Genomic DNA, 56,354 nt, shown 5'->3' with positions numbered 1-56,354 from the left:
GCCAGCCTGCAACGGGTCTGGGCCTGGCTGATCGCGGGGCTGGTCGTTTACATTCCGGCCAACATCTATCCGATGCTTCTGACCCGGACCCTGTTCAAGCAGCAGGAAAACACCATCGTCGGTGGCGTGGTCGAACTGGTCAATCACGGCTCGTATTTCGTCGCCATGGTGGTCTTCACCGCCAGCGTGATGATCCCGGTCGGCAAGTTCCTTGCGATCATCTATCTGGCGCTGAGCGTGCAGTTCAACGCGCAGGCGGACGCGCATCAGCGGCACAAGCTGCTTGAAGTGGTGGAATTTATCGGGCGCTGGTCGATGATCGACGTCTTCGTGGTCGCGATCCTGTCGGCGCTGGTGCAGTTGCAGTCGGTCGTGACGATCAACCCCGGCATCGCCGCGGTCAGTTTCGCTTTGTCTGTGGCCTTTACCATGCTTTCAGCGCAAAGTTTCGATTCCCGGCTGATCTGGGACAAGGATACCGTAGCGTCATGAATACCCCCGAAGATCTTGAGATCGAACCCGCCGGGCGCGGGCCGCTGGGCCGGCTGTCGCTGGTCTGGGTCATTCCGGTCATCGCGCTTGTCGTGTCGCTGGCGCTGGCCTGGCAGACCTATGCGAACCGGGGCGAGCTGATCGCGATCACGTTCGAAAACGCGTCGGGAATCGTCGCGGGCGAAACGGTCGTCAAATACCGCGATGTTGAGGTTGGCCTAGTTGAAAAGGTCACCTTCACCGATGGGCTGAACGAGGTTCTGGTCTCGGTGCGGATGGATCAGGTGGTGCTGCCCTATCTGGATGACGACGCCGAATTCTGGGTGGTCACGCCACGGGTCAGCGTGCGCGGCATTTCGGGCCTGGACACCGTTCTGGCGGGGGTTTTCATCGAAGGCAGCTGGAACACCACGCGCGGCACCGCGCGGCGCAGCTTTGCCGGGCTGGCCGAGCCGCCGCTGGCCAATGCGACCCAGCGCGGCACGAAGATCACCCTGCAGGCCAAGGACGGCAATCAGCTGGCCGATGGTGCGCCGGTTCTGCACAAGGGCATCAAGGTCGGCTATATCGAAGAGCCCAAGCTGACCCCGGCCGGCGACGGGGTTCTGGTCACCGCCTTCATCGAGGCGCCCTTTGACCGGCAGATCACCACGGCCACGCGGTTTTGGGATCAGTCGGGCTTTTCGGTCTCGCTGGGGGCGTCGGGGGTGACGCTTGATGTCAATTCCCTGGCCTCGCTGGTCGAGGGCGGGATCGCCTTTGACACGATCGTATCGGGCGGTGACCCGCTTGGGCCGGATGTGCGGTTCGACATCTACCCGGACGAGGAAGCCGCCCGCGAAAGCATCTTTGCCGATCCGCTGGCCGAAGAGGTGACGGTATCGGTTCTGTTTGAAGGATCGGTGGCCGGCCTGACCGCCGACTCCGATGTGCGTTATCGCGGGATCCGGGTGGGCAAGGTCACCGGGCTGTCGGCCTTCGTCGACAACAGCGCAGCCGCGCCACGGGTCAAGCTTCTGACCAACATCGCGATACAGCCGGGCCGTCTGGGCCTGGAAGAGGGCGCAACCCCCGAGGATGCGCTTGCCTATCTGTCGGATTTTGTGGGGCGCGGCCTTCGGGCGCGGCTGGCCACGGGCAGCCTGTTGACCGGGTCGCTTGTTGTCGAACTGGTGGAGTTGCCGGACGCGCCGCCGGCACAGCTTGATCTGGATGCCGAGCCCTATCCGGTGCTGCCCACCGCCCCGTCAGAAATCGCCGACGTGACCGCAACCGCCGAAAGCGTGTTCGCAAAGATCAATTCGCTGCCCATCGACGAGGTGCTGAACACCGCCATCGACACGATGAAAAGCATTGACGCGCTTGCCCGCGATCAGGCGCTGCGCGATGCCCCCGGCGCCGCGCTGGCCCTGATCGACGAGGCCCGCGCCCTTGTCGGGTCGGCGGATGTGGTCGCGGTTCCGGCGGAACTGCGGGCCTCTTTGGCGGAAATCAACGCGATCCTGACGCAGGTTCAGGAAAAGGAAACCGTCGCCAAGCTCGTCTCGGCGATCGAAAGCGCGGATACGGCGGCCGCCAACATCGCCACCGCGTCCGAAGATTTCCCGGGCATCACCGAAAAGCTCGACGCGCTTGCCGCCAAGGCCAACGCGCTCGATCTCGAAGGGCTGGCGGCCGAGGCCGAGGCCACGCTGGTCTCGATCGACGCGCTGATCGGATCGGAGGATACCAAAGCGCTGCCCGCGTCGGTGTCGGGCGCGCTGGACGAGGTGCGATTGTTCCTGGCCGAACTGCGCGAAGGGGGCGCCGTCGAAAATGTGAACGCGACCCTCGCATCCGCCACCGAGGCCGCCACCGCGATCGAGAACGCGGCCAATGACCTGCCAGAGATTCTGACCCGCCTGAAAGACGCGGCCGGTCAGGCCGAAACGGTGCTGTCGGCCTATGGCGAACGGTCGCGGTTCCAGATCGAGGCCCTGGCCACCTTGCGCACGGTCCAGACCGCCGCCGACGCCATCAGCGCGCTGGCCCGCGCGATCCAGCGCAATCCAAATTCACTGATAATGGGACGATGACATGATCCTGCGCCACATCCTGCCCGCGGCTGGCCTTGCCCTTTTGGCGGCCTGTTCCTCGGCCCCGCCGACCCTTTATCCGGTCGACGCCGCGCAATCCGATCTGCGTTTGCGCACCTCTCTGTCCGGGGTTCTGGTCAAACCCATCGAATTGCCCGAATACGCCGCGGCCGAGGAAATCGCGGTCGAAGTCGAGGGCGGGGCCATCCGCCCCAGCCGCAACGAACTGTGGGCCGACATCCCGGAACGCGCCGCCACGCTGCAGGTGGCGCGGCAGCTAGATCAGATCCTGACCGCCATCGTGGCCTCTGATCCTTGGCCGTTCGTGGGCGTGCCGGATGCCGAGGTCGATATCCGGGTGGACCGCTTCATCGCGGGGCATGATGGGGTGTTCCGGCTGTCGGGGCAGTATTTCGTCGGCGGCGTCGGGCGGGTCTATCCGGAGCGCGCGGCCAGCTTTGACATTGCGGTGCCTGTCGCCGCAGGCCAAGGCCTGCCCGGCGTCGCGGATGCGCAGGCGACCGCCCTGCTGCGCCTGTCGGAAGATATCGCGCGCACCCTTGCACGGTAACACGCGCAGGGCTGCGGTGGTGCCGGGCTGACCGTCAGTCGCCGGACGGGGCCAGCGCGCCGGGGGCGAATGCCCCGCCGAAGGGTGACGGGTTCGCGGGTGACGGGGCTGCGTCCTCTGCCGGGGCGAGACCGCCGGTGAAGGCGTTCCCGAACGGCGACGGGTTTGCCGGTTTTCCCTCTGCCGGGAGTTGCGTCTGTGTATCGGTGCCCGCGTCTTTTTGCGCGTCGATCCGGGCGCGCTGCTCTTCCTGCAACTGGCGCTGGATGGCTCGTTTTTCTTCCAGAATGCCGGCTTCGCAGACCGAACTGTCATGTTTGCTGCCCAGCCAGACCAGCCCGCCGGCGATGCCAAGCAACAGCGCAAGCACTGTGCCCGGATGGGTCAGCAGCCGCAGCACCGGGTTGCCGAAAATCGCCGATTGCTCCGCCTTGCCGCTGTCCAGCAGCGTTTTGCGCCGGATATACGCCTCGTGCGTCAGCGCGCCGATCAGGGTGATCGAGATGATGATCACCGCCAGCGCCGAAAGCGACGGATCGGTGCCGTGCCGCACCTTCGAGGCCAGCGCGGTGGTAAAGGTGTTGCCCGACAGGATGGTGAAGACGGTGGTGTTGTAATTCTCGAACGACGCCAGCAGCGTGATGAAAGCCGCCGATCCGATCGCGGGGGCCAGAAACGGCAGCAGGATCTTGCGGAACGCCTGCCCGGGGCTGGCGCCGAGATCCAGCGCGGCCTCGGTCTGGGTGGCGTCGAACCGTTGCAGCCGCGCGATGAAGACCAGCATCGCATAGGCCGAGATAAAGGTGACCTGACCGGCGATCGTCAGAAAATAGCCGTTGTAGAAAAACGCCTGCGCCGGGCCGCCCAGCGTGCGCCCGATCTGCCCCCAGAACACGATTGTCGAAATGCCCAGCACCACGCCGGGGATCAGGATCGGCACGATCAGCACGGTGTACAGCGTCGCGCGCAGCCGCGCGCTCAGCTCCGACAGGGCCAGCGCGCCGGCCAGCCCCACGGGCACCGCCACCACGATCACGCCGATGCCGATGAACAGGCTCGACAGCAGCCCGCTCATCAGCCGGTCATTGGTGATCAGCACGTTGAACCAGCCGGTGGTGAAACATTCCCACGGCGTGACCCGCGGAAAGCGCGACGAGTTGAAGGCGGTGATCACCATGATGATCAGCGGGCCGAACAGGAAGGTGAAGAAGGCCAGCGCATAGGCCGCGCTGAAGACCGATCCGCGCGGGTTCATTTGCCGATCTCCCCGACCGAAACCTTGAAGACGCGCATCATCAGCGTCACGAAGGCGATGCAGACCAGCAAAAGGATGACCGCATAGGCCGATCCGCGCTGCCAGTTCGACGACTGGTTGAACCACTGATAGATCACCTGCGTGAACCACAGGCTGCTGGGCCCGCCCAGGATTTGCGGCGCGGCCAGCGCGCCCGAGGTCAGCATGAACACCATCGTTGCGCCCGAGGCGATACCGGGCTTGGCGATCGGCAGCACGATCCGCCAATGCACCCGCCACCAGGGCGCGCCCATGTCGCGCGCGGCCTCGATCTGGGCGCGGTCCAGCGCCTCGACGGCGTTGTAGATCGGAAAGATCATCAGCAGGATATAGGCATAGGCAAGGCCCGAATAGAGCGCGACATCGGCCCGGATGAAATCGACCGGCGCATCCCACAGCCCCATGCCCAGCCCGACCGAATTGATCAGCCCGGTCGCCCCGAACAGCACCCGGAAGGCAAAGGCGCGCAGGATCTCGTTGACCCAGAACGGAATGATCAGCCCGATCACCATCAGCCGCGCCGATACCCCGCTGGCCGAATGCGCAAGGATGAAGGCGATAGGATAGCAGATCATCACGTCCAGAATGGTCACGAATACCGCCGCGATCAGCGTGCGCAGCAGGATGCCGATATCGAGCGTGTTCAGCCCGTCGTCATTGCCGAACATGAAATAGCGATAGTTTTCCAGCGTGTAGGTGTCATCCGGTCCGCCGATCTGGCTGGCCGGAAGGTTGTGACGGAACGAATAATCCAGCATCGAAAGCTGCGGCAGGACGATCAGCAAGATCACCCAGGCCGCAACGGCGATGGCCACGAACAGGGCCACGCCCATGCCGTGGCGGCCTGCAAAGCTGTTGAACGCGGTGCGAAAATTTCCCATGGGTTATTCCGATGCCATCGGACCGGCGGGCAGCACGGTGGCATGCTCCGGGGCAAAGGCCAGCGTCAGCGCGGCGCCGGGGGCAAGCGGCGCCGCCGCAGCCCCGGTGTTGATCTGGCTCAGCCGCAGACGGGTGCCGGCACAATCGGCAAGCAGATGGGTGCTGGCGCCCTCGAACGCCTGGCTGCGCAACGTGGCGCTGATCGTGTTCGGCCCGGCCTCGCCGGCCAGGGTCAATTGCTCGGGGCGGATGAACAGGCTGCATTGCTCGCCCGGCTTGTACTTGCGCCCGCCCGCGGCGCGGCCGCTGACCGGACCAACGGGCGTGTTCAGCGTGACCATCCCTTCGGCCTGGCCCGCGACCTTGCCGGAGATGGCGTTGTTTTCGCCGACGAAGGACGCGACGAACGCCGTGCGCGGGGCGTTGTAGATCACGTTCGGCGCGCCGACCTGTTCGATCACGCCGCTGTTCATCACCGCCACGCGGTCCGACATCGTCAGCGCCTCGCCCTGATCGTGGGTGATATAGATGAAGGTGACGCCGACGCGCTGCTGAATCGCGCGCAGCTCGGCGCGCATGTGCTGACGCAGTTTCAGATCCAGCGCCGACAGCGGTTCGTCCAGCAACAGGATGTCGGGCTGCACCGCCAATGCGCGGGCGATGGCCACGCGCTGTTTCTGGCCGCCCGACAGTTCCGACACTTTCTTGTCGCCGATGCCGGGCAGCGCGATCATGTCCAGCAATTCATCTGCCCGTTTGCGGCGGTCTTTTTTCGATGCGCCGCGCACCTCCAGCGGGAAGGCGATGTTTTCTGCCACGCTCATCAGCGGGAACAGCGCCAGATGCTGAAAGATCAGCGCCGTGGGCCGCTTGTTGGGGCCGACGCCCTTCATGTCCTTGCCGCCGATCAGCACCTTGCCTTCGGTCGGATCGGAAAACCCCGAGATGCAGCGCAACAGCGTGGTCTTGCCGCAGCCAGACGGGCCGAGGAACGAAAAGAACTCGCCACTGTCGATCTTGAGGTTGGCATTGTCCACGGCAGTGAAATCGCCAAAGCGGATGGAGACGTGATCGAGAAGGACGGTTCTGTTGCGCATGTCGGGCTTGGGTCCGCTGGGAAGGGCCGCGCCGGGGTCGGCGGCCTGGGAAAGGAAAAGGGCGGGGGTGGTCCCCCGCCCGTGGCCGGGCGCGTGGCCCGGTTTGCCCGTGTCAGGCCGACAGGAACTTGTTGGTGAATTCCGTGCGCATCTCGGAATACCACGGCCCTTCGGCCGGCCAGGCGTTCAGGTTGGCCAGCGCCTCGCCGGGATAGGCATCGGCGAAGTTCTGGGCATAGATCTCGCCGCCAAAGGCATCGGCGCCCAGCACCGGGCTGTTATAGCCATGGGTCTGGATCGCCGTGCCGGCCCATTCGGGGTTGTAGCACGCGTCGATGAAGGCATAGACCTGCTCGATGTTCTTGGCGCCGGTGGGCAGCGCCATGCCGTCGACCCAGGCCATCGCCCCTTCGACCGGCGCGCGGTACATCACCGGCTCGCCCGCGGTTTTCAGCGCGATCGGCGGGCCGTCCCATGTCTGGCCCACGATGACGCCTTCGTTCAGCAGCCCGTTCTTCTGGGTGTCGGCATCGTTCCAGATCAGCTTGATGTTGCCCTTCTTGGCGATGGCGTGATCGACGACCTTGGTCCAGACCTCGGTCATCTTTTCGGGGGTGGTATAGGCCGCCCACATCGAACCCGGCTCCAGCTCGCCGATCCGTTCCAGACCCAGGCCCAGACCCAGCAGCATGGAGTGGCCGCGGCCCATGGTCTTGCCCGCGTTGGCATCGTCCCAGATGTCGTAGTAGGAGGGGAACTCGCCCGCCGGGGTGAACAGATCGGTGCGCCAGGCCACGCCTTCGGTGCCCCAGATATGTGGCACCCAGTGGCTGCCCTTGCCGTCGAAATTCCAGTGGGCATCGCCAAGCGCCATCGCCGGGTTGACCTTTTCGATGGCGATCTTGGTCATGTCGAACGGCTGCAGCAGGCCCAGTTCGGCCCAGAGCAGGTTGCGGTTCACGGTGGGCGACACGATGTCGAACCCTTCGCCGCCGGTGGCCTTCAGCTTGTTGATGATCTCTTCGTTCGAGCCGATGCCGGTGAAGTTGATCTTGATGCCGGTGCTGCCCTCGAACGCCTCGACGAAGCTGGGCGGCAGATAGTCGGACCACATCATGATGTTGATCTCGCCCGACGAGGCCAGCGCCTGTCGGCTGACGATCGCGGGCGTGGCAAGCCCGGCCGCGACGGCCGCCGAGGTTTTCAAAAAGCGCCGGCGGTTCAGATTGCGGAGCGTGCGTGGCGTTGTGGTCATAAGGTTCCCCATTGGTTCATTTTATCGTTTTCATCTTGGGCGCGGGACCGAGCCGATGCTGAGACCCGAAAGCAGGGGCCGGTTCGGTCGCCCGCAGTTTCTGCGCTTGCAAAAATGTTAGGTTAGGGTTTTCCTGCGGGCTTAGAGCCAAGCCGCAATAACTATGGTGCCAGGGCCGTTCGCGCAGCGTGGCGGGGCTGGAGTGCCTATGTCTTTGGCATCAGGCTGCGCCTTGCCGTGAAACGCCGAAGGAATCGGGCACCAGATGCTTGAACGAATTTTCGAACCGCCGTTCAACGCAGGGCAGACCCTGCAGCAGCAGATCCAGGAACGCCTGATCGAGGCGATCCTGGCGGGGTCCGTCTCTCCCTATGATCCGCTGCCGGCAAGCCGGGTGCTGTCGGCGCAGATCGGCGTGTCGCGCAATACGGTGATGCTGGTGTACGAGCGGCTGGCGCAGGACGGCTATATCCGCGCGGTCAGCCGCCGGGGGTATTTCGTCGATGAAAGCGTTGTGCGCGACAAGCTGAATGTCGATGTAGGTGGCCTGGTCCGGCCGGGCGAGCCGGTGGAAGCGGTTGATTTCACCGCACATATGACCGGCCGCTATTCGCGCCAGCCCAATATCGTCAAGCGTGGCGACTGGAAGGGTTATGCCTATCCGTTTATCTATGGCCAGGTCGGGGCGGACGAAACCTCGATCACGCGGTGGCGCGATTGCGTGCGGATGGCGGGCACGCGCCGGCACGCCCATGCCTGGGTCGGCGATCTGGTGGATGGCGACGACCCGATGCTGATCGAACAGATCCAGCGCCGGATCCTGCCGCATCGCGGGTTCCGGGCGGGGCCCGAGAACCTGCTGGTGACGGTGGGGGCGCAGAACGCGCTGTTTCTGGCCGGGGCGCTGTTTTGCAGGCCCGGTGCGCAGGTGCATCTGGAAGACCCGTGCTATGTGGATGCGCGCAACATCTTTGCCGCGCAGGGCGGGCAGCTCGTGCCCCATGCGGTGGACAACAACGGCATGCGCATGGGCGATTTTTCCGGCGCCGCGCTGGTCTATGTCACGCCGGGGCATCAGGCCCCCACCAATGTCACCATGAGCATGGAGCGTCGTCTTGCATTGCTGGAAGCCGCCCGGCGCGACGATTTTCTGATCATCGAAGATGATTACGAGCATGAGCTGAACTTTATCGGCGCGCAGCACCCGACGTTGAAAAGTCTGGATGTGTCGGGGCGGGTCATTCACATCGGCAGCCTGACCAAGCCGCTGTTTCCGGGCCTGCGCCTGGGCTTTGTCGCCGCCGCGGCCCCGGTGATCCGCGAGCTGCGCGCGCTGCGGCGGCTGATGTATCGCCACCCCTCGGCGTTGGCGCAGCGGGCGATGGCGCTGTTTCTGGCCGAAGGGCATTACGACACCCATATCCGCCGCCATCGCCGGGACCTGGCCGCCAAGTGGAAGCTGATGATGCGCGAGATCGACCGCGAGCTGACGGATTGCGCCGTCACGATGACCACCGGGGGCTCGGGTATCTGGCTGGCACTGCCCGAGGGGATCAGCGCGCGGGGGGTCCAGCAACGGGCCGAACAGGCGGGGCTGCTGATCGAGGCGGGGGATGTGCATTACTGTGGTCCGAACGTGCCGACAAACCGCTTGCGGTTGGGCTTCGGCGCGATCGAGGCGCGCAAGATCGCGCCGGGTATCGCCCTGCTGGCGCGGGTGATCGCGCAGGAGCGGGCGCAGCGGTCGCGGTCGTCTGGCACCTAGGTTTCTATGCTGTGGCTCTAGCCCTGTTCCGGCGGTATTCGCTAGCGTGGGACCAACCGCTTACACAGGAGTTGCGCGCCATGAATATGCAGGCGACGACGATGGATCACCACTGGTTGCCCTTCACCAACAACCGCGCCTTCAAGCAAAGCCCGCAGGTTTTCGCCAAGGCCAAAGGCGTGCGCTATTGGACGCCCCAGGGCGACGAATTGCTTGATGGATCGTCGGGTCTGTTTTGCAGTGCGGCGGGCCACGGACGCCCCGAAATCGCCGAGGCCGTCAGCCGCCAGTTGATGGAGCTGGACTTTACCCCGCATTTTCAGCGCGCCGCTCCTGTCTCGTTCGAACTGGCCGAACGGCTGGCCGCTTTGCTGCCCGAAGGCATCGACCGGGTGTTCTTCGGCTCATCCGGGTCAGAGGCCGTGGACAGCGCCATGAAAATCGCGCTGGCCTATCATCGGGCCAGGGGGCAGGGGCAGCGCACGCGCTTCGTGTCGCGCGCCTGGGCCTATCACGGCGTCAATCTTGGCGGCACCTCGCTGGCCGGGATGGTGGGCAACCGGCGCGACTTTTCCGGGGCCACCTGCGACGTGGTTCACATGCGCCACACCTGGAACGCGGATCAGCGCTTTACCCGCGGTCAGCCCGACGATGGCGCGCATCTGGCCGACGATCTGGAAGAGATCTGCAAGACCTACGGTCCCGAAACCATCGCGGCGGTGTTCGTTGAACCGATCGCAGGCTCGATCGGCACCATCGTGCCGCCCAAGGGCTATCTGACCCGCCTGCGCGAAATCGCGGATCGCCATGGCATCCTGCTGGTGTTCGACGAGGTCATCACTGGTTTCGGGCGCACCGGGTCGGCCTTTGCGGCGCAGGAATTCGCGGTCACGCCGGACATCGTCACCATGGCCAAGGCCCTGACCAACGGCGCCGTTCCGATGAGCGCGGTGGGCGTGAAAACCGAAATCCAGGACGCAGTGTTCGCCGCGGCCGCCGGCAAGGACCGGCCCGAGCTGATGCACGGATACACCTATTCCGCGCATCCGGTCGCCTGCGCCGCCGCGCTGGCATCGCTGAACATCTACCGCGACGACGACCTGTTTGCGCGCGCGCGGGCGCTGTCGCCGGTCTTTCTGGATGCGATCTTTGGGCTTCGCAACCTGCCGCATGTGTCCGATCTGCGCGGCTATGGCATGCTGGCGGGCGTTCAACTGACGCCGGGGGCCGAACCGGGGGCCAAGGGCATGGCGGTGCAACGCCTGCTGTTCGAGGCCGGGCTGCATGTGAAGGCGACGGGCGACGCGCTGATCATTGCGCCGGCCTTCGTCGCCACCGAAGACGAGATCGGGCAGATGGTGGATATCCTGCGCAATGTGCTGGGGCAGGCGATCTAGGCGGCGCGCGCCCTTGCCGAAATCAAAAGGCGCCTCTGCGCGGCGATCATTCGGCGGTTTTCATGCCAAGCCGCCGCAGAAGGCGCCCTTCCACCAGAACGACGGCCTGATAGAAAACCACCGACAACAGCACAGAGGCCGCGGCCACGCTCCAGATCATTCCGTAATCCAGATATCCCCGTGACTGATTGAGCAGATTTCCCAGCCCGCGCCCGGTTGCAAGCCATTCGGCGATCATCACGCCCAGCAAGGCGCGGGGGACCGTCAGGCGTGTCGCCGCGAACAGATAGGGCAGGCTTGCGGGCAGGGTCACCATCCGCATCTCGATCCAGGGCGAGGCGCCGTAAGCCTTTGGTACCTCCTGCACGGCGCGGGGCACCAGGGCCAGGCCCTGCGCCAGCGTCACGAAGGCGGGGAAGAACGTCACCGATATCGTGACCCACATGGTCAACGCCGTGCCGCGCCCGAAAATGAGAACAAGCAGCGGCGTCAGCGCGACCAGCGGCATGGTCTGGGTGATCAGCGCCACCGGCATGAATGCCCGGATCGCGCGCGGAAACAGGGCCGAGGACATGGCCAGCAGAAAGGCACAGAAAAGCCCCGCCGCCATACCGGCAAAGGTGATCGGCAGCGTTTCGGCCATCGCGGCAAGCAGTTTGGTGCGGGCGCTTCCGGCGGCGGGTGACAGGAACAGGTATTCGGCCACGGCCCACGGGGTCTTGGCAATCAGCGCAGGCGCGCCGCTGAGTTTGACAAACCCCCACCAGATCACGAAGGGCAGCGCGATCGCCCCGCCGGCGATCAGCACCCGGTGCAGCCGGTTTTGATCGGGCGGCCCGGCGTCGGGCAGGGCGGTATTGAGCGTGACCGCCTTTGTGGCCCCGACAACGCGGCGCGACAGCAGCGCGAACAGCAGATAGCTTGCCCCCGCGATGGCGGTGGCGACAAGGCCGATCCCCCACAGCCGGTCGGGCTCGCCTCGGCCCAGCGATCCCAGCAGATAGGCCCCCAGCCCCCAGCGTCCGCCACCACCGAATTCGGCCAGGATGGCGCCAAGGACGGCATTGGGGGCGGCGATGCGCAGCCCGCTCAGAATCGCCGGCACGGCGCCCCGCATCTGCGCGATGCGCAGCACCGGCACGCGCCCCCCGCCATAGGCACGGATCAGATCGGTGGCCCGGCTGTCGGCCTGGCTCAGCCCCAGAACCGTGGCCGTCATCGTGACGAAATACACCCCGAGCGCGGCCAGCACGATCCGTGGCGCCATGCCCGACAACGTCAATGTGAGGATCGGCGCGATGGCGATCGGCGGCAGGGCGAACACGGCGATATTCACCCCCCTGAACAGCCGAAGCGCTGTGCGCGACAGGGCAAAGACGACCCCGGCGGCGATTCCGATCAGGTTGCCGAACACAAAGCCAAGCCCGGATCCCACCAGCGTGGCCCGGATATGCGCCGGATAGTCGGCCCGGTCGATCCAAAGCCGTGCGATGATGTCCGTGATCGCGGGCAGGGCCCCGTCGGCGACCAGATCAAGACGCCCCGCGATTTCCCACACCACCAGCAGGATCAGCGCGTTGCGCGCAGTAAGAAAACGGTCGCCCCTATCCGCCATGCAGCACCCTGGCGATGCGGTCGCACAGCGCGTGAAAGGCGGGGTCGGAAAACAGCGCTGGCGCGCGGGGCCTGGCAAACGGCACGTCGATCACATCCACGATACGGCCCGGATCGGCATGCATCACGACAACGCGGTCGGCCAGAAAGACCGCCTCGTCGATACCGTGGGTCACAAGCAGCGCGGTCGACCCGGTTTCGGCCCAGACCCGCTGCAATTCGACATTCATCTGGCGGCGCAGGATCTGATCAAGCGCGCCGAAAGGTTCGTCCATGAACAGGACCTGGGGGTGGGTGACAAGCGCACGTGCGATCGACACGCGCTGACGCATGCCGCCCGACAATTCGCCCGGCAGGGAATCCTCATAGCCATTCAGCCCGACAAGATCGATCAGCGCCTGCACCCGTTCGCGGTGCTGCGCCGGGCGCCGACCGAGCACCGCAAGCGGCACCTCGACATTGCGCCGAACGCTGCGCCACGGCAGCAGCGCCGCGTCCTGGAACGCAACGCCGGTCAGGCCCGCCCGCGCGGCGGCCTGCGGCGTGTCCCCGGCAATACGCACCGCGCCGGTATCGGGGGCCTCCAGCCCCAGCGCGATCCGCATCACCGTGGACTTGCCGCATCCCGACGGCCCGATCAGCGCGGTGAAAGAGCCCGGCGCGCAGGACAGATCGACGCCGCGCAATGCCTCCACCGTGCGGCCCCGCCCGGTGAAGGTCTTGCCGATCCCGGACAGGGAAATGCCGTCCGGGGCGCGCATCAGATCTCTTCAAGCAGGGTCGTGTCGAACATCGCACGGTTACCGATGATGCCGACCTGGCCAAGCGCGCTCAGGTTCGCCTCGATCGCGTCCTCGCTCATTGAAAAGATGCCGCCGGGCGCCTCGATCAGCGGTTTTTGCGCGGTGTTGAAGAACACCTCGTTGTCGATGGTGCGGCCGGTGCCCTTGAAATGGGTATCGGCGAATTTCGGTGGCCAGATCGCGGGATCGACAAGGTTTTCCGCCCAGCCCTTGCGGCTGGCGCGCAGCCAGGCGACCAGTTCGGCACGTTTGGTGGCCAGCGTGTCCTCGGTCACGACAACCGTGTCGTTGAAGGTCGTGTAGCCGAAATCGTACAGCAGGAACGAGGTCGCCTCGACCCCTTGCAGGCTGATCGTGTAGGGCACGTTGGTGGTGAAATCGAGCGAGGCGTCGATTTCACCCTTGATCAGCGGCGTGGGGTCATAGGCATAGGGCACGATCTTGACGTCGCCCGGATCGATGCCGTTGATCTTCAGCATTGCCTCGACCGAGATCACGTTGACCGGCGGCACCGCCAGCGTCTTGCCCACAAGGTCGGCCGGGCTGGTGATGGGGTTAGAGGTCAGCGACACGATGCCGATCGGGTTTTTCTGATACTGGGCGCCGATGATCTTGAACGGCGCGCCCTGTTCCGCGATCGCCTTGATCGTGGTGTCCGGCGTGGTCAGCGCCAGATCGGCGCGGCCCGCGATGATCGTGCTTTCCGGGATCACGTCGGGCCCGCCGGACAGATAGGCCAGATCAAGCCCTTCGGCGGCATAATAGCCTTCGTCCATTGCCAGGAAATAGCCGGCAAATTCCGCGTCATTGATCCATGCGGCCTGCATGATCAGCGGTGTCGCGGCCGAGGCCCGCAATGGCAGGGCCGAGGCGGCGGCCCCCGCGGCGAGGGTGGTCAGAAATTGACGGCGGTCGAGTGTCGGGGTCATGATTTATCTCTCCTCTGTTGGCGATTCAGGCGAGGCCCTGAATGCGTTGAAGTTCCTGAAGGGGGGGCGTGTCGGCGATTTGTCTGGGATCGAGAAGCGGCCATTTCACACCGCTTGGCCGTTTCGCCCGGCGCCCGATCACATGCATTTTCGTGGGCGTGGCGATCTTGTCGACAAGGATGTCGGTCTCGGACGGCTGAAGATTGTCTTCGACCAGTTGGCAATCATGCACAACGGCCATGACCGGCGTGGTTTCATCCACCAGACCGAGGTCGGTGAACATACCCCATTCGAGATCGAAAAACCCATGCCCCTTGCCAAAGCGAACGCCGTTCAGCGACACCGCCGAGGCCCCCGTGACCATAAAGTCGAAGCGCCCGCGCCGCGCGATTTCCGCCAACGTGATCGGCCGCCCGAAATGCTCCATCCCGTCCAGCCACGAGGCGTAAAGTGCGGCCCCGTCGGGCACCATCCCGGGGTCCATCAGCATGAACCCGCGATAGATGCCGTAGGTGGACATGACGAAGGGCTTGCCGTCTTCGATCATGCGCCGGCGCAGATCGGCCAGGCAATTGTCGGGCGTGATGAAGGCAAAACTGCTGTCACGATAGGCCGGATCCGCCACAACCCGGTCGGTTGCGGCCTCGGAGCCTTCGAAATCGGGGATGACCTCGGCGAAATTCATGTGAAAGCGGGTGTCCGGTCTGGCGACATCCCGGAGCTTCGTCCATATTTTCTCGCGCATCAGTCTTGAGGTCGACATGTCAAAAGCCCGCGTTGTTTCACTGTTTCATTATTGTGAAACCTGTGTTTCATTGGTCAAGAGAAAATCGGGCAAAACAGGAAAACGGGATACGCCATGGCCTCTCGATTGATCCTTCGAATCCAGGAAAAGCAGGCGCGCCTGACCGGAAGCGAAAAGAAAATAGCTAAGGTTTTGCTTGAAAATCAGGGGCTTGTCGAAACGCATACGGCAACCGAACTGGCCCAGCTTGCGGGTGTCTCGAAAGCCACCACTGCCCGTTTTTTCCGCAGTTTGGGATATTCGGACTTTGAGGAGGTCCGCCTGCAGGCGCGTGATGAGCGCAATCGGACCCAGCCCTACCGCACGGCGCCGACTCATGGCGAGGGGATGATCCTGGGGCGCACCATTGGCGATCATCTGGATCTGGAACTGAGCAATCTGACCCGCACACTTGAAGAACTGCGCGCGGATCGGCTGACCGATGTTGCGCGTCTGATCGGCGATGCGCCACGGGTGTGGTTTCTGGGCTTCGGCGCCGAGGATGGCGTGGCGCGGGTTGGGCGGGCGGTCTTTTCGCGCGTGCGCCACGATGTGCATTACCTTAGCGGCGTGGGTCAGGACTGGCCCGGGGAACTTGCCATGACCGGCCCGCGCGACTGCCTTGTGTTGCTGACGCTCGATCCGCGTCCAAAGCTGTTGCGCGCGTTGCTGTCCTATGCCCGGACGACGCGCATGCGCATCGTCACGATCACCGACCACGGCTATCAGGCGCAAGCGGCGCGCTTTTCGGATCACGTCCTGCCGTGCCATGTGGCGAATTACGGCCTGATCCCGACCCATGCGACGATGATGACCCTGCTGCGCCTGCTTGCCATTGCCCTTGTGGGGCAGAACCCGGAAACCGCGAAACAACGCGCCGATATCCTTGATGCGATCGGCGAAGAGCTTGACCTGATGGAGTGATGGCCGCCGCCGCCGGCCTGACATGCATCATGGACAAGACAGGTCGCACCGGGTTCAGGATGTCGGGGCGGCGGAACGGCCCGAAAGGGAATATTCGCCGCGCTGTTCCGATGGCCCATATCAGGCGAAGGATTGCCCCGATGCACGAACTGCCTCTTGAAACCGTCTATCAACTTCTTGAACCGGGGCCGGTTGTCCTGCTGACGACGGCGCATGAAGGCCAGCGGAACGTCATGACCATGTCGTGGCATATGATGGTGGAATTCACGCCACCGCTTGTGGCGTGTATCGTCAGCCGCGCAGATCACAGTTTCACCGCGCTGACCGCCACAGGGGAATGCGTTATCGCCATTCCCGCGGTGGAAATGGCCCCCGTGGTGGTCAAGATCGGCAATTGCTCCGGGCGCGATGTCGACAAATTCGCGGCGTTCGGGATCACGCCGGGCGATGCGCAAATTGTTACCGCCCCCCTGATCGCGGATTGCTTTGCCAATCTCGAATGCAGGGTGGTCGATACCCGGCTGGTCGAGACATACAATCTGTTCGTGCTGGAAATTGTGAAGGCGTGGACGGATCCGACACAACCGGCCCCGAAAACGTTTCACCACCGCGGCTATGGAAACTTCGTCGTCGATGGGGCGACGATTTCGATTGAATCGAAAATGCCCTGACGACCACACCAGGGGGTCGGATCAGGCCTGAAAGGTGATTTTACCGTCGCAGATGGTGACCGCAGCCCGGGCCTGATCCAGCGTTGCCGGCACCATTGCCGCTATATCATGGTCCAGGATCACCAGATCGGCCATCATGCCGGGGATCAGGCGGCCTTTGCGGTCTTCGTTGAACTCCATGAACGCGTTGTCACAGGTGTAGGACGCCAGCGTGTCATGCAGGGACTGCGCACAGTCGGGCCAGCCGGGGCCAAGGTCCACCGGGGCCACGGCCCCCCGGATCGTGGGCATGACATCGACCGGCACCACCGGCCAGTCGGTCGAAAAGCACAGCCGCAGCGCATGCTTGCGCAGCAGGTTCCAGGCAAAGGCATAGGCGCGCTGATCGTCATGCAGGAACTCGCCGGGGGCCGGCGGGCCGAAATAGCCGGCGGCGGGCGAATGCAGCGGCTGCATCGAGGCGATGACCCCCAGCGCGCCAAAGCGCGGCAGGTCGTCGGGATGGACCAGTTCGATATGCTCGACCCGGTGGCGGGCATCGCGCGCGCCATTGGCCTTTTGCGCGGCTTCGTACCCGTCCAGCGTACGGCGCACGGCCAGATCACCGACCGCATGGACGCAGATTTGCAGGCCCAGGGCATCTGCCGCGATGCAGGCTTCGTTGAATTGTTCGGGGGAAAAGACCGCTTCGCCATGGGTGTCGGGGCGTTCGGGATAGGGGCGGGTCATCAGGCCCGTGTGGCTTTCGATGACGCCGTCCATGAACATCTTGACCCGGTTGCACCAGACCTTGTCGGACTGGTATTGCGCGCGCATCGCCGCGGCCTCGGTCATGCGCGTGATCGGGTCGAAATTCTTGAAATGGAACGGCACCTCGGTCCGGCAGATCAGATCGCCGGCCTCGTCCATCTCCTGCAGCAGTTCAAGCTGATAAAAGTTGCCGTCCATGTTGTGCAGGGTGGTGATGCCGTGGCTGGCGCAATGCTGCTGGCCGCGCAGGATCGCGGCCTTGTCGGCGGCGCGTTGTTCGGGTGTGGCGGGGGGGACCGGGTTGTCGCCGGTGACATAGCCCAGAAAATCCCGCCCGCCGGTTTTGGTCAGCGCGGTGACATAGCCGAAGGCGCCGGTTTCCACCAGCATCCCCGACGCGCGGCCATCCGCGCCCATGACGATTTCCGACCCCAGGGGCACAGCTGCCCCATCCAGAATGCCCGCCGCGTCCAGCGCGGGGGTGTTGGCCCAGGCGGTGTGGTGGTCGGCGGCCATCATGATGAAGGGACGGTCCGATATGATCCGGTCCAAATCGTGACGTGTGGCGTATGCATCGGGCCCAAGCACGCGGTAATCCACCGCCGTGGCGAAAAGCACAGGCTCCTCCGGGCGGTCCGCCGCATAGGCATGAATGGCCCCGGCCAGCGCGTCGAACCCGTGCACCCCGTGCAGGTTCAGACTGTCGAGTTCGGCGGCGCCCTGAAACAGATGCACATGGCTGTCGATGAACCCCGGCAGAACGGTGCAGCCCTGCGCATCGATGATCCGCGTCGTAGGCGCGGCCAGCGCGCGGACTTCTGCATCGGACCCGAGCGCGGCAATCGTGCCGCCGGTCAGTGCGATGGCGGATGCCGTGGGGCGCGCCGCGTCAAAGGTGATCAGCTTGCCGTTGAGGATGACGATATCGGGGGTCATGAATGCTGTCCTGAAGGGAAGGGGCGTGCAGGGCCTGGCGAAACAGCCCGCATATCTGAAACCGGCGCGGGTGTCACATCTCGCGCCAGTGATCGCGCAGCCACAGGGCCAGCGCGTCCCGCGTCGTGGGGCGGTCCATTCCGGCCAGCGCGGTGGCCACCTGCGCGGGGTCCAGTACACTGCCCGACCGCGCGCGCAGCAGATCGGTGGCATAGGCCTTGCCGAATTCCGGGTGGCCCTGAAAGCTGACACCGAAGCCGGGATACCACAGCATCCCGAAGCCGCAGAAATCGGACGCGGCGATCACCTGCGCTGCGGGTGGCAGCACGGTGATCTGATCTTGATGAAAGGCCTGAATGGTGATGTCATCCGGCGCGGCGCCAAGGTCCGCGGGCCAGTTCTGCGGCGGATAGTGGTGGATGCCGATGCCCCAGCCCTTGTCGGATTTGGCGACCGTGCCGCCCAGGGCCTGCGCCATGATCTGATGCCCAAAGCAGATGCCGACCATCTTTTGCCCGCCGGCCTTTGCCTTGCGGATGAATGCCTCTAGCGGGGGGATCCAGGGGTGATCCTCGTACACGCCGCATTTCGATCCGGTGATGATCCACAAATCGGCGGCATCGGGGCCGGGGGGAAAGGCCCCGTCCATCACCGCATAGCCCTGTGTCTGGCCGCCAAGCGGGGCGATCCAGTCGGCGACCATGGCGATATAATCGCCGTGGACCTGCAGCAAGTCTGCGGACGGGCGTCCGACCTCCAGAATGCCGATACGGGGGGGCGTGGTCATGGCTTAACCTTTGTCGAGATGGGAATAATAGCGATAGGCCAACGGCAGCAGAACCCGCCGCGCCGATCCAAGCGGAAAGCGGGCCGCAGGCGCGCGCATCAGATCGGGCAGGGCGGTCGCCCGGCCCATCGCAAGGGCCGCCATCTGCGCGCCGCACCATGTGCCCATCGACACCCCGTTGCCATGATAGGCGAAGGCGGCATGGGCGCGGGGCCAGTCCCCGATGGGCCCGACATAAGGCGTCAGGTTGCGCGCGAGGTTGGCCAGCCCCGACCAGAAGAACGGCGTTTCCACATCGCGCCAGGCCGGGAACATCGCGTTGAAATCGTGGTGGATGCGGGTCTTGAGCTCGGCATGGGCCCGCGGCGTCCAGCGCACCCCGCCACGCATCCCGAACAGAAAACGGCGGTTTGGCATCAGGCGATAATAGTGCAGCAGGTGGCGCGTGTCGAACGCCATCTGATCGGTGCTCCAGCCCTGATCGGCGATCTCGGCCCCGGTCAAGGGGCGGGTGACGATGATGCTGGACTGCACCGGCAGATAGCGCGCGCGCATCCAGCGGGGCAGGTCATCGGCGCTGTAGCCGTTGGTGGCCAGCAGCAGGTGGCGCGCGCGCAGCGTCCCCGTGGGGCAGCTCAGAACATAATCTTCGCCGTCGCGCGTGATCCCGGTGACCGGCGCATCGGCAAAGAGGCGCGCCCCCGCGTCCTGTGCAGCGTGGGCCAGACCCAGCACATATTTGCGGGGGTTCAGCGCAAAGCCAAGCGGCAGGGTCATCGCGCCGTGGAATTGCGGCCCGGCCATGCCGTGGGCGGGCAGGTCGGATTTCTCGATCAGCTCGACCGCGCAGCCGTGGGTGCGGGCCAGTTCGGTGGCCTCGGCGCGCAGGGCGTCCATGTCGCGGGGCCGGTGCGCCAGCAGGGTTTCACCGTGGGAATGGCGGTCGGCGTCGATCCGGTGACTGGTTAAAATCCGGTCGACCAGGGCCACGGCGCCGCGCTCGGCGGCATGGTATTTCGCCACGTCGTCGGCGCTGAACCTGCGGGTCAGCGTCGCGTCCGAGGCTTTTGCCCCACCGATGCAGCAAAACCCGCCATTGCGCCCCGAGGCGCCCCAGCCGGGGCGGTGCATGTCCAGCACCGCGACATCCGCGCCCGCCTGCGCCAGATGCAGCGCGGCCGACAGCCCGGTGAACCCGCCGCCGATTACGGCAAATTCGGCGCGCACTTCGCCCAGCGGCGGCGGATAGCTGCGGTCGTCGTCAGCCGTCGTGCGCCAGTAACATCCGGCATCCGATCCGGCGGCATAGGCGGCGGGTTCGTAGATCCGGTCCAGTGCCATGGATCAGGGCCGGTCCGGCAGGCCGTGGGCGGCACAGAGGGCGGCGTGGTTGCCCATGACGCTCACTGCTTGAGCCCTTCTTGTTCTTCGCGGTTCTGGCGCTGGATCGCGCGTTTCGACAGAAGCGAGGTGGTGATCACCCCCACGGCGACAATCCCGATCATGATGGTCGAAAGCGCATTGATTTCCGGGCTGACGCCCAGACGCACCGCGGAAAATATCTTGATCGGCAGGGTGGTCGACGAGGGGCCGGAGGCGAAAGAGGCGATCACCAGATCGTCAAGCGACAGGGTGAAGGCCAGCAACCAGCCGGACACGACCGCGGGAATGATGATCGGCAGGGTCACGCTTCGGAACGCATCGAACGGGGTGCAGCCCAGATCAAGCGCGGCCTCTTCCAGGGACCGGTCAAAAGACACAAGCCGCGACGACACCACGACCGACACATAGCACATCGAAAAAGTGGTATGCGCCAGCACAATGGTGAACACGCCGCGGTCCAGCCCGATGGCGATGAACAACAGCAAAAGCGACAGGCCGGTGATGACCTCTGGCATGACCAGCGGCGCATAGATCATCCCCGAAAACAGGGTGCGGCCGGGAAAGCGGCCGGCGCGCACCAGCACATAGGCCGCCATCGTCCCCAGCACCGTCGCCAGGGTCGAGGACATGACCGCCACTTTCAGTGTGACCCAGGCGGCATCCAGGAACTGCTCGTTGCGGAACAGCTCGCCATACCATTTGGTGGAAAACCCGGCCCAGACCGTGACCAGCTTGGATTCGTTGAAGCTGTAGATCATCAGGATGATCATCGGCAGATAGAGAAAGGCAAAGCCCAACGTCAGCGAGGTGACGTTGAACCAGGACATGCGGCGGTTCATTGGTCGGCCTCGCGCTCTTTTTCCTGATTGCGCTGGAACAGCATGATCGGGATCACCAGGATCAGCAGCAGGACCACCGCGACGGCGCTGGCCACCGGCCAGTCGCGGTTCGAAAAGAATTCCTCCCACAGTACCTTGCCGATCATCAGGGTTCTGGACCCGCCCAGGATCGAAGGGATCACGAATTCCCCCAGCGCCGGGATGAAGACCAGAAAGCAGCCCGCGATGATGCCCGATTTCGACAGCGGCACGGTGATCAGCCAGAAGGCCGAGGTGCGCGAACAGCCCAGATCCTCGGCCGCTTCCAGCAGCGATCCGTCCATCTTGTCCAGCGCCGCATAGATCGGCAGGATCATGAAGGGCAGGTAGGTATAGACGATGCCGATATAGACCGCCCAGTTGGTGTTCAGGATCATCAGCGGCGTGTCGATCAGCCCAAGCCAGAGCAGAAGCTGGTTCAGATACCCCTCGTTCGACAGGATGCCCATCCAGCTGTAAACCCGGATCAGAAAGCTGGTCCAGAACGGCAGGATCACCAGCATCATCAGCGTCGGGCGCCATTCCTCGGGGGCCTTGGCCATGGCATAGGCGATAGGATAGCCGACCGTCAGCGCGATCAGCGTGGACAGCGCCGCGATCTTGACGCTGGACAGGTAGGCCTTCCAGTACAGGTTGTCCTGGGCCAGGAAGACGAAATTTTCCAGATCGAGCCCTGCGAAGAACGCCTTCAGGCCCGCCCATCCGGCCGTGAAGTCAAGCGTCGGCGTATAGGGCGGAATCGCGACAGCCGTGTCCGAAAGCGAGATTTTGACGACGATCAGGAACGGCACCAGAAACAGCGCCAGCAGCCAGCCATAGGGAACGGCGATCAGAAAGAAGCGCCGGAATTTCATCGCGCGCCCCTCATGTCGTCAGCACCACGCCAGAGGTGTCGGTCCAGGACAGCCAGACCATGTCGTCCCAGGTGAAATCGCGCCGGTCCAGCCGGCGGCTGTTGGTCATCTGGGCCGATATCATCTGCCCCGACGGCAGGCGGACATGATAGGTCGAGATATTGCCAAGATAGGCGATGTCGATGACCTTGCCCTGCACCGAATTGGCGCGGTCGGGCAGGGGGTCGTGGCTGACTGCGATCTTTTCGGGACGCACCGCATAAAAAACGCGCTGGCCCTGCGCCACCTCGGCCGTGGTCACGGCCTGAATGGGCGCGGCGCCTTCGGCATAAGCGATGGCGACCTTGCCGTCCGCGCCGGGGGTGGCGGTGCCCTCGATCGTGTTCACGTCGCCGATGAAATCGGCCACATAGACCGAATTGGGTGCCTCATAGATACCGGCGGGGGTGTCGACCTGAATCATCTTGCCGTGATTCATCACCGCCACGCGCGACGCGACGGTCATCGCCTCTTCCTGGTCGTGGGTGACGATCACGAAGGTGGTGCCGGTCTTTTCCTGAATGTCCATCAGTTCGAACTGGGTGTCCTGGCGCAGCTTTTTGTCCAGCGCGCCCAGCGGTTCATCCAGCAGTAGCAGTTTCGGCGCCTTGGCCAGTGACCGGGCAAGGGCGACGCGCTGGCGCTGGCCGCCGGAAATCTGGTGCGGCTTGCGCTTGGCGAACTGTTCCAGCCGGGTCAGGCGCAGCATCTCGGCAACGCGGTCGGCGATCTCGTCCTTCGGCATGGGCGAGCGTTTCAGCCCGAAGGCGATATTGTCATAGACGGTCAGATGCGGGAACAGCGCATAGCTTTGGAACATCATGTTCACCGCGCGCTTGTTGGGCGGGATCGAGGCCATGTTCTTGCCGTCGATCCAGATCGTGCCCTCGGTCGGGGCCTCGAACCCGGCCAGCATCCGCATCAGGGTGGTCTTGCCGCAGCCCGAGGGGCCAAGCAGCGCGAAGAACTCGCGCTCATATATCCACAGGTTCAGATCATCGACCGCGGTGAAATCGCCGAAGCGTTTGGTCACGCCTTCAAATCGGATCAGCGGGATGGCGGTCGGGTCGTCCCAGGGGGCAAAGACGGTCTGTGTCGCGGGCTGCGCCATATCATGCTCGGGCTGAAGGGAAAGGGAAGGTCCCGCGCCCGTGGCCGCAGGGGCCGGGGCGCGGGGATGGTCAGACCGGCGGATCAGGTGCCCGATTTGATCTTGGTCCACAGGCGCGTGACCACGCGCTGGACCTTCGCGTCATAGGGCGACACGGTATAGAGCTTTTCCAGCGTTGCCGCGTCCGGATAGATCGCGGTGTCGCCGATCACATCTTCCTCGAGGAATTCCTGCGAGGCGAGGTTGCCGTTGGCGTAATAGACATAATTCGACGCCGCCGCCATGTTGTGGGCGTCTAGGATGAAGTTCAGGAACATATGCGCGGCCTCGGGGTTCGGCGCATCGGCCGGGATCGCCATCTGGTCGAACCACATCAGCGCGCCTTCCTTGGGCGCGGTATAGGCGATCTCGACGCCGTTATCGGCCTCGGCGGCGCGGTCGCGGGCCTGAAGGATGTCACCCGACCAGCCGAACGCCACGCAGATGTCGCCGTTGGCCAGCGCGTTGATATATTCCGAGCTGTGGAATTTCTGGATATAGGGCCGGACCGGCATGAACACGTCTTCGACCTTGGCGATGACCGTGGGGTCCTGGCTGTCGGGGTCTTCGCCCAGGAAGGCCAGCGCGGCCGGGATCATCTCGGTCGGGGCGTCGAGTATCTGCACGCCGCACGCGGCCAGCTTTTCCATGTTCTCGGGCTTGAAGATCAGGTCCAGGCTGTCGATCGGCGCATCGTCGCCCAGCACTTCGGCCACCTTGCCCAAGTTCACACCGATGCCGGTGGTGCCCCACATGTAGTTGATCGAATAGGCGTTGTCGGGGTCGTATTTTTCGGTGCGTTCCTTGATCGCATCCCACAGGTTCACGGCGTTGGGCAGCTTGTCGAAGTCCAGCTTCTGGAACACGCCGGCGGAAATCTGGCGTTGCAGGAAGGTGCCGGTGGGAACCACGACGTCATACCCGGACGCGCCCGCCAGCATCTTGGTTTCCAGCACCTCGTTTGAATCGAACACGTCATAGATCAGGTCGATTCCGGTTTCTTCCTCGAATTTGGCAAGAAGCTCTTCGTCGATATAGTCGGACCAGTTGTAGACGCGGACCTCTTCGGCAAAGGCCGTCGAGCCGGCAAGAAGGGCCGCAGCAAGCGGAAACCAGATTTTTGTCATGTCGTCGATATCCCTGTTGGTTGGCACCGGGCTATACCCCGCTACGGGGCAATTTGATCAAAAAAATCGGGCAATGCAATATGGTATTTTCCACGCCGTGGTCCTAAGCTGACCGTCATGCGGGGCACATGCCGCCCGAACGACAGCTTCTGGAGGCCACACGGCATTGGACACTGACCTTCGAAAACCGCCGGCGCATGTTCTGGTCTATCAGCGCATCCGCGAGATGATCCTGTGCGGTGAGCTGGCCCCCGGTCAAGCGGTAACCATTCAGGGGCTGGTGTCGGTGCTGGGGGCGGGAATGACCCCCGTGCGCGAGGCGATCCGGCGGCTGACATCCGAAGGCGCCTTGCAATTTCAGGGGAATCGGCGGGTTTGCGTGCCCGAACTGACGGTGGCCCAGATTGACGAGCTGTCCTTTGCGCGGCTGGCGATCGAACCGCAACTTGCCTATTGGGCGGCGGAAAAGATTACACCCGAGGCGATTTACAAACTTGATCTGGTGGATCAGGCGCTTAACGCCGCCATCGTCCGGGGCGATGTGCGCGATTACATGTATCAGAACTATCGCTTTCACGCATCGCTATATGCCGTGTCCGAGGCGCATATCATGATCCCGATCGCCAATACCCTGTGGCTGCGGGCCGGGCCGTCGCTGCGCGTGATGTGCGGGCGATTCGGCACCCTGAACCTGCCCGACATGCACCAAGAGGCCCTGCGCGCCCTGCGCGCGGCCGATCCACAGGCCGTGGCGGATGCGATTCACGCGGATCTTCAGCAAGGGTTGATCAACATCCGCGCCGCGATGACCGAGTGATGCGGGGGAGATTTTGATCAAATTGTGTTGACAGCATTTTTTTTGATCATATCCTGCCCGCGACCTTCCGGAGCTGCCCCGGTGTGCCCGTCGGGCCACCGCGATCCGGCCCCCTTGCCAAACCCAGGTGATCTTGTGAGCCCGACTGCCCTGACCGACTGGAGCGCCAACCTGCCGCAGGCGTTCCGCGACTATCGCGCCGACCGGCGTATCGAAGAGGTCGAATGCATCGTCCCCGATCTGGTCGGCATGTCGCGCGGAAAATCGATGCCGTTCCACAAGTTTTCGCCCGGGAACACCTTCTATCTGCCGATTTCGTTGTTTTATCAGACGATCACCGGCGACTATGTCGATATCCCCGCGATCGAGAACCAGTGGATGGAGGCCGATATCGTCCTGCGCCCCGACATGGCCACCGTGTCCGCCGCGCCCTGGGCCGAAGATGTCACGATGCAGGTAATCTGCGATCTGGAAACCCGCGACGGCGTGCCGCTGGGCGTGGCGCCGCGCAATGTGCTCAAGCGGGTTCTGGGGCTTTATGCGGAAAAGGGCTGGACGCCGGTTGTCGCGCCCGAGCTGGAATTCTACATCACCAAGCCGAATGTCGACCCCAATGAACCGATCGAGCCCCCCGTGGGACGCACCGGCCGCCCCGGGACCGGGCGCCAGGCGTTTTCCATGGTGGCCGTCGATGAATACGGCCCCGTGATCGACACGATCTATGACTATGCCGAGGCGCAGGGCCTGGCGATCGACACGCTGATCCAGGAAGGCGGCGCCGGGCAGATCGAGATCAACCTGCTGCATGGCGATCCGCTGTCGCTGGCCGATCAGGTGTTCTATTTCAAGCGCGCGATCCGCGAGGCCGCGCTGAAGAACGGCACCTTCGCCACCTTCATGGCCAAGCCGATGCGCGACGAGCCGGGCAGCGCCATGCATATCCATCAAAGTGTGCTGGACAGCAAAACCGGGCAGAACATCTTTTCCGACGCGAATGGCGCGCCGACCGATGCGTTTCACCATTTCATCGGCGGCTCGCAACAGCATATCCTGTCGATGATGCCGCTGATGGCGCCCTATGTGAACAGCTATCGCCGCCTGACGGGCGGGATGAGCGCGCCGGCTAATCTGGAATGGGCCGCCGACAACCGCACCACCGGGCTGCGCATTCCCAATTCCGGCCCCGAGGCCCGAAGGGTCGAGAACCGGGTGATCGGGATCGACGCCAACCCCTATCTTGCCGTCGCCGCCAGTCTTGCGGCGGGCTATCTGGGCATGGTCAACCGCATAGACCCGCGCCCCGCCGCCGTGGGCGAGGTCTGGAGCGAAGGCGCCGTTCTGCCGGAAGGCGCCCATGACGCCCTGTCGAATTTCGAGCAGGCCGCAGAAATTCGTGCCCTGCTGGGCGATGAGTTCTGCAGCCTGTTCGCCGCCATCAAACATGCCGAGCTTGACGAATTCCGGCGCGAAATCTCGCGCTGGGAACGCGAGCATCTCATGCTTAACGTCTGACGCCCCACGCAAAGGATCTTCACATGATCGACAATCACATGCCCACCAAAGAGCTTCAGGCCCTGGATGCGGCGCATCATATGCACCCCTTCACCGACGGTAATGCGCTGAACGCCAAGGGCGCGCGGATCATCACCGCAGCCAAGGGCATCACCCTGACCGACAGCGACGGGAACGAATTTCTGGACGGCATGGCCGGGCTTTGGTGCGTGAACGTGGGCTATGGCCGGGAAGAGCTGGCCGAGGCCGCCGCGCGCCAGATGCGCCAGCTGCCGTTCTACAACACGTTCTTCCAGACCAGCCATGTGCCCGCCATCGCGCTGGCCAAGCGGCTGGCCGATCTGTGCCCCGGCGATCTGAACCATGTCTTTTTCAACGGGTCGGGGTCGGATTCCAACGACACCAATATCCGTCTAGTGCGCCATTACTGGGCGGCCAAGGGCAAGCCGGAAAAGAAGGTCATCATCGCCCGCTGGAACGGCTATCACGGCTCGACCATGGGCGCGGCGTCGCTTGGCGGCATGAAGGGTATGCACGCGCAGGGCGGTCTGCCGATTCCCGACATCGCCCATATCGATCAGCCCGACTGGTGGTCCGAAGGCGGCGACATGTCGCCCGAGGATTTCGGCCTGGAACGCGCCCGTCAGCTTGAGGCCAAGATCGCCGAACTGGGCGAAGACAAGGTCGCGGCCTTCATCGCCGAGCCCATTCAGGGCGCCGGTGGCGTGATCGTGCCGCCCGAAACCTACTGGCCGGAAATTCAGCGCATCTGCGACGCGCATGACATTCTGCTGATCGCGGATGAGGTCATCTGCGGCTTTGGCCGCACCGGGCAGTGGTTCGGCAGCCAGACCATGGGCATCCGCCCCGACATTATGACCATCGCCAAGGGCCTGTCTTCGGGCTATGCGCCGATCGGTGCGTCGGTCATGTCCGACGAGGTGGCCGAGGTCATCAATGGCGCGGGCGAGTTCGCCCATGGCTATACCTATTCGGCCCATCCGGTCGCCGCCGCCGTGGCGCTGGAAAACCTGCGCATTCTGGACGAGGAAGGCATCGTTGAAAACGCGGGCAAGGTCGTGGCCCCCTATCTGGCCGAAAAATGGACCGCGCTGGTCGATCATCCGCTGATCGGCGAGGCGAAGATCAAGGGGCTTATGGCCTCGATCGCGATGACCCCGGACAAGGGCGCGCGCGCCGCATTCGCCGCCGGAAGCGGGGTCGTGGGGCTGATGTGCCGGGACCGCTGTTTCGCCAACGGTCTGGTGATGCGCCATGTGGGCGACCGCATGATCATCTCGCCGCCGCTGATCATCACGCCGGCCCAGATCGACACGCTGATCGAACGCGCGGTGAAATCGCTGGATGAAACCTATGCGGCGGCCAAGGCCGAAGGGCTGATGAAATCCGCCTGAAAGGGTCGCTGATGGATATCCTGACGATCAACGACACGCCGGGGGAATATCCGCCCTCGTGGTATGCGGCCACGGCGACCCCGCCGGGCCCGTACCCGCGGGCCAGGGGCGATCTGCGCGCCGATGTCTGTGTGGTCGGCGGCGGGTTCACCGGGTTGTCGGCGGCGCTGCATCTGGCGCGGCGCGGCTATGACGTGGCACTGGTCGAGGCGCAGCGCGTGGGCTTTGGCGCATCGGGCCGCAATGGCGGGCAGGTGGGCACGGGCCAGCGGGTCGAGCAGCCCGAACTGGAAAAGATGGTCGGGCGCGCGGATGCGCACAAGCTGTGGGATATCGGGCTGGACTCGGTCGCGCTGGTGCGCGACCTGATTGCCGAAGGGCAGATCGACTGCGGCTTCGTTCCCGGCGTGATCCATGCCGATCACCGCGCCCGGTTCGTGCCCCAGTCGCGGGCGCATGTGGATCACATGAAGGCCGAGTACGGCTATGACCTGATCCGGTTTCTGGACCGCGATGCGATGCGCGCGCAGGTCGGATCGCCCGCCTATCACGGCGGCACGCTGGACATGGGCGGCGGTCATCTTCACCCGCTGCGCTTTGCTTTTGGCCTTGCGCGGATGGCGCAGGCGGCAGGCGTGCGGATCTATGAGCAATCGCGCATGATCGCGGTCGAGGGCGGCAGCCCCGCCGTGGTCCGGCTGGCGGAGGCCACGATCCGTGCCGATCACGTGGTGATGGCGATGAACGGCTATCTGGGCGACGCTGAACCGCGCGTGGCCACCCGCGTCATGCCGATCAACAATTTCATCGCCGTGACCGAACCGCTGGGCGCCGAGCGGGCGCGCGGGCTGATCCGCGATAACCACGCCGTGGCTGACAGCAAGTTCGTCATCAACTATTTCCGCCTGTCCGACGATCACCGGATGATCTTTGGCGGCGGCGAAAGCTATGGCTACCGCTTCCCTGCCGATATCAAGGCCAAGGTGCGCAAGCCGATGTTGCAGATCTTTCCGCAGCTCGCCGATGCGCGGCTCGAGTATGCCTGGGGCGGCACGCTGGGCATCACCATGTCGCGCCTGCCGCATTTCGCGCGGCTGGGCGGCAACGTGATGTCGACCAGCGGGTTTTCGGGCCATGGGGTCGCCATGGGCACGCTTGCGGGCAAAATGGCGGCCGAGGCCATCGCAGGTCAGGCGGAACAGTTCGACCTGATGGCGAACCTGCCCGGCGCGCGCTTTCCCGGCGGCCCCGCGCTGCGCGCGCCGCTTCTGGCCGCCGCAATGATCTGGTACTCTTTGCGCGACCGGCTTTAACCGCCATTCCTGGCTTGAAGGACAGTCTCATGATCCCGCTTCACACCGACAAATTCTTCATCAACGGCGCGTGGGTTGCCCCCGCGACCGAGGCCACGGTTCCGGTCATCAACCCGGCGACCGAGGAAAGCTTTGCCACCATCGCCATGGGCGGCGCGGCGGATGTGGACCGCGCCGTGGCCGCGGCCAAGGCCGCGTTCGACAGCTTTTCGCTGACCTCCAAGGCGCAGCGCATCGCGTTGCTGGAGGCCATTCTGGCAGTGTACGAGAAACGCTATGACGAGATGTCGGCGCTGATCTGCGAAGAACTGGGCGCGCCGATCACCCTGTGCGATCAGGCGCAATCGGCCGTGGGGGTGGGGCACCTCAAGGGGTTTCTGGGCGCGCTGAAGGCAATGGAGTTCGAGAGCCGCAATGCCGCGGGCGATCTGATCGCCCGCGAACCCATCGGGGTCTGCGGGCTGATCACGCCCTGGAACTGGCCGATCAACCAGATCGCGCTCAAGGTGCTGCCGGCGATCGCCACGGGCTGCACCGTGGTGCTGAAACCGTCCGAGGTCACGCCGCTGAACGCCCTGCTGTATGCCGAGATTTTGCACGAGGCCGGCGTGCCCGCGGGGGTGTTCAACCTGGTCAATGGCGACGGGCCGACCGTGGGTGCGGCCCTGTCGCGCCACCCGGATGTGGCGATGATGTCCTTCACCGGCTCGACCCGCGCCGGCGTGATGGTGTCCAGGGACGCGGCCGATACGGTCAAGCGCGTGACGTTGGAGCTGGGGGGCAAATCGCCCAACATCATTTTCGACGACGCCGATCTGACCGAGGCGGTGACGCGCGGCGTGCGCCACTGTTTCCAGAACACCGGCCAAAGCTGCAACGCGCCGACGCGGATGCTGATCGCCGCCGACCAGTATGACGCGGCGATGCAGATCGCCACGGCCGCCGCCGAGGCCACCAAGGTGGGCAACCCGGCCGAGGAGGGCGCGCATCTGGGCCCGCTTGTGTCGCAGATCCAGTATGACCGGGTGCAGGCGCTGATCCAGGCCGGGATTGACGAGGGGGCGACGCTGCTGGCGGGCGGGGTCGGGCGGCCCGAGGGGGTCAACCGGGGCTATTTCGTGCGCCCCACCGTCTTTGGCAATGTGAACAATCAGATGACCATCGCCCGCGAAGAGGTGTTCGGCCCGGTGCTGGCCATGATCCCCTACGCGGACGAGGACGAGGCGGTCAGGATCGCCAATGACACGCCTTACGGCCTGGCGGCCTATGTCCAGACCGGCGACCTGGCGCGCGGTGCGCGCGTGGCCCGACGCTTGCGGGCAGGCATGGTCCATGTCAACGGCTCGGACATCGCCTATGGCTCGCCTTTCGGGGGCTACAAGCTGTCCGGAAACGGGCGCGAAGGCGGGATTTTCGGGCTTGAGGATTTCCTGGAGGTCAAGGCCGTGTCGATGCCCTGACGGGGCCCAGGGATGCGCCGGCCCGTTTCGTCGAAGACGCACAGTTGCTTCGGATCGACGTTCTGGCCGATCTGCTCGCCTCGGGAAAATATGCGCCGCGAGGGATCGGCCAGAACCACGGCATGCTGTCGCCCGTTGATTTCGCAAACAGACGGCAAAACTGAACGAGGCAGGTGGCCAGGAAGCTAGGGGTACCTCAGTTACCCTGAGGACCCCGCGGCGGCCTCGCGAATATGGTCTCCCCGCGGGGCGGGGGCGCCGGAGCCCGCGAGGGCCTCAAGGGCTGTGAAATCCGGGGTTACCATGCAGGCGACAATGGCAAGCGCCGCCGCGCTGGTAATCCTTGAAAGATTTCAGGGCCGGATCAGGGCTGACGGATGCGGTGGGGGGATTGGCGACACGCGGCCCGCTGGCGGGCATGTCGCATCGTCACGGTAGAGGAGATGGCCCGCAAAAACCGGGCAAGGGTAAGGGTATTAAATGGGTATTTAACGGCGCTCTGGCGCGGGCTTTCGTCCCACCCATGCCGCGCGCCAGCACCATTCGATTGAATGTCCGCGAGTTTACGCCTATCTTGTCAACGCGCGCCCGAGCCAATCGGGCACCCGGCGACCATGTGCCGCGAAGGAAGTCCCGTCCTTCCGGGCGCGCTAATTTCTCAAGCGACGCACTCCACCCCGCGACAGGACCTTGGCTGCCTTTCCGGCGCCGGTCGCGTGGATGGTGCTGATCCACACCTCGCCCAGGTCCGGAAGCACCTTGAGGGTCTATCCCCGCGGGGGCGGGGGAGCCCAATAGATGAGGCCCACCGGCGCATCAGAGAAGGGTCTATCCCCGCGGGGGCGGGGGAGCCCCGATTCGTCCAAATCAGCCTTGATTTTAGGAGGGTCTATCCCCGCGGGGGCGGGGGAGCCAGGGGAGCGGCGCGTGTTCAAGGTCACCGACAAGGTCTATCCCCGCGGGGGCGGGGGAGCCGCATCCAGCTCTTCACCCAAGTATCAGGATAAGGGTCTATCCCCGCGGGGGCGGGGGAGCCAATCGTCGTCCAGACGAGCACGTTTCACAGCAGGGTCTATCCCCGCGGGGGCGGGGGAGCCTCGACAGGCTCAGAGGCAGCAAGTAATCGCTGCGGTCTATCCCCGCGGGGGCGGGGGAGCCAAGCTGACCGACACTGTTTTGCTGATAGTCCACGGTCTATCCCCGCGGGGGCGGGGGAGCCATATCACATCCAATACCGACAGCGCAGTGTCACGGTCTATCCCCGCGGGGGCGGGGGAGCCCAGCCGCTACCGCTCGGGTGCAGGGTATGGCGGGGTCTATCCCCGCGGGGGCGGGGGAGCCTGCCTCTACTATACAGTCGAATTTACTACCAAAGGTCTATCCCCGCGGGGCGGGGGAGCCCGCTCACAATATCAGCGAAATAGGACTGCACAGGGTCTATCCCCGCGGGGGCGGGGGAGCCTTGACCCGGCTGATCCTGTCCAGGTCGGTGATGGGTCTATCCCCGCGGGGGCGGGGGAGCCATTAACCACGATGAAAGCGGTGAATTCCATTCGGGTCTATCCCCGCGGGGGCGGGGGAGCCTAATTCACGCAACTTTTTATTTGCGCGGTCAAGGGTCTATCCCCGCGGGGGCGGGGGAGCCTTACGCCGCCGCGTCATCAACAACTTCAAGCTGGGTCTATCCCCGCGGGGGCGGGGGAGCCTCAAGATCGGCATCTTCAGCAAGCGGTGTTGAAGGTCTATCCCCGCGGGGGCGGGGGAGCCTCATTCGTTCTGGATATGCTGTTTTGCACAACAGGTCTATCCCCGCGGGGGCGGGGGAGCCTCTTGCTGCTGGTATTTTTGTAAAGCGCACTGGGGTCTATCCCCGCGGGGGCGGGGGAGCCGTCATAAACAACGGCTTGATCAAGGTTCATTAGGGTCTATCCCCGCGGGGGCGGGGGAGCCAATTCATCAAACGTTGAAGTGTTGTTGCATCGGGGTCTATCCCCGCGGGGGCGGGGGAGCCAGCCGCCCACGGCCACCAGGGCAGCGGAAACGGGGTCTATCCCCGCGGGGGCGGGGGAGCCCATCCCATTCGTTAACCTGATACGCAATACCAAGGTCTATCCCCGCGGGGGCGGGGGAGCCGCAGGGCTTCAAATGGCCCTGCAATCATATGTGGGTCTATCCCCGCGGGGGCGGGGGAGCCTTGTCGGTTTGAATTCATCGCAAGAACGCGCTGGGTCTATCCCCGCGGGGGCGGGGGAGCCCCGCACTTGCGCGACAATCAACGCAAGAACTTGGGTCTATCCCCGCGGGGGCGGGGGAGCCTCTGGAGGCTAATAGATTGTTTTTGCAACGATGTCAAAGAGCGAAGGGCGAGTGTCGATTGTCTTGTTATCGTTTTACGAGAAGAACGCCATCTGCGTCCACAATGGATTTTGCGGGTTCGCCCAGGTTGCGGATGCTCAGGTTGCCGGGGGCGCTGGTGTCGCGCCAGACAAGCGTCAGAGAGCCGCGGCCAAGGGTGCTCCACCAGTCGGTCATTACGGACCATACCCTGTCGCGCACGCCCGCAGACATGTCGGGTGCGACATAGACGCCCGGCGCGATCTCGAGCATGACCGAGGTCAGGAAACCACGATAGCGCATCTCGACATCGCGGGTGACGATCATGGTCAGCGGCATCAGGGATCGCGCCCCTCGATCAGGGCCTTGATCCGGTCAATCATCGCGGGGATCACTCCTTGCTTTGCGAGCGCGGCCCCCGTCATACGGCGCGTCACGCGCTCGATGTTTTCGGACGGCCGTTCCCGGACCAGTCTGGCCGCCTTGAAGGCGCAGGGGATGGTGACGCTGTCGCGGAACAGGTCGGCCACATCCAGCACGAAGCTCTGGCCGGGATCTTCGTGGATGAAGCCCAGTTGCGGAATGGTTGCCGTGGCGCAAACGGCAATGGCGGCGGCGGCCTCGACCGCGCTGGCGGCGTGGTTCAGTGCCTGGTTGGGCAGGTCGGCGGCGCGCGGATCGCCCCGGTCATAGCGGCGCCCGTTCCACTGCACGCCGATGCGTTGGGCGTGCAGGGCATAGGTTTCCTTCATCCGTGCGCCCTCGATCCCGCGAAGGACGTTCAGATTGGCATGGGGGAACACCTCGCCCAGGCGCATGGCATACATGCGCCGCGCGGTCATGATGCGCAGGTCGTCATCGGCCCAGACGCGGGCCTGCAGCCGGGCCAGCCCGGAGCGGTCGGGGATCATCGGGGGCGCGGTATACAGACGCACGCCATCCTCGCCCACGGCGGCCAGGGCGGTGCGGGCATGCGCCAGCAGGCGCAAGGCGTCATGGCTGACGGTCGAACCCGGCCCCAGGAGGATGATCGAGACCCCCTGCAACGGAATGGCATAATCGCCGGTGTCGAGCGCGTCGGCGGGGGTCGCGTCCCCCTGGAGGAAGGCCAGCGTACCGTCACGCGCGCTCAGCGCCCCGCGGGCGAGATACAGGCACCCCGCCCGGTCGGCATGGGGCACCTTGGCGCTGTCCAGTCCCAGCCGGCCCTTCAGCATCAGTACGCCCTTTGCGGCGGGCGCAACAGCAGCATTCCGTAGCCATAGGCGCGATGGCGGCCGATCCCGCGTGCCAGCAGCGCGGCAAAGGCGGTCGGATCGGCGATCGTCAGGGTTCCGTGGAGGACGGCGTCGGGGCCTTCTAGGCGCCGTCCGTCCCTTTGGATGTGGGTGCGGCGGAAGCTGGCCATGCGAGTTCCGGCACTGTCCAGTTCGACGGCTGCGCCCAGCCGCGCGGCCAGCCAGTCAAGATAGACATCTTCACGGCTGGCCTGGGTTCCGCGCAGCACGGTGGCCAGGAAGGCGTCGATTTCGGCGCCCTTGCGGAAGCTGACCTCGGTTCCGTTGTCGTCCTGCCCGGCCAGGGCCGAGGCAAGTCGGACAACCGGGCGCAGGCGCAGATCGAAACCGAGGCGCTGACCGGTCGTCCAGCTATTGGCGGGCCGCGGCAATGAGCGCAGGCGCCCCAGATCGACGACCGCGGCCAGATCCGGGGTCAGGGTGGCCCGCGCCTGCTGGCGCAGGGCGTCGGCATCATGGCTGGCATATGCGTAAAGCGTGCCGCTGCGCGCCCGGGGGGCCACCATCAGGCGGAACGGTTGCAGCACGGCCGGGCCGAAGCTTTCGCCCAGCAGGTGGTGCAGGGCCGCGCCCTCGTCAAAGGGGGACGCCAACCCGCGCCCGCCCGCCCACAGATGCAGCGCCCGCAGCGACAGTGGCAGTTCGATCAGATGCAGCATCATGGGATTATTCCTTCGCAGACCTTGCGGCTGCCGCCATGCAACCCGCTGGTCCAGTTGCGCAGATCGGCCAGGTCAAGACCCGGCTGATCGCCCACCATCGGCCAAAGCGCCCGCCCCGGCAGATCGAGCGCCGTCAACGCCTCCAGAACATCCGCCCCCCCGATCCAGCCGGCGAAGATCGGGCCGGCCGGCAGGCAGGGCTTGCGCCCGATGAACAGTGGCCGCGCGGGGCGTTCCAGCGCAGCGGCGATGGATTCTTCACCGGGTCCGTCGCCGGGTGACAGGCGCAGCACGACCCGGCAATCGTGATCGGCCAGATAGTCGCGGCGGCGGCGATGGGGGCTGTTATAGGTCGCCCCGGCGCGCTCATCCGGGCGGCCCCAGGTCGTCCAACCCTTGTCACTGGCCGCCAGCTTGGCGTTCTGGGTGTCTGTCAGAACCCGGCCCTGCCGGGCGATCAGGGCGCCAAACACCAGCCGGTCCTGCAAGGCCTGATGCGCGGCGCCGTCCTCGCGCCGCCAGCCCAGTGCATTGGCGATCAGCCCCGTCAGCGCCGAGGCCGACGGAAAATCGCGCGTCGGCCCGACATGGTCGATGGCAACGCCGCCAAAGGCCACAAGCGGCGCGCTCAGGCGAAGGTGCAGCCAGCGAAAGCTCATGCCGCGGATGCCATCATCTGCCCGGGCAGCCCCCGGACAAAGGTGGCCAGCTCGGCCAGCGTGCCGCGTTCGGCCTGCGGCAGATCGGCATTGGCCAGCGACATCACCCGCCGCGTTTCGCCGGTGGCATAGGCCGCATCCAGCGCCGCCAGATGTTCGGCCAGCTTGTCCACTGCCACGGCGCTGTTGGCCGCGCAGGGCGTGCGAAAGGCTTCGGCCAGCGAGCGCGGCTGGCGGTCGCCCGCCTCGACCAGCAGGAAGGAGGCCCGCGAATACGGCGCGGTCGATCCGAGCTTGGCGCCCGGTGACACTTCGGCGATCAGATACAGCAGATTGTGCAGCACATCGCCTGCCAACCGCGCGTCGCCACCCAGATTGGCCAGAAGGCCGGGCAGGTCTACCACCACATAGCCATAGAACAGCCCCGAGGTCAGCTCGGTTTCCTGGATGGTGTCGGCCCCGGTATCCTCCTCCCGTGCCAGATCGTCGGCGGCGATGAAATAATCGCTTTCGGCCTCTTCGGCATGGACGGTAAAGGCATGGGCGACATGGACGGGGGCGTCGATATTGGCCTTGGGGTCCGATGTGATCATCCGCCCGAACAGCGCGCCGGTCAGCCCGCCGGGCAGTTTGGCCCCCTCACTCAGCGCCTTCAGATTGGCCTTGTGCGCCTTGTTCCACTCCTTGGCCAGATCGGCGGCGGCCTTTGCATCATCGGCGGCCTCGGCCACCAGGCGCTGCGCCTCGCCGGTCAGATAGGCAACCTCGGCAGCACCCAGCAGCAGGGTCTGGCGCGATTTCTTCTCGACACCCTTGTCGCCATAAACGGCGGTCAGCATGGCCTCCTTGATCGGTTTGACGACGGCCTCATTGGCATTGGCCGCCCAGTCGCCGAAAACCTTGCGATCCACGGTTTCGCGCGACCGATACGCCGCGTCCGCGCCGTCGATGCGGTGCAGGCTGTGCGGATCATCCGCCAGCCGCCAGTGGCGTTTGAGGCATTGTGAGCTGACCCGCGTGCGCAGGCTGTTGCCATAGGGCAGGCGCTTGGCCAGCCCGGAATCGTCGCGGTTCAGAAGCGCGGCCGTATAGGGCGCCAGGAAATGGATCTGCAGAAAGCGCGGTTCAGTCATGGTTGGGTTCCTCGGTCTGCGAATGGTCAAGTTCTTTGTAATAGGTCCGGGCGAGCGGCCCGGTATCGTCTGGCCGGAACACGGCGCGGGCCAGGTCCGGCACGTTCAGCCCCGCCGATTTGCGCGCCAGCATGCGGATGGCGCGTTCCAGCGCGTCCTCGCGCGCCGCGCCGCGGGCTGCCAGCAGCCTGGCAAAACGGTGTTCGCTCAGCCCTGCCAGTGCGAGCGCCGCGCCCAGGTGTTGCACGCCATCGTGAATCGATGCCTCGCGGCTGGCCGGCGTCAGCAGGGCGATCAGCCGGGTAAAGCGCAGCCAGCCGGCCTCTTGCCATTGCGGAATGCCCAGTCGTGTCACCTGCCGCCAGAACACCGGCGCGCCCTCGGGGCCCATCCGCCGGGCCTGGGCCTTTTCGCCGGGATCGGCCGCGGCCAGGGCGGCCGCGATCGACAACGCCCTGCGGGCCATTTCGTCTATCTCGTCAGGCATCGGCTTTCCCCTATGTGTTGTCTTTGAAATCCCGCATGGCGAAATAAAGCCCCCGCTCCAATGCCTGTCGCCCCCGCGCCTCGGCGCGCGGGCGCATCAGGCTGGCGCAGGGAATGCCGGGCAGGGCCTGTTGAAACTCGGCACGCGCCACCTGGGCCAGTCCCTCGAGAAAGTGCAGCCGCAGCGGCGCGAAACCGGCATCGACCGACACGCCCGTCCGCCGCCACAGCTCGGGAAAGAACCGCTCATCCGCCTGCCGCCGCAACGCGGTCCGGGCTTGCTGGCTGCGGGCGTAATGCGGCTTGGCAACCTTGGCGCGGTCACCGCCGGCGGCCACCAGCGCCAGCCCGTTGCGCAGGGCAAGATCGACGGCGGCGATATCCTTCAATATGCCGTCTGCCACGGGCACCGCCTGTTCCCACAGGCCATGTCGCACCATCGCCTTGGGGATCGGCACGACACGCGACTTGAAACCGTCGGTCTTGGAATTCCCGCGCGCGAACGCTTCGGCGACCAGCAGCATCGGGGTGGCGTCCTCACCGGCACCTGCGCGCGCCAACAGCGGTACCTGCCACTCGGGCTCGGCCTTGAACAGCAGGCGCACCAGCATCTCATGCGTCCAGTCCTGGTCGCCCAGGGTCAGGCTCTTGCCCTCGGCGATATGGATTGGCGCCCAGGGGTCGCCAGTATTGCCCAGCGCCTGCTTGCCTGCCACTCGCGCGGCTTTTGATGTGCTGCGCAGGGCTGCGATCCGCCCATCGCGTTCAATCAGCCGGATGCGCCGGCAAATCTCGATGAACATCGGATCCAGCGCCGCCAGATCCAGCGACCGCCCCTCGGGCCAGGGATCGAGCCACAGCAGCGTCTTTCCCGACAGGCCCTGCCGCCGGCCAAGCAACAGCGTTACGTCCCGCGCCCACCAGGCCGAAGGGTCGACGCGGGCCGATCCGGCCAGCGCGGGCGCCAGGCCCAACAACACCCGCGAAGACGATCCGCCGTTCATCCGCGCGATGCCATAGTTCCCGGCGCCGCCGAAACCCTCCATCGTCTGCAGGCTGACCAGGGCCAGGATCCAGTCCTGCGGCGCGGCGTGACGGCCGATTTCGCGCTTTACATCATGGTTGCGCGAGGTGATCAGCATATCGAGCGCATCGGGAGTGGCGACATCCGACCATTTCAACCCACCCGGATCGGGCGGTTGCAGAAAGGCGGGCTGGCTGTGATCCGCGACTAGCAGATGCCAGGGCTCGTCGTCAGGAAAGGCGGCGGTCAGCCCGCGCAGGGCCGCGCGCCAGCTGTCCTCGTCCAGTGGCAGATCCTTGCGTCCGGCATTATCCAGCGCCAGAACGGCCAACTGCACCAGGAACATGTGCCAGGCGGGGCGCTGATGCGGGCGCAACGCCGGGAAAGACCCCACCGCGCCCCGCGCCATCGCAGCCAGCAGGCCGGGCAGGCTGTGCCAGCCATGATCACCCTGGATCAGCGGGTCATGCAGCAGATCATGCGTCATTTGATTTGCCCCAAGGGATTTGGGGAATTCTTGTCCGATACAAGTTTTTTCTCAGACAAGCTGGGCCTATTCTCGCGAAAACGAGAGAGAACGCCCTCGCAGCCGAACAGGGCGCGCGCCCAGAATATGTTTTGCCGCCACGCGCCGCCTGCGTGTCGTTCAGAGATCGCAGACATCTTGATCTTTAGCCCGATCTTCATTGGGATAATCTTTCAGATAAGCTGTTATGGGAATACTCTCATGCCTGCTCTATGTGTCAAGCTTAGCGAGCCCAATATTCGAGTATGTGAAGCTAAGGTCTTTAATACTAATAATAAAATTATGTTCCTCTGGGTCGTTTTGCAGGAGAGGGGTCTCATCCCCGGTCAGGCCGCGCGACCATTGCGCGGGCAGGGCGATCCGGTTGATCGGCACGCCGAATGCCCCGATCGTTCCGGGGGGCAGGGTCAGAACCACGCCGTCCTCGCCCAGGCGGGTGCGGATCTTTTCGTCATCGGGAAAACATTCCAGCGGCTGGCGGCGGTCAAGCAGCACCAGCTTGGCCGTTTTCATTTCGGCCAGAACCTTGCCCGTTACCCGGGCGCGGTAATCCTGCCAGCCCCGCGCCTCGGCGATCCGGTCCAGCGCCTCGGGGTGGGTGGCGGCCTCGACCAGAGTGCGGTTCATCGCGGGGATCCGCCAGACGGGATGCGCCGCGATCTGTTCCAGCGTGGCGGCGATGCCGGGCATATCGACATAGACCCCCGAGAGGCGCGGCCCGTCCGCATAGGCGCCCAGCCCGTTATCGGCGGCGCGGGTCAGGGGATCGAGCCCGCCTTCGGGGCACAAAACGATGGCCTGTGCAGTTTCGAACCCGGTTGGTCGTGGGCGCCGGTGCCGGTGTAGTCGCCCGATGCGCTGCAGCAGCACATCCATCGGGCAAAGGTCGGTGATCAGCAGATCGGCGCAGAGGTCGAGGCTTTGTTCCAGTGTCTGTGTCCCGATGACGATCCGCCCCGCGATCGGGCTGTCCTTGCCGACTGCATCTTCCACGGCCGCGTCCAGCAGAGCGCGATCCTCGGCGGCAAAGCGGCTGTGGTGCAGGGTGGCGATGCCGTGCACCGTCAACAGGTGGTCGGAGGCCAGTGCCCGGCAGGCGGTGAAGGTCTCCTGTGCCCGGGCCACCGTGTTGCGGATCACCAGGACCCTTGCCCCCTGCCGCGCCGCCTGTGCGGCCAGACTGGCCGCATCCTCGCCTGACCAGCCCGGCTGCGCCCGCACAGCCACTGTCTTGCCGACAGCGGGATCGGTGGCGACCGGATGCAATCCGGCCGACGTCCAGATCGCCGGATAGGCCCGCGCGGTGTCCTCGGCCAGGCTGGCGGGCGCCTCTTGCCGCCATTTGCGCCGCGCGGCTGCGCCCAGCGTCGCCGACATCAGCATGACATGCCCACCCAGATCCAGGTGGTCACGGGCAAGGCTTTGCTGGACTTCGCTCATGTATGGGTCAGAGGCGTGCACTTCGTCGATGACCAGCAGGGCGCGCGACAGGGCGGTACCGCGCAGATGGGCATATTTGACCATCAGCCCGCCAAGCGCTACCTGATCGACCGTTCCGACGGCCACCCGTGCCGCCAGATAGCGGGCCGAATGCTCGGCCGCCCAGCGGGCGGGATGGGCCTGCGAGTCATCCCAGCGCGTCGAGAAGTCTGCAAGCCGCGTGCCTGTCGCGTCGCCGGCCACGGCCTGGCCGGGAATGGCCAGCACCGCCTCGGGCGCGGTGTCGAACATGGTTTGCAGGGTATCGTTGATCCGCCGGTGCAACTGCCGCGCCGCTGCCCGCGTCGGCACTGCGAAATAGAGCGAGTCAACCTCGCCTGCCGCGAGCAGCGTGGCAAAGCGCCAGAGCGCGGCCTCGGTCTTGCCGGCCCCTGTTTCCGCCTCCAGCAGGACAAGCCGCTCATCGCTGGGCAACGCCCCCACGGCCGCCTGGGCCGGGCGCGGGCTGGGGTGGTCGGAAATAAGATCCCAGCCGGGGGCGTTTCGCAGCGCGGGCGCCGGTCCCAGATCGATTTCGCCGACGCGCCGCGCGGCGTTCCGCTGCGCGACGGACCAATAGCCGGGATCAAACTCTGCCACGAACGGAAAGGCGCCGGCATCGGAACCCACCCAGTCGGCCAGGGTCAGCAGGCCGCAGAAGAAATGCAGGAAGGGCGGCTCTGGCCGGGGTGGCTGCGACACCTTGATTTCGGGAAACCAGCCCAGCAGCGCCCGACCCATAACCGCCTCTTGCGCGCGCCAGTCGTAATAGGGCAGGTCCGGAAAGGCAGCTTGTGACTTGCCCGCACCGGGCGGTGCGACCGGGCGGCCGTGATGGGCGAAAATCGCGTCAAACCACTGCGGCAGATCCGGCCAGCCGAACAGATACCGCCCGGCGCCGGCAAGCACATCGCGATCGGGATCGACGGCGGTCCAAAGCCAGCCGCATTCCAGGTGCCCTCGCAGATGCAGGCCATGACCCTCGGGCCAGGCCTTGGCCTGAAACCCCGGTGCCAGCTTGCCGATATCATGCAGGAATACCAGCGCGGCTAGGCATGATATCTCTACCTGCGTCAAGGCGCGGCCAAGCGATCTTTCCGCCCGTCTTCTGAATATCGGCTGTTCCAGCAAGGCACAGAAGACGGCCGCGACATCGGCCGAGTGGTGCGCAAGGTGATGCGTTGCACCAGTAAGGCAATTCGATTTCCCCCATGTTGCGCGTATGTTGTGTGGCATCGCAGGCTGGGACATCGGAAATTTCTTTGATTGTGGCACACGCAGCATGAATCGCATATGGCGAATGCTGCAAGATGTTATTCTTACCAAATAAGAATAATGCATCGGCCCCGGCATGACGGAGGGGCGGCGTCTCTCTCATGCGCTAGCACCTTGCGGTAGCGTCCTGGAAGCCTTTTCCAGGTCACCTGACCCGCAACATCGTCAAGGCCAGGCGCTGGCTCGCGATGGTCATAGAAGGGAAAACCTTCGCCGAGATTGCACAGGCCGAGGGCACGTCGAAGCGCCGGGTTCAGGATGTCATTGATCTGGCGACGCTGGCGCCGGAGCCTCTGGACGCGATAGCAAAGGGCGAGCGACCTGCGGGCCTCAGCAGCGACTATCTGATCAATACAGGTTTCCCGGCGATCTGGTCTGGACAGCGTGAACAGTTTACCGCGCTCTGAGCGCAGCCCCCGCAAATTCCGCCAAACTCGTACCGCCGAAATCGCAAACAGAGACTGCGGCCCGAAATCGCCCGGTTTGGCTGTCAAAGGTCAAGACACTTCTTGCCCACACCCCCAATTCTTGGCAGTTCTGCCAACATGGATAAAAAGATGCTCCTGGATGTGATTATCCCGCGCCTGAAGGAAGTGGGCATGAGCGACGCGGAAGCGTCCGAAAGGACTGTCGGGAATCCGCACTTGATCGCGAACATGAAGCGGCCCAGGTACGGCATGCCATCGATCGAGAAGCTTAGCTCTCTGGCGGACGTTCTGGGGCTGGAGCTTTATTTCGGGCCGCAAAGGCCGGCAGCCACAGGGCACCTTCAATCCTATCATCTCGCTGAAGCGGGCAGTAATATGGCGTCTCAGGTCATCGCGCCGCTTGGTGCCAAGGAAGCGCTGCGCGGTGGGTACTTGCCGATCCCATACCACAGGGATGACCGCACGGGCGAGAAGGGGGCTGGTCCATTTGCGGTCGCGAACGGCTGGATAGCAGACAGCGGGCTCGATCCGGTCGGCCTGTCATTCGTAACGGTCCGCAATAGTCGGATGTCGCCCACCCTCGACGAGGGCGATCTCGCGCTTATAGAGGATCTTCAACCAAAAGAGCCGGACAATGATGTGTGGTGCGCATCGGACAAAGGCGACGTCGGCTTTGCCCGCGTCACGATGCCGACTCGGGCATCATATATTTTGAGCTACGATAGCCTCGGCTGCGCGCCGGCCGTATATAGCGGCAGTGACTTTTCCAATGTGCGGCTGCTCGGCCGTGTCGTTTGTGTCTTCAGAAGCATTAAAGGTTAGCCAAATGAAAACCCGTTTTTTCCTAATAGCCACTGCTTTTCTTCTACCAGCAGCCGTGGCGAATGCAGAAATTCCAACCTGCATCCGCGAAGGTTTGGTTTTGGAGAATTTGCATGTCACCGAGGTTGATGCAGAGCGCATCTCTTATTCTGGTGTGGTTAAATATAACGGTCCTGCGGTTATTGGTGGCCTTTATTACGGTGGCGCAATATTTCACGTCGCACGCGAAGTTCCTCTTGGAGAGCTTCGCGTCGACCTGCGCAAAATCCCAGGCGGCCTGGCCAGCGGAGAAAGGCTCGAAGTCGATGGGTGGACATATCTCGGCGCAAGAGGCGCAGGCATGATTAAAAATTTCAGCCAGGTCCGCCTGAGTCCCGATCTTATCGCTGTAGCCGACAGCCAGTTTCGGCCATTCGATCCGGTAGGTCCGTCTATAGGTGGCTGGGCTGATACTTCCGCTGCGAACCCTTGCGAACACTGAAATCAGTGGGAAGTTCGAGCATTATTTTTTACACTGGAATTTTCATTTTATCTGTGTGTTTACAAAGCATTATGGCGAACTTCCCACTGAAAAAACAACTTCCCAATTGAGTGGGAAGTTCCAAGCCACCGCATTTACGCATCTGAGATGCTACAAGTGGCTTAATCCCCTTGTTTACAAAGCCTTTAAGCCGCCATTCAAAGGCGCTTCAAGGTTGCCGCCGGTCGTCGTGACATGCTCTCTATCTGGCTATTTTCGCCCTACTGAAATGTCACGGCTCTGACCTGCTCCACCACCCACACCCCACCGCCAAGCCCCTTATTTATAAGCTTAATCCGCAATCTTCCGCCCTCATCCCCCCTCTTCCGCATTCACTGCAATAATAAGTGTCAACTAACATTGGCGCTCTGGTTCACGTCTCACTTGAGAACCGAACGCGCCAAAGCCCCGGAAACATCCGACAATCGAGCGGTAACTTTCAGCGCCTTGAAAAATCAGGAAAGATGGCTGGGGTGGTAGGATTCGAACCTACGATACACAGTACCAAAAACTGCTGCCTTACCACTTGGCTACACCCCAACGGTGGCCGGTTGATTACGCCAGACCGCGGCGCGCTTCAAGCCCAATTTCGGGAAAAAATGCACTTGGTCATGTGCCGCCCCCTTTCGAACCGGAACCGCTCCGGCACGAAAGGGGCGCAGGCCCCGAAACCGGTCAGATCCGGATCGGGTCGGCCTTGGCCAGCCGGTCGAAGGCCATCAGCGATGCCACCAGCGCCGGCATCTGATCCAGTGGGATCATGTTCGGCCCGTCGGAGGGCGCGGTGTCGGGATCCTCGTGGGTTTCGATGAAGACGCCCGCGATTCCCAGCGCCACGGCGCAGCGCGCCATGACCGGCGCAAATTCGCGCTGGCCGCCGGTGGTGCCGCCCAAGCCGCCGGGCTGCTGCACCGAATGGGTCGCGTCCATGATCACCGGATAGCCGGTCTGCATCATCGTCGGCAGCGACCGCATGTCGGCCACCAGCGTGTTATAGCCGAACGAGGTGCCGCGCTCGGTCAGCAGGATGCGTTCGTTCCCGGTGGACGTGACCTTGGGCACCACATTGGCCATGTCCCAGGGGGCCAGGAACTGACCCTTCTTGATGTTCACCACCGCGCCGGTTTCGCCCGCGGCCAGCAGCAGATCGGTCTGGCGGCACAGGAAGGCGGGGATTTGCAGGATATCCACGACCTGCGCCACGGGGGCGCATTGGTCGGCGGTGTGGATGTCGGTCAGCACCGGTACGTCCAGCGCCTGTTTCACGGCGCCCAGAATCTCCAGCCCGGCCTGCATCCCGACGCCGCGCTTGCCCGACAGCGAGGTGCGGTTGGCCTTGTCGAAGCTGGCCTTGAACACATATTGCGCGCCCGCCTTGGCGCAGGCCGCTTTCATCCGGGTCGCGATCATCATCGCGTGATCCAGCGATTCGAGCTGGCAGGGCCCCGCGATCACGGTCAGCGGGCGGTCGTTTCCGACGGTCAGACCGCCGATTGTCACGTCTTTCATTAGGCCGATACCTGTTCCCTGAGAATGGAGGCTGTCATCGAGATCATCAGATATATGCCACCGAAGATCAGGAAGGCCAGCAGCGTATTCTCGAAGGCGCGGGGATAGGTCGGCTCGTCCGGCGCCACGGGGCTGACGCCCAGCGACAGATAGCGCACCTGGCGGTTGGCCTCGATCCGGGCGGTTTCAAGCTGCTGCAGCGCCTGTTGCAGCAACAATTGCCGGTTGGCCAGATCGGCCTCGGCGATCCGTAGCTCGGCTGAGACACGGGCCAGCGAATCCGTGCCGAAGGTGCTTTCGGTCATCGAGCCGCGCAGTTCCCCCACCAGATTTTCCAGCCGCTGGATATCGCCCTGCACGCCTTCGACACGGGCCTGGTTGGGGCTGGCATTGTCCAGCAGCTGTTGCAGCTGAAGCCGCTTTTCGCGCAGCTGGATCTCGAAGTTGTTGATCTGCCCCATCAGGGCGCTGGTCTCGGTCACCGGGTCCAGAACGCCCAGCCGTTCCTGAAGCTCCAGAACCCGGTTCTGGGCCTCCTCGACCTTCATTTCGGCGTTGCGATAGCTTTCGCGCGCCCCGGACATCTGATCCTCGCGCAGGCGTTGGGTCAGCCCGTCCACCCGCTCTTCGGCATAGGAAATCAGCGCGTCCGAGAACGCGGCAGAGGTTTCGGGGTCGGCGGCGACCACCTCCATCTTCAGGATGCCTTCGGTCGGATCGTAGCCGATTTTAACGTTGTCCTTGAAGACCTTATAGGCCGCCTCACTGCTCGATCCGGGTTCCAGCCGCTGGATCGCGTCGATCCGCGGCTGGCTGAAATGTGCCTTGAATCCCAGATCGTCATCCAGCCGCCGCATCGCGTCGCGCGATTGCAGATAGCTTTGCACCGCGATCGAATCCTGCTGCACCGCCAGCCCGGTGCCGGCGAACATGCTGCCCAGCCCACCCGACATCTGGCTTTCGGCCTGCTGAATCACGAATTCGGATTTGGTCGCGTACATCGGGGTCGCGATGGTGAAATAGTAATAGCCCGCGATCAGCGTCGGCAGCAGCACGAAAACCCCCAGCCGCGACAGCAGCAGCGCGAATTTGCGGCGGCGGCGGCGGGCGATGTCCTGCTGGATGCGCAGCACCTGAAGCATCGGCGCTTCGGGCGGCGCAAGCTCGGTCGAGGGCAGGGTGTTCTTGCGGTTCTGTGGCACCGTCTGGGGCAGTTGCGGCTGCGGCTGGGTCTGCGGCTGACGCTCCTCGCCGTCCGCGATGACAAGTTCCAGCATGTTGGAGCGCTGGAACGGGTCGATGCCGTTCTGACGCAGCAGGCGGACCGCGTCGAAATCCGATGTGGGCGCCAGCCCATGCTTTTGCGCCACGCGCCGCGCCATGCGCAGTTGGCGGCCGGTCAGCCCCTCTTTGCGGATATCGGTGATTTCCGTGTCGGACGACGGCTCGCCCAGCGGCGGCATCGCGCTGGCAGAGGGTTTTGGCGATGACGTCGACGATGCCGGCGTCTCGGTCGGCGCCGGACGCTCGGCGCGGGTTGCGGCGGGCATCGGGCGATCGCCGAAATCATCCTCGACCGGCCGGCCGGCCTCCTCGGCTTCGGGGCGCGGGCGGCCATTGCCCAACGGTCCGCTGCGGCGGATGCGGAACTTTTTAGCTCTGGGTTTGGTAGTCATAGAGCTTTTTCGCCTCTTCCAGCGTGTCAAACATATAAAGTTGCCCCCTCAAAAGCACAGCCGCCGAGCGGCAGTATTTTTCCAGCGTTTCCGCCTGGTGGGACACGATCACGACGGTCGATTTTTCCAGCCGCTCACGCAGGATTTGTCCGGCCTTGCGGTTGAATTCCACGTCGGTGGTCGAGGGCATCCCTTCGTCGATCAGATAGATATCGAATTCCAGCGCCAGCATCAGTGAAAAACTGAACCGCGCCCGCATCCCCTGGCTGTAGGTGCCCACCGGCATGTCGAAATATTCCTCGATTCCGCACATCCAGCGCGAGAACGCCTCGACATAATCGGGGTCGAGCCCGTAAAGCCGCGCGATATAGCGGGCGTTTTCAGTGCCGCTGTGGCGGTTGACGACCCCGCCCATGAAACCCAGCGGAAACGAGATGCGGCTGGTGCGGTGGATCTGGCCCTCGTCGGGTTTTTCAAGTCCGGCCATCATGTTGATCAGCGTGGTCTTGCCGGTGCCGTTCGGCGCGAGAATGCCCATCGAGCGGCCCAGATCAATGCGAAAGGACACGCGGTCAAGGATGACCTTGCGTTGCCGTCCGGTCCAGAAGGACTTGCTGACATTGATGAACTCGATCATTCACTCGCCTTGGTACTGCCTCTGCCGGTTCCGCATCCTGCTTAGTGTACGGTTGCCGTATCATGGACAATAAAATGGTTTTTAGGCGGTATTATGTCCAACCCCCATGCTAATTTCCGGTACGGACGCGGGGTTCGTGGCCTGATTGTGGCATCGCGCCGCCCCCGCAGGGAAGGCGGCGCGCGCCCGATGCAGATCAGGAGGTCTGCTTTTCTACCTTCAGCACACGCCCGGCGATGATCGCGATGATCGCGGCGGCGAAGCTGAACAGCGCGCCCATCTTGGCGGCATCCTGCACCCGGACGCCTTCCAGATGCACCCCGTTGTTGAACGCGACAGAGGCGATGAACAGCGATACGGTAAAGCCGATGGCGGACACGCAGCCGATCACGAACAGATCGCGGGTGCGCATCCCCGCCGGCAGGCCCAGGCGCAGCGGCCCGGCGGCGAACCAGCCAAACAGGGTCACGCCCAGCGGCTTGCCGATCAGCAGCCCGGCCAGAACCAGCCAGGTGGGCGATCCGATGGACGAGAATTCGACCCCCGCGTTCAGCAGCCCGAAGAAGAACAGAACCACCTCGACCGGGTGTTTCAGCGCGTGTTCGATCTGGTTCAGCAGGTCGGTCAGGTATTGTTCGGCTTCGGAGAAGATGCCGAAGGCGCGATCGGCATGGGGGATGGTGGGCACGATCGGCAGCAGCCCCAGCGCCGGGTGCAGCCCGGCCTCCTGAAAGCCATACCAGCTGAGCGCGCCGGCGATCAGATAGGGCCAGAACGACAGGTACTTGCGCACCCAGGTGGATTTCGGGCGCAGCTGATCGCCCCGGTCCAGGCTGCGCGGCAACCAGTTGAACAGGATGAACACGCCCGCCGCGGCGCCGACCGACAGGGCAAGCCATTCGGGCGCCAGTTCACCGCTGGGATAGAAGATCGCCAGAATGATCAGGCCGGCGGCATCGTCGGCGATGGCCAGCAGCAGCAGGAACCGCACCGCGGGGTGGCCCGCGCCAAACACTAGGCGCCCGACAAGATAGGAAAAGGCGATGTCGGTGGCGGTGGGGATCGCCCAGCCGCGGTTGACCGCGTCGAAGGTTTCGGACCCCAACAGCATGGCCAGCCCCAGATAAACGGCGATCGGGCCAATCATCCCGCCCAGCGTGGCGAACAGCGGCGTGGCCGCCTTTTTCCCGATCAGCGAGCCGTTTTCCAGGATCACGGCTTCCCAGACCTCTTTCGCGGCGATGGCGAAGAAGAAGGCCATCAGCACATCGTTGACCAGATAGTGCAGGGTCAGGGTGCGCTGGATATGGCCTTCGACCTCATGCGCGTGGCCGATGATGAAATCGTCGATCAGGACCAGATCGACGAAGTCGTGATAGGAATGGGGATTTATATTGGCCCACACCAGCGCGATCAGCGCGCCGATGATCAGCAGAAGTGAATAGTTGGTAACATAGTTCCAGACCCGATACATGCCCGTCCTCTCCCGTGGTAACCTCGGACTGAGATAGAGCATGTCAAAAGCAGGGGCAACCGCCCCAAATGCTTCAGGCGGCCAAGTTCCACACGATCCCGGCGATGATCGAACCAATGAGCGCAATGCCCAGATAAGCGGCAAACACGCGCGGCTTGACCAAGGCCCAGACCGCGACCGCGGCGGGGATGCAGCTGATCCCGCCGGCCAGCATGAACGACATCGCCGCGCCGTTGCTCATGCCTTGCTGCATCAGGCTGTCCACCAGCGGCACGGCGGCATAGCCGTTCAGATAGGCGGGCCCGCCCACCAGCGCCCCCAGCAGCACCGGGCGCAGGCCGTCGCCGCCCAGCACCCCGGCGATCATGTCGGCGGGCAGATAGCGCAGCATCAGCGCTTCGAGCATATAGGCCAGCAGCAGCCACTTGCCCAGAAACAGCGCGTTCTCGGTCACGGTGGTGCGGAAGGTCCGGCGCCGCTGCGCATCGTGCCAGAAGCGCCAGTGCGGCTTGCCGCTCAGGATCGCGGGACCGGTGCCGCAGCCGGTGTTGCAGCAGGCGGCGGGCTGTGCCGCCTTCAGCGGATCGGTGAACAGGGCGGTGCGCGACAGCGCGCCGGTGGCAAAGCCGCCGAACAGCCCGATACCGACCGCGGCCACGGTCTTGGCGATGGCGAAGTCCATTCCCAGCGTGCCCGAGGTAATCAGGAACATCGCCGGATCCATCAGCGGCGAGGACAGCCAGAACGCCATGACCGCGCCCAGCGGCGCCCCCAGCGCCAGCATCGCGGCGATGAAGGGAATCACCTCGCACGAACAGAACGGGGCCAACCCGCCCATCAGGGCCGCCAGAACGATCATCCGGGCCTGGCGGCCCTCGAATGCGCGGGCCAGCAGTGTCTCGGCTCCGGTCGCCTTCAGATAGCCGACGGCCAGCACCGCAAAGAGGATGAACACCCCGGTATGCGCCAGCGCGCGGGCGGCGAAATCCAGCGTCGGCCACAACTGCGCGCGGTCGAACACCGCCAGCAGAACCGGGATCAGCGCGATCAGAAGCCAGGCCTTGTCCAGCCGCTTCCACAGCGCGGGCAGGCGGGGCGATGTCAGTGCGGTGTCAGTCATCGGCATGGTCCTTGTGGGGTTCGGTGGCGTCGGCACAGCATTCCGACAGCAAGAAGTGCGACAGCGCCTTCATCTCGTCATAGGCGGCGGCGATGCAGATGATCGTCCGGCCCTGGCGCAACTGCGTCACCAGCCCGGCCTGGGCCAGTATTTTCATGTGATGCGTCAGGGTCGATCCGGTGATCCCGCTGCGGCTGCCCAACATGCCGATCGACAGCCCCGCAGGCCCCGCGCGCACCAGGCAGCGCAGCACCGAAAGCCGTTGTTCAGAGCCAAGCGCGGCAAAGGTCGAGGCCGCGCGGGCAAGGGACAGGTCATCGCATGTATCATGTTCCATGATTCTATATTTCTAGAAATGTCGAAATGAGTCAAGTGCGATTTGGCATTTCCGCCAATCGGCCCTATCTGGGGGCAATGCCGGACCCGCTTGCGCCCCTGAAAGACCGGATTCTGTCGTGCACCCTGTGCGCGGATCGCTTCGCCATGACCGCCACCGGCCACGCGCCGCGCCCGGTGCCGTGGTTCGCGCCCGGCGCGCGTATCCTGGTGGCGGGGCAGGCGCCGGGGATGCGGGTGCACAAGGCGGGCAAGCCGTTCTTCGATCCTTCGGGCGACCGGCTGCGCGACTGGATGGGGATCGGCGCCGATCAGTTCTATGACCTTTCGCGCGTGTCGGTGCTGCCGATGGCGTTCTGCTTTCCGGGCTATGACGCCAAGGGTGCCGATCTGCCGCCGCCCCGATTGTGTTCCGACACCTGGCACGCGCAGGTCCGCGCTGCGCTGGGCGCGGTGCCGCTGACCCTGCTGATCGGCGGCTATGCGCAGAAATACTTTCTGGGCGCGGCGGCAAAGGGCGGCGTGACCCGCACCGTGGCGGGCTGGCGCGCCCATGCGCCGCGCGTCTTTCCCTTGCCGCATCCGTCCTGGCGCAATACGGCATGGCTGAAGAAAAACCCGTGGTTCGGCGAAGATCTGCTGCCGGTGCTGCGAACCCGTGTGAAAGAGGTGATGGATGGCTGACGAAACCGCACTGGACCTGGCCCATGCCGCAATGGAGGCCGCGCCCGAAGACGACGCCGCGCGCCTGCGGTTTTTCGAGCGTCTGGCCGACAGCGAGCTGTTCTTGCTGCTGGCCGAAGAGGCCGAGGACGATAACGTGACCCCCGATGTGTTCGCGCTGGAAGGCGGGCGTTTCGTTCTGGTCTTCGACCGCGAGGAACGGCTGGCCGAATTCGTTGGCGTCACCGCCCCCTATGCGGCGCTGTCGGGGCGGCTGATCGCGGCGATGCTGGCGGGGCAGGGGATCGGGCTGGGGGTCAATCTGGGCGTGGCGCCCTCGTCGATCCTGATCCCGGCCGAGGCGGTGGACTGGCTGGCCGGTATCCTGTCGCAGCAGCCGACCGAGGTCGAGGCGCTGCCGGTGGAAATCACGCCGCCTGCCGGGGTGCCCGACTTTCTGCTTGGCGCGCTGGATGCGAAGCTGGGCACGGCGGCGGGGCTGGCGCCTTTGGTCTATCTGGCGGGGGTGCTTTATGAGGGCGGCCAGCAGGGCCATATGCTGGCTTTCATCGATGCGATGCCCGGTGCCGAGGGCGCGCTGACCCAGGCCGCGGGCGAGGCGCTGACCTTCAGCGGGATCGAGGCGGGCGCGATCGACGTGGCGTTTTTCGACGCCTCCGATCCGATCGCGGCGCGGCTGGCGCGGGTCGGGCTGCGGTTCGACATCCCCGAACCGGTCAGGGTCGATGCCACCGGCCCACAGGCGCCGGGCATGGAGCCCGACAAGCCGCCGAAGCTGCGCTAGGAAGAATTTTCACGAAAATTCTTCGGCCTGAAAAATCTTCGTGAAGATTTTTCCGAAGCGGTCAGTAGCCCTTTGTCCGGTCCACCAGAAACAGCAGCGTCTCGCCCACTTCGCCGCGGCGGACATTTTCGGCGATCACCCGCGCGGCACTGGCGGCGCGGGTTTCGGACGCGATATGCGGCGTGACCGTCACGTTCGGATGCGCCCAGAACGGATGCGCGGGCGGCAGCGGTTCGATTCGGAACACATCCAGCGTGGCGTGACCGATCTGCCCCGCATCCAGCGCCGCCAGCAGCGCATCATCGTCGATCAGCGGGCCGCGGCCGGGGTTGATGATGACCGCCCCGCGCGGCATCTGCGCCAGCCGTTCGGCGTTCAGCAGGTTTTCGGTCTCTGCCGTCAGGGGCAGCAGCAGCACCACGATCTCGGCCCGCGCCAGCGCGGCGGTCAGCCCGTCGGGGCCGCTCAGGCAGGTGACGCCGGGCAGGTCCCTGGGACTGCGCGCCCAGCCCAGCACGTCGAATCGCAATGCCGCCAGCGCGCTGGCGCAGGCCCGGCCAAGCTCGCCCAGCCCCAGAACCGCCACGGTGCGGTCGCGCGCCAGCGGCGGCACGACCGGGTTCCAGACGCCGTCCTGATGCACGATCTGCGCGTCCATCCCCAGATGATGACGCAACACATGGCCGGTGACCCATTCGATCATGCCTTCTTCCAGGCCCGGATCGACCATGCGGCACAGTGGCTGGGTCAGCGTTTCGTTGCCAACGATGGTTTCGACCCCGGCCCACAGGCTCAGCACCGCCTTGCAGCCGGTGAACGGGGTGAAATCGCGCAGGGTGCCGTTCGGGGCATAGACGATGTAATCCACCGCCTCGGGCGTGTCGGTTTCGGTGAACAGGTTCACCGCTAGCCCTGCTTCGGCAAAGGCATCGGGCAGCAGGCCGCGATATTGTTCCCACCGGGCCGCATTGGCGGCAAAAAGTATGTTCAGCGTCATCGTCCCCTCGGTCTGTGAATATGCGCGCTTTGCACCAGCCCGAAGGCGGCCATCAGCACCAGCATCGCTGACCCGCCGTAAGAGACCAGCGGCAAAGGCACCCCCACCACCGGCGCCAGCCCCATCACCATCGACATGTTCAGTGCGAAGAACAGAAAGAAATTCGCGGCGATCCCGAGAATCAGAAGCGCTGAAAACCGGTCCTTGGTCTTTAGCGCCGTGGTCACGCAGAACACGATGATCAGCCCGTACAGCATCAACAGGGAAAATCCGCCGATAAAGCCGAACTCCTCGGCCAAGGTGGTGAAAATGAAATCGGTGTGTTTTTCGGGCAGGAAATTCAGCCGGCTTTGCGTGCCCTGCATGAAGCCGCGCCCGGCCCAGCCGCCCGATCCCAGCGCGATTTTCGACTGGGTGATGTGATAGCCCGCCCCCAGCGGATCGGAGGCCGGATCAAGGAATGTGTCGATCCGGCGGTACTGATAATCCTTCAGCAGTTGCCAGGGCGTGCCGCGCGACGCGAAAACCCCGGCCAGCAACCCGGCCCCCATCGCAAAGACGGCCGAAAAATAAAGCCAGTGCACACCGGCCGCGAACATCACCGCCGCACCGCCGATCACCAGCAAAAGCGCGGTGCCAAGGTCGGGCTGCTTGAGCACCAGAAAGGTCGGCAGCAGGATCAGCGCCAGCGGCAGCGCCACGAAGATCGGGCGCGACACTTTCTTGATGTCGAGCCAGTCGTAATAGGCCGCCAGAATCATCACCAGGGTGATCTTGGTCAGTTCTGACGGCTGCAGCCGCATGAAGCCCAGATCGATCCAGCGTTGGGCGCCCATGCCCACGGTGCCGAAGAATTCAACAAACAACAACAGCAGCACCGACAGCGCATAGGCCAGCGCCGCCATGTTGCGCCAAAACCAGATCGGAACGAACGCCACCATGAACATCGCGATCAGGCCCATGGCAAACCGCTTCATCTGCGGCTCGGCCCAGGGGCTGAACGACCCGCCCGCCACCGAATACAGCATCATGAACCCGACCCCGGCCACGGCGGTCAGCAACAGCACCAGCGCCCAGTTCAGATACAGTACCTTGCGAAACCCGGTCGGGACGGTTTTGACGTTATATTCAAGATAGCTCATGCGCGGCTCCGCCCGGTGGCGGGGGCCGTGGGCGCACGCAGCGGCAGGGTGCCGAACAGATCCTCGATCTTGCGGCGCTGGTTTTCGGGATAGGCGGCCAGCGGCGGCACATCGCCGTAAAGCGCGCGCAGGGCGATGTCGCGGGCGATGGGCGCGGCCACGGCGGACCCGCCGCCGCCATGCTCGACCACCACCGAAACCGCCACTTTGGGCGCATTGAATGGCGCAAAGCAGACGAACAGGGCGTGGTCGCGCCGCTCCCAGGGCAGGTCTTCGTTGCGAAACACGCCGCGCGCCCGTTCGGCGGTCGAGATGTTGCGCACCTGGCTGGTGCCGGACTTGCCCGCCATCAGATAGGCGTCATCGGCCACGCGCGCGCCATAGCCGGTGCCCCGGCGGCTGTTGGAGACGTTGAACATGCCGCGCTGCACACGGGCCAGAAGCGCGGGGTTCAGACCCAGTTCCACGCCCGCGCCGTCGGGCTGTTCCATCCCGTCGATGGATTTCACCAGCCGCGGCGTGACCGAGCGACCGCTGGCGACCCGCGCCGTCATGACCGCCAGTTGCAGCGGCGAGGCCAGCACGAAACCCTGCCCGATCGCGGCGTTCAGCGTGTCGCCGACGACCCATTCGGCGCCGCGGTTTTCGCGTTTCCAGCTTTTGGTCGGGGCCAGCCCCTCGGCCACCGCCGACATCGGCAGGTCATGCCGGGTGCCCAGCCCCAGACGCCGGGCCATGGCCGAGATCTTGTCGATGCCCACCCGGCGGGCGACCTCATAATAATACACGTCGCAGGACTGTTCGAGGCTTTTGTTCAAATCGACATGGCCGTGGCCGCCGCGCTTCCAGCAATGGAATCGCCGGCCGCCGCTTTCCAGATAGCCGGGGCACCAGACGGTTTCGTCCGGGCCGATCACCCCATCCTCTAGCGCGGCAAGCGCTGTGACCATCTTGAAGGTCGACCCCGGCGGGTAGGTGCCCTGCACGGTCTTGTTGGCCAGCGGGCGAAACGGGTTTTCGGTCAGCGCGCGGTAATCGGCGACCGAAATGCCGCGTACGAACTTGTTGGGGTCGAAACCGGGGGCCGAGGCGATCCCAAGGATATCGCCCTTGGCCACGTCCAGAACCACCGCGCCCGCGCTTTCGTTCGACAGACGCGCCTGCATGAAATTCTGCAGCCCGGCATCGACGGTCAGCTGCATATCCGCGCCTTTCTGGCCGGGGATGCGGTCCAGTTCGCGGATGACGCGGCCGACGGCGTTGACCTCGATCCGCTTGTTGCCGGCCTTGCCGCGCAGCGCATCCTCCATCTTCGCCTCGGCGCCGGTCTTGCCGATCTGGAACCGCGGGATCTGCAGTACCGGATCGGGGTTTTCCAGCTTGGACAGGTCGTAATCCGAGACCGGGCCGACATAGCCGATGATATGCGCGAAATCGCTGTCCAGCGGATAGTGGCGCGACAGTCCGACCTCGGGGGTGATGCCGGGCAGGGCGGGGGCGTTGACCGCGACCTCGGCCACCTCCTGCCAGCTTAACCGATCGGCCACGGTGACCGGCACGAACGGGCTGCGGCGCATGATTTCCTTGCGGGCGCGTTCCAGATCGTCGGGGGTAAGCGACACCAGCCGGCCGATGGCGGCCAGCGCCGTGTCCACATCGGTCACGTCCTCGCGCACCAGAACGATCCGGTAATTCTGTTCGTTCTGCGCCAGCGCGACGCCGTTGCGATCGAAGATCAGCCCGCGGGTCGGCGGGATCAGGCGGATGTTGATCCGGTTTTCCTCGGCCAGCAGGCGGAACTGATCGGCCTGATCCACCTGCAAATGCCGCATCCGCAGCGCCAGCCCGCCCATGAAGACAACCTGCGCGCCGCCCAGGATCAGGCCGCGGCGGCTGATCCGGCGGCTGCTTTCCTCGATATCCTTCGGCGAATGCTTCATCGGGCCGTCCTTTGCGCGTCGATCTCGGCGGCGGTCAGGCGGCGCAGACCGAAGGCCTGATGCGCGACCAGCACGACGGCCGGATAGGCCAACACGGTCATCACGATCTTGATGACGCTCATCGCCAGGCCGGGAAAGGCGGTGGCGGTCACGCCGAGGATCAGCGCATAGCCAAGCGAGATCGCGACGATGACCACCGTGGTCAGCAGCCATTCGGCGGCGAACGGCACCTCGCCCGCGCCGGTCTGGCGGCTGCGCAGGAATTCCGCCGCCAGCACCACCAGCGCGGTCCACAGCCCCGGCGGCCGCATCAACAGCAGGTCGGCCACCAGAAAGACCGCCGCCAGCAGCAGGGGCGGAATGAAATCGGGGCGCCGCTGCACCCAGGCCAGTGTCAGGCACAACAACAGGTCGGGCCCCGGAAACCTGGCCGGC

Annotated in this window: 50 protein-coding genes, 1 tRNA gene, 1 pseudogene and 1 CRISPR repeat array (2 of these 53 only partly in view); of the genes and pseudogenes, 18 read left to right on the top strand and 34 right to left on the bottom strand. The window is 64.6% G+C overall.

Going from position 1 to position 56,354, the window contains the following annotated elements:
- The 3 genes in view from ACSR1C_RS09975 to ACSR1C_RS09965 are tightly spaced (at most 1 nt apart) and all read left to right on the top strand, a layout consistent with a single transcriptional unit that may run on beyond the window.
- On the top strand, positions 1–492 hold the 3' portion of the coding sequence (locus ACSR1C_RS09975; protein ID WP_460259028.1) for a paraquat-inducible protein A. The gene continues 141 nt to the left of window position 1, outside the view; 492 of the gene's 633 nt are visible here — the last part of the coding sequence; the start codon falls outside the window, past its left edge; the stop codon is at positions 490–492.
- A complete protein-coding gene (locus ACSR1C_RS09970) occupies positions 489–2,567 on the top strand; it encodes a PqiB family protein (protein WP_460259029.1) in 2,079 nt (692 codons plus the stop codon). The genes ACSR1C_RS09975 and ACSR1C_RS09970 overlap by 4 nt, the downstream gene beginning before the upstream one ends.
- Position 2,568: 1 nt before the next feature.
- Positions 2,569–3,138, top strand: coding sequence for a PqiC family protein (locus ACSR1C_RS09965; protein ID WP_460259030.1), 570 nt, complete (start codon positions 2,569–2,571; stop codon positions 3,136–3,138).
- Positions 3,139–3,172: 34 nt separating this feature from the next.
- On the opposite strand, the gene ACSR1C_RS09960 is transcribed toward ACSR1C_RS09965, so the two are convergent.
- From ACSR1C_RS09960 to ACSR1C_RS09945, 4 genes are all read right to left on the bottom strand, one after another.
- Positions 3,173–4,393 carry an ABC transporter permease gene (locus ACSR1C_RS09960; RefSeq protein ID WP_460259031.1) on the bottom strand — a complete coding sequence of 407 codons (1,221 nt, stop codon included), beginning with the start codon at positions 4,391–4,393 and terminating at the stop codon, positions 3,173–3,175.
- Positions 4,390–5,313 (bottom strand): ABC transporter permease, encoded by a 924-nt coding sequence (locus ACSR1C_RS09955; RefSeq protein ID WP_054538036.1) that lies wholly within the window; start codon positions 5,311–5,313, stop codon positions 4,390–4,392. The genes ACSR1C_RS09960 and ACSR1C_RS09955 overlap by 4 nt, the downstream gene beginning before the upstream one ends.
- Before the next feature lie 3 nt (positions 5,314–5,316).
- The gene (locus ACSR1C_RS09950; protein ID WP_460259032.1) at positions 5,317–6,411 is read right to left on the bottom strand and encodes an ABC transporter ATP-binding protein; all 1,095 of its coding nucleotides are present in this window, start codon (positions 6,409–6,411) and stop codon (positions 5,317–5,319) included.
- 112 nt (positions 6,412–6,523) lie between these two features.
- Positions 6,524–7,666, bottom strand: a complete 1,143-nt coding sequence (locus ACSR1C_RS09945) for an extracellular solute-binding protein (RefSeq protein ID WP_460259033.1) — start codon at positions 7,664–7,666, stop codon at positions 6,524–6,526.
- A gap of 265 nt (positions 7,667–7,931) precedes the next feature.
- Here ACSR1C_RS09945 and ACSR1C_RS09940 point away from each other — a divergent pair, with 265 nt between their 5' ends.
- Complete coding sequence (locus tag ACSR1C_RS09940) at positions 7,932–9,431, top strand: aminotransferase-like domain-containing protein (RefSeq protein ID WP_460259034.1); 1,500 nt, start codon at positions 7,932–7,934, stop codon at positions 9,429–9,431.
- An 80-nt stretch (positions 9,432–9,511) separates the two neighbouring features.
- On the top strand, positions 9,512–10,828 hold the full coding sequence (gene aptA / locus ACSR1C_RS09935; protein ID WP_460259035.1) for an omega-aminotransferase AptA: 1,317 nt from the start codon (positions 9,512–9,514) through the stop codon (positions 10,826–10,828).
- Between the two features lie 46 nt (positions 10,829–10,874).
- Here the strand turns inward: aptA and ACSR1C_RS09930 are convergent, their stop codons facing one another.
- From ACSR1C_RS09930 to ACSR1C_RS09915, 4 genes are read right to left on the bottom strand one after another with little or no spacing between them, the layout of a single operon-like run.
- Positions 10,875–12,443, bottom strand: coding sequence for an ABC transporter permease (locus ACSR1C_RS09930; protein ID WP_460259036.1), 1,569 nt, complete (start codon positions 12,441–12,443; stop codon positions 10,875–10,877).
- Entirely contained in the window at positions 12,433–13,203 is a 771-nt protein-coding gene (locus ACSR1C_RS09925; protein WP_460259037.1) for an ABC transporter ATP-binding protein, read from the bottom strand. Before ACSR1C_RS09925 ends, ACSR1C_RS09930 begins: the two co-directional genes overlap by 11 nt.
- Positions 13,203–14,174, bottom strand: a complete 972-nt coding sequence (locus ACSR1C_RS09920; protein WP_460259038.1) for an ABC transporter substrate-binding protein — start codon at positions 14,172–14,174, stop codon at positions 13,203–13,205. The genes ACSR1C_RS09925 and ACSR1C_RS09920 overlap by 1 nt, the downstream gene beginning before the upstream one ends.
- Before the next feature lie 25 nt (positions 14,175–14,199).
- Positions 14,200–14,919, bottom strand: a complete 720-nt coding sequence (locus ACSR1C_RS09915) for a 5-formyltetrahydrofolate cyclo-ligase (protein WP_462596924.1) — start codon at positions 14,917–14,919, stop codon at positions 14,200–14,202.
- Positions 14,920–15,033: 114 nt separating this feature from the next.
- Between ACSR1C_RS09915 and ACSR1C_RS09910 the strand changes: the two are divergent.
- From ACSR1C_RS09910 to ACSR1C_RS09900, 3 genes and pseudogenes are all read left to right on the top strand, one after another.
- Positions 15,034–15,195 (top strand): annotated as a pseudogene (locus ACSR1C_RS09910) (MurR/RpiR family transcriptional regulator); the annotation flags it as partial.
- 111 nt (positions 15,196–15,306) lie between these two features.
- The gene (locus tag ACSR1C_RS09905; RefSeq protein ID WP_460259287.1) at positions 15,307–15,882 is read left to right on the top strand and encodes a MurR/RpiR family transcriptional regulator; all 576 of its coding nucleotides are present in this window, start codon (positions 15,307–15,309) and stop codon (positions 15,880–15,882) included.
- A 140-nt stretch (positions 15,883–16,022) separates the two neighbouring features.
- Positions 16,023–16,553, top strand: a complete 531-nt coding sequence (locus ACSR1C_RS09900) for a flavin reductase family protein (protein ID WP_460259040.1) — start codon at positions 16,023–16,025, stop codon at positions 16,551–16,553.
- Between the two features lie 21 nt (positions 16,554–16,574).
- Here ACSR1C_RS09900 and ACSR1C_RS09895 read toward each other — a convergent pair whose 3' ends face one another.
- From ACSR1C_RS09895 to ACSR1C_RS09865, 7 genes are all read right to left on the bottom strand, one after another.
- A complete protein-coding gene (locus tag ACSR1C_RS09895) occupies positions 16,575–18,239 on the bottom strand; it encodes an amidohydrolase (protein ID WP_460259041.1) in 1,665 nt (554 codons plus the stop codon).
- Between the two features lie 73 nt (positions 18,240–18,312).
- Positions 18,313–19,026, bottom strand: coding sequence for a type 1 glutamine amidotransferase (locus ACSR1C_RS09890; protein ID WP_460259042.1), 714 nt, complete (start codon positions 19,024–19,026; stop codon positions 18,313–18,315).
- A gap of 3 nt (positions 19,027–19,029) precedes the next feature.
- Complete coding sequence (locus ACSR1C_RS09885) at positions 19,030–20,367, bottom strand: NAD(P)/FAD-dependent oxidoreductase (protein WP_460259043.1); 1,338 nt, start codon at positions 20,365–20,367, stop codon at positions 19,030–19,032.
- 62 nt (positions 20,368–20,429) lie between these two features.
- Entirely contained in the window at positions 20,430–21,248 is an 819-nt protein-coding gene (locus ACSR1C_RS09880) for an ABC transporter permease (protein ID WP_462596921.1), read from the bottom strand.
- Entirely contained in the window at positions 21,245–22,141 is an 897-nt protein-coding gene (locus tag ACSR1C_RS09875; RefSeq protein WP_460259045.1) for an ABC transporter permease subunit, read from the bottom strand. Before ACSR1C_RS09875 ends, ACSR1C_RS09880 begins: the two co-directional genes overlap by 4 nt.
- A gap of 10 nt (positions 22,142–22,151) precedes the next feature.
- Positions 22,152–23,291 carry an ABC transporter ATP-binding protein gene (locus tag ACSR1C_RS09870; protein ID WP_460259046.1) on the bottom strand — a complete coding sequence of 380 codons (1,140 nt, stop codon included), beginning with the start codon at positions 23,289–23,291 and terminating at the stop codon, positions 22,152–22,154.
- A gap of 83 nt (positions 23,292–23,374) precedes the next feature.
- Positions 23,375–24,457 carry a polyamine ABC transporter substrate-binding protein gene (locus ACSR1C_RS09865; protein ID WP_460259047.1) on the bottom strand — a complete coding sequence of 361 codons (1,083 nt, stop codon included), beginning with the start codon at positions 24,455–24,457 and terminating at the stop codon, positions 23,375–23,377.
- A gap of 166 nt (positions 24,458–24,623) precedes the next feature.
- On the opposite strand from ACSR1C_RS09865, the gene ACSR1C_RS09860 reads away from it, so the two are divergent.
- The 5 genes from ACSR1C_RS09860 to ACSR1C_RS09840 all read left to right on the top strand — a co-directional run bounded on the left by ACSR1C_RS09860 (position 24,624) and on the right by ACSR1C_RS09840 (position 30,974).
- Positions 24,624–25,274: a GntR family transcriptional regulator gene (locus ACSR1C_RS09860; protein WP_460259048.1), complete on the top strand. Its 651-nt coding sequence runs from the start codon at positions 24,624–24,626 to the stop codon at positions 25,272–25,274.
- Positions 25,275–25,424: 150 nt separating this feature from the next.
- On the top strand, positions 25,425–26,786 hold the full coding sequence (locus tag ACSR1C_RS09855) for a glutamine synthetase family protein (protein WP_460259288.1): 1,362 nt from the start codon (positions 25,425–25,427) through the stop codon (positions 26,784–26,786).
- Positions 26,787–26,809: 23 nt separating this feature from the next.
- Complete coding sequence (locus tag ACSR1C_RS09850) at positions 26,810–28,201, top strand: aspartate aminotransferase family protein (RefSeq protein ID WP_460259049.1); 1,392 nt, start codon at positions 26,810–26,812, stop codon at positions 28,199–28,201.
- 11 nt (positions 28,202–28,212) lie between these two features.
- Positions 28,213–29,514 (top strand): NAD(P)/FAD-dependent oxidoreductase, encoded by a 1,302-nt coding sequence (locus ACSR1C_RS09845; RefSeq protein WP_460259050.1) that lies wholly within the window; start codon positions 28,213–28,215, stop codon positions 29,512–29,514.
- A gap of 29 nt (positions 29,515–29,543) precedes the next feature.
- Positions 29,544–30,974 (top strand): aldehyde dehydrogenase family protein, encoded by a 1,431-nt coding sequence (locus tag ACSR1C_RS09840; protein WP_460259051.1) that lies wholly within the window; start codon positions 29,544–29,546, stop codon positions 30,972–30,974.
- Positions 30,975–31,738: 764 nt separating this feature from the next.
- Positions 31,739–33,290: direct repeats of the CRISPR family, unit length 28 nt; unit sequence GGTCTATCCCCGCGGGGGCGGGGGAGCC.
- Positions 33,291–33,356: 66 nt separating this feature from the next.
- Here ACSR1C_RS09840 and cas2e read toward each other — a convergent pair.
- The 8 genes from cas2e to cas3 all read right to left on the bottom strand — a co-directional run bounded on the left by cas2e (position 33,357) and on the right by cas3 (position 41,811).
- Entirely contained in the window at positions 33,357–33,647 is a 291-nt protein-coding gene (gene cas2e, locus ACSR1C_RS09835; protein ID WP_460259052.1) for a type I-E CRISPR-associated endoribonuclease Cas2e, read from the bottom strand.
- Entirely contained in the window at positions 33,647–34,525 is an 879-nt protein-coding gene (cas1e, locus tag ACSR1C_RS09830) for a type I-E CRISPR-associated endonuclease Cas1e (protein ID WP_460259053.1), read from the bottom strand. Before cas1e ends, cas2e begins: the two co-directional genes overlap by 1 nt.
- Positions 34,525–35,268 carry a type I-E CRISPR-associated protein Cas6/Cse3/CasE gene (locus ACSR1C_RS09825; protein WP_460259054.1) on the bottom strand — a complete coding sequence of 248 codons (744 nt, stop codon included), beginning with the start codon at positions 35,266–35,268 and terminating at the stop codon, positions 34,525–34,527. Before ACSR1C_RS09825 ends, cas1e begins: the two co-directional genes overlap by 1 nt.
- Positions 35,265–35,927 (bottom strand): type I-E CRISPR-associated protein Cas5/CasD, encoded by a 663-nt coding sequence (gene cas5e, locus ACSR1C_RS09820; protein WP_460259055.1) that lies wholly within the window; start codon positions 35,925–35,927, stop codon positions 35,265–35,267. The genes ACSR1C_RS09825 and cas5e overlap by 4 nt, the downstream gene beginning before the upstream one ends.
- Positions 35,924–37,060 carry a type I-E CRISPR-associated protein Cas7/Cse4/CasC gene (gene cas7e / locus ACSR1C_RS09815; protein WP_460259056.1) on the bottom strand — a complete coding sequence of 379 codons (1,137 nt, stop codon included), beginning with the start codon at positions 37,058–37,060 and terminating at the stop codon, positions 35,924–35,926. The genes cas5e and cas7e overlap by 4 nt, the downstream gene beginning before the upstream one ends.
- On the bottom strand, positions 37,053–37,547 hold the full coding sequence (gene casB / locus ACSR1C_RS09810) for a type I-E CRISPR-associated protein Cse2/CasB (RefSeq protein ID WP_460259057.1): 495 nt from the start codon (positions 37,545–37,547) through the stop codon (positions 37,053–37,055). Before casB ends, cas7e begins: the two co-directional genes overlap by 8 nt.
- A gap of 10 nt (positions 37,548–37,557) precedes the next feature.
- On the bottom strand, positions 37,558–39,057 hold the full coding sequence (locus ACSR1C_RS09805) for a hypothetical protein (protein ID WP_460259058.1): 1,500 nt from the start codon (positions 39,055–39,057) through the stop codon (positions 37,558–37,560).
- A 249-nt stretch (positions 39,058–39,306) separates the two neighbouring features.
- Positions 39,307–41,811 (bottom strand): CRISPR-associated helicase Cas3', encoded by a 2,505-nt coding sequence (gene cas3 / locus ACSR1C_RS09800; RefSeq protein ID WP_462596923.1) that lies wholly within the window; start codon positions 41,809–41,811, stop codon positions 39,307–39,309.
- Between the two features lie 227 nt (positions 41,812–42,038).
- Between cas3 and ACSR1C_RS09795 the strand changes: the two genes are divergently transcribed.
- The 3 genes from ACSR1C_RS09795 (at position 42,039) to ACSR1C_RS09785 (ending at position 43,581) form a co-directional block, all read left to right on the top strand.
- Positions 42,039–42,257, top strand: a complete 219-nt coding sequence (locus tag ACSR1C_RS09795) for a hypothetical protein (RefSeq protein ID WP_460259060.1) — start codon at positions 42,039–42,041, stop codon at positions 42,255–42,257.
- 150 nt (positions 42,258–42,407) lie between these two features.
- The gene (locus tag ACSR1C_RS09790; RefSeq protein ID WP_460259061.1) at positions 42,408–43,100 is read left to right on the top strand and encodes a hypothetical protein; all 693 of its coding nucleotides are present in this window, start codon (positions 42,408–42,410) and stop codon (positions 43,098–43,100) included.
- A 4-nt stretch (positions 43,101–43,104) separates the two neighbouring features.
- Entirely contained in the window at positions 43,105–43,581 is a 477-nt protein-coding gene (locus ACSR1C_RS09785; protein WP_460259062.1) for a hypothetical protein, read from the top strand.
- Positions 43,582–44,085: 504 nt separating this feature from the next.
- Here the strand turns inward: ACSR1C_RS09785 and ACSR1C_RS09780 are convergent.
- The 7 genes from ACSR1C_RS09780 to ACSR1C_RS09750 form a co-directional block, all read right to left on the bottom strand.
- Positions 44,086–44,160, bottom strand: a tRNA-Gln gene (locus tag ACSR1C_RS09780).
- A 135-nt stretch (positions 44,161–44,295) separates the two neighbouring features.
- Positions 44,296–45,129 (bottom strand): 3-deoxy-8-phosphooctulonate synthase, encoded by an 834-nt coding sequence (kdsA, locus tag ACSR1C_RS09775; protein ID WP_460259063.1) that lies wholly within the window; start codon positions 45,127–45,129, stop codon positions 44,296–44,298.
- The gene (locus ACSR1C_RS09770; RefSeq protein WP_460259064.1) at positions 45,129–46,805 is read right to left on the bottom strand and encodes a capsule biosynthesis protein; all 1,677 of its coding nucleotides are present in this window, start codon (positions 46,803–46,805) and stop codon (positions 45,129–45,131) included. Before ACSR1C_RS09770 ends, kdsA begins: the two co-directional genes overlap by 1 nt.
- The gene (locus tag ACSR1C_RS09765; protein ID WP_460259065.1) at positions 46,783–47,442 is read right to left on the bottom strand and encodes an ABC transporter ATP-binding protein; all 660 of its coding nucleotides are present in this window, start codon (positions 47,440–47,442) and stop codon (positions 46,783–46,785) included. Before ACSR1C_RS09765 ends, ACSR1C_RS09770 begins: the two co-directional genes overlap by 23 nt.
- Positions 47,443–47,638: 196 nt before the next feature.
- A complete protein-coding gene (locus tag ACSR1C_RS09760) occupies positions 47,639–48,916 on the bottom strand; it encodes a Na+/H+ antiporter NhaA (protein WP_460259066.1) in 1,278 nt (425 codons plus the stop codon).
- A 73-nt stretch (positions 48,917–48,989) separates the two neighbouring features.
- Positions 48,990–50,036: a permease gene (locus ACSR1C_RS09755; protein WP_460259067.1), complete on the bottom strand. Its 1,047-nt coding sequence runs from the start codon at positions 50,034–50,036 to the stop codon at positions 48,990–48,992.
- Positions 50,029–50,373: an ArsR/SmtB family transcription factor gene (locus tag ACSR1C_RS09750; protein WP_460259068.1), complete on the bottom strand. Its 345-nt coding sequence runs from the start codon at positions 50,371–50,373 to the stop codon at positions 50,029–50,031. The genes ACSR1C_RS09755 and ACSR1C_RS09750 overlap by 8 nt, the downstream gene beginning before the upstream one ends.
- 77 nt (positions 50,374–50,450) lie before the next feature.
- On the opposite strand from ACSR1C_RS09750, the gene ACSR1C_RS09745 reads away from it, so the two are divergent.
- Together ACSR1C_RS09745 and ACSR1C_RS09740 are read left to right on the top strand one after the other, a co-directional pair.
- Positions 50,451–51,056, top strand: a complete 606-nt coding sequence (locus ACSR1C_RS09745; protein ID WP_460259289.1) for a uracil-DNA glycosylase family protein — start codon at positions 50,451–50,453, stop codon at positions 51,054–51,056.
- Positions 51,049–51,840: an SseB family protein gene (locus ACSR1C_RS09740; protein ID WP_460259069.1), complete on the top strand. Its 792-nt coding sequence runs from the start codon at positions 51,049–51,051 to the stop codon at positions 51,838–51,840. Before ACSR1C_RS09745 ends, ACSR1C_RS09740 begins: the two co-directional genes overlap by 8 nt.
- A 61-nt stretch (positions 51,841–51,901) precedes the next feature.
- Here the strand turns inward: ACSR1C_RS09740 and ACSR1C_RS09735 are convergent, their stop codons facing one another.
- The 4 genes in view from ACSR1C_RS09735 to ACSR1C_RS09720 are tightly spaced (each overlapping or abutting the next) and all read right to left on the bottom strand, a layout consistent with a single transcriptional unit that may run on beyond the window.
- Complete coding sequence (locus ACSR1C_RS09735) at positions 51,902–52,837, bottom strand: 2-hydroxyacid dehydrogenase (protein WP_460259070.1); 936 nt, start codon at positions 52,835–52,837, stop codon at positions 51,902–51,904.
- Positions 52,834–53,979, bottom strand: a complete 1,146-nt coding sequence (gene rodA, locus ACSR1C_RS09730) for a rod shape-determining protein RodA (protein ID WP_460259071.1) — start codon at positions 53,977–53,979, stop codon at positions 52,834–52,836. The genes ACSR1C_RS09735 and rodA overlap by 4 nt, the downstream gene beginning before the upstream one ends.
- Complete coding sequence (mrdA, locus tag ACSR1C_RS09725) at positions 53,976–55,919, bottom strand: penicillin-binding protein 2 (RefSeq protein WP_460259072.1); 1,944 nt, start codon at positions 55,917–55,919, stop codon at positions 53,976–53,978. Before mrdA ends, rodA begins: the two co-directional genes overlap by 4 nt.
- A protein-coding gene (locus ACSR1C_RS09720; protein WP_460259073.1) for a rod shape-determining protein MreD crosses the window boundary here: on the bottom strand, positions 55,916–56,354 show its 3' portion. The gene runs 101 nt beyond the window's last position; 439 of the gene's 540 nt are visible here — the last part of the coding sequence; the start codon falls outside the window, past its right edge; the stop codon is at positions 55,916–55,918. Before ACSR1C_RS09720 ends, mrdA begins: the two co-directional genes overlap by 4 nt.

The sequence above is a fragment of the Actibacterium sp. D185-2 genome, from assembly GCF_054954595.1.
This window is presented reverse-complemented; position numbering and strand designations above follow the sequence as displayed.

Excerpts from the sequence above, each read along its gene's own strand:
- ACSR1C_RS09970 (WP_460259029.1), top strand. The coding sequence starts at position 489 with ATGAATACCCCCGAAGATCTTGAGATCGAACCCGCCGGGCGCGGGCCG.
- ACSR1C_RS09965 (WP_460259030.1), top strand. The coding sequence starts at position 2,569 with ATGATCCTGCGCCACATCCTGCCCGCGGCTGGCCTTGCCCTTTTGGCG.
- ACSR1C_RS09960 (WP_460259031.1), bottom strand. The coding sequence starts at position 4,393 with ATGAACCCGCGCGGATCGGTCTTCAGCGCGGCCTATGCGCTGGCCTTC.
- ACSR1C_RS09955 (WP_054538036.1), bottom strand. The coding sequence starts at position 5,313 with ATGGGAAATTTTCGCACCGCGTTCAACAGCTTTGCAGGCCGCCACGGC.
- ACSR1C_RS09950 (WP_460259032.1), bottom strand. The coding sequence starts at position 6,411 with ATGCGCAACAGAACCGTCCTTCTCGATCACGTCTCCATCCGCTTTGGC.
- ACSR1C_RS09945 (WP_460259033.1), bottom strand. The coding sequence starts at position 7,666 with ATGACCACAACGCCACGCACGCTCCGCAATCTGAACCGCCGGCGCTTT.
- ACSR1C_RS09940 (WP_460259034.1), top strand. The coding sequence starts at position 7,932 with ATGCTTGAACGAATTTTCGAACCGCCGTTCAACGCAGGGCAGACCCTG.
- aptA (WP_460259035.1), top strand. The coding sequence starts at position 9,512 with ATGAATATGCAGGCGACGACGATGGATCACCACTGGTTGCCCTTCACC.
- ACSR1C_RS09930 (WP_460259036.1), bottom strand. The coding sequence starts at position 12,443 with ATGGCGGATAGGGGCGACCGTTTTCTTACTGCGCGCAACGCGCTGATC.
- ACSR1C_RS09925 (WP_460259037.1), bottom strand. The coding sequence starts at position 13,203 with ATGCGCGCCCCGGACGGCATTTCCCTGTCCGGGATCGGCAAGACCTTC.
- ACSR1C_RS09920 (WP_460259038.1), bottom strand. The coding sequence starts at position 14,174 with ATGACCCCGACACTCGACCGCCGTCAATTTCTGACCACCCTCGCCGCG.
- ACSR1C_RS09915 (WP_462596924.1), bottom strand. The coding sequence starts at position 14,919 with ATGCGCGAGAAAATATGGACGAAGCTCCGGGATGTCGCCAGACCGGAC.
- ACSR1C_RS09905 (WP_460259287.1), top strand. The coding sequence starts at position 15,307 with ATGATCCTGGGGCGCACCATTGGCGATCATCTGGATCTGGAACTGAGC.
- ACSR1C_RS09900 (WP_460259040.1), top strand. The coding sequence starts at position 16,023 with ATGCACGAACTGCCTCTTGAAACCGTCTATCAACTTCTTGAACCGGGG.
- ACSR1C_RS09895 (WP_460259041.1), bottom strand. The coding sequence starts at position 18,239 with ATGACCCCCGATATCGTCATCCTCAACGGCAAGCTGATCACCTTTGAC.
- ACSR1C_RS09890 (WP_460259042.1), bottom strand. The coding sequence starts at position 19,026 with ATGACCACGCCCCCCCGTATCGGCATTCTGGAGGTCGGACGCCCGTCC.
- ACSR1C_RS09885 (WP_460259043.1), bottom strand. The coding sequence starts at position 20,367 with ATGGCACTGGACCGGATCTACGAACCCGCCGCCTATGCCGCCGGATCG.
- ACSR1C_RS09880 (WP_462596921.1), bottom strand. The coding sequence starts at position 21,248 with ATGAACCGCCGCATGTCCTGGTTCAACGTCACCTCGCTGACGTTGGGC.
- ACSR1C_RS09875 (WP_460259045.1), bottom strand. The coding sequence starts at position 22,141 with ATGAAATTCCGGCGCTTCTTTCTGATCGCCGTTCCCTATGGCTGGCTG.
- ACSR1C_RS09870 (WP_460259046.1), bottom strand. The coding sequence starts at position 23,291 with ATGGCGCAGCCCGCGACACAGACCGTCTTTGCCCCCTGGGACGACCCG.
- ACSR1C_RS09865 (WP_460259047.1), bottom strand. The coding sequence starts at position 24,457 with ATGACAAAAATCTGGTTTCCGCTTGCTGCGGCCCTTCTTGCCGGCTCG.
- ACSR1C_RS09850 (WP_460259049.1), top strand. The coding sequence starts at position 26,810 with ATGATCGACAATCACATGCCCACCAAAGAGCTTCAGGCCCTGGATGCG.
- ACSR1C_RS09845 (WP_460259050.1), top strand. The coding sequence starts at position 28,213 with ATGGATATCCTGACGATCAACGACACGCCGGGGGAATATCCGCCCTCG.
- ACSR1C_RS09840 (WP_460259051.1), top strand. The coding sequence starts at position 29,544 with ATGATCCCGCTTCACACCGACAAATTCTTCATCAACGGCGCGTGGGTT.
- cas2e (WP_460259052.1), bottom strand. The coding sequence starts at position 33,647 with ATGCCGCTGACCATGATCGTCACCCGCGATGTCGAGATGCGCTATCGT.
- cas1e (WP_460259053.1), bottom strand. The coding sequence starts at position 34,525 with ATGCTGAAGGGCCGGCTGGGACTGGACAGCGCCAAGGTGCCCCATGCC.
- ACSR1C_RS09825 (WP_460259054.1), bottom strand. The coding sequence starts at position 35,268 with ATGATGCTGCATCTGATCGAACTGCCACTGTCGCTGCGGGCGCTGCAT.
- cas5e (WP_460259055.1), bottom strand. The coding sequence starts at position 35,927 with ATGAGCTTTCGCTGGCTGCACCTTCGCCTGAGCGCGCCGCTTGTGGCC.
- cas7e (WP_460259056.1), bottom strand. The coding sequence starts at position 37,060 with ATGACTGAACCGCGCTTTCTGCAGATCCATTTCCTGGCGCCCTATACG.
- casB (WP_460259057.1), bottom strand. The coding sequence starts at position 37,547 with ATGCCTGACGAGATAGACGAAATGGCCCGCAGGGCGTTGTCGATCGCG.
- ACSR1C_RS09805 (WP_460259058.1), bottom strand. The coding sequence starts at position 39,057 with ATGACGCATGATCTGCTGCATGACCCGCTGATCCAGGGTGATCATGGC.
- cas3 (WP_462596923.1), bottom strand. The coding sequence starts at position 41,811 with ATGCCACACAACATACGCGCAACATGGGGGAAATCGAATTGCCTTACT.
- ACSR1C_RS09795 (WP_460259060.1), top strand. The coding sequence starts at position 42,039 with ATGGTCATAGAAGGGAAAACCTTCGCCGAGATTGCACAGGCCGAGGGC.
- ACSR1C_RS09790 (WP_460259061.1), top strand. The coding sequence starts at position 42,408 with ATGCTCCTGGATGTGATTATCCCGCGCCTGAAGGAAGTGGGCATGAGC.
- ACSR1C_RS09785 (WP_460259062.1), top strand. The coding sequence starts at position 43,105 with ATGAAAACCCGTTTTTTCCTAATAGCCACTGCTTTTCTTCTACCAGCA.
- kdsA (WP_460259063.1), bottom strand. The coding sequence starts at position 45,129 with ATGAAAGACGTGACAATCGGCGGTCTGACCGTCGGAAACGACCGCCCG.
- ACSR1C_RS09770 (WP_460259064.1), bottom strand. The coding sequence starts at position 46,805 with ATGACTACCAAACCCAGAGCTAAAAAGTTCCGCATCCGCCGCAGCGGA.
- ACSR1C_RS09765 (WP_460259065.1), bottom strand. The coding sequence starts at position 47,442 with ATGATCGAGTTCATCAATGTCAGCAAGTCCTTCTGGACCGGACGGCAA.
- ACSR1C_RS09760 (WP_460259066.1), bottom strand. The coding sequence starts at position 48,916 with ATGTATCGGGTCTGGAACTATGTTACCAACTATTCACTTCTGCTGATC.
- ACSR1C_RS09755 (WP_460259067.1), bottom strand. The coding sequence starts at position 50,036 with ATGACTGACACCGCACTGACATCGCCCCGCCTGCCCGCGCTGTGGAAG.
- ACSR1C_RS09750 (WP_460259068.1), bottom strand. The coding sequence starts at position 50,373 with ATGGAACATGATACATGCGATGACCTGTCCCTTGCCCGCGCGGCCTCG.
- ACSR1C_RS09745 (WP_460259289.1), top strand. The coding sequence starts at position 50,451 with ATGCCGGACCCGCTTGCGCCCCTGAAAGACCGGATTCTGTCGTGCACC.
- ACSR1C_RS09740 (WP_460259069.1), top strand. The coding sequence starts at position 51,049 with ATGGCTGACGAAACCGCACTGGACCTGGCCCATGCCGCAATGGAGGCC.
- ACSR1C_RS09735 (WP_460259070.1), bottom strand. The coding sequence starts at position 52,837 with ATGACGCTGAACATACTTTTTGCCGCCAATGCGGCCCGGTGGGAACAA.
- rodA (WP_460259071.1), bottom strand. The coding sequence starts at position 53,979 with ATGAGCTATCTTGAATATAACGTCAAAACCGTCCCGACCGGGTTTCGC.
- mrdA (WP_460259072.1), bottom strand. The coding sequence starts at position 55,919 with ATGAAGCATTCGCCGAAGGATATCGAGGAAAGCAGCCGCCGGATCAGC.